Annotated in this window: 52 protein-coding genes and 3 pseudogenes (1 of these 55 cut by a window edge); 25 read left to right on the top strand and 30 right to left on the bottom strand. The window is 74.6% G+C overall.

The window, feature by feature from the left end:
• Positions 1 to 1,026 precede the first annotated feature (1,026 nt).
• From D7318_RS34835 to D7318_RS27735, 3 genes and pseudogenes are all read right to left on the bottom strand, one after another.
• Positions 1,027 to 1,197, bottom strand: a pseudogene (locus D7318_RS34835) (transposase); the annotation flags it as partial.
• Between the two features lie 25 nt (positions 1,198 to 1,222).
• Complete coding sequence (locus tag D7318_RS27730) at positions 1,223 to 2,428, bottom strand: serine hydrolase domain-containing protein (RefSeq protein ID WP_120699975.1); 1,206 nt, start codon at positions 2,426 to 2,428, stop codon at positions 1,223 to 1,225.
• Positions 2,429 to 2,715: 287 nt separating this feature from the next.
• Positions 2,716 to 3,129 carry a RidA family protein gene (locus tag D7318_RS27735; protein ID WP_408055541.1) on the bottom strand — a complete coding sequence of 138 codons (414 nt, stop codon included), beginning with the start codon at positions 3,127 to 3,129 and terminating at the stop codon, positions 2,716 to 2,718.
• 85 nt (positions 3,130 to 3,214) lie between these two features.
• Here D7318_RS27735 and D7318_RS27740 point away from each other — a divergent pair, with 85 nt between their 5' ends.
• On the top strand, positions 3,215 to 4,804 hold the full coding sequence (locus tag D7318_RS27740) for an N-acyl-D-amino-acid deacylase family protein (protein ID WP_120700025.1): 1,590 nt from the start codon (positions 3,215 to 3,217) through the stop codon (positions 4,802 to 4,804).
• A 21-nt stretch (positions 4,805 to 4,825) separates the two neighbouring features.
• Here the strand turns inward: D7318_RS27740 and D7318_RS27745 are convergent, their stop codons facing one another.
• The 5 genes from D7318_RS27745 to D7318_RS27765 form a co-directional block, all read right to left on the bottom strand.
• The gene (locus tag D7318_RS27745) at positions 4,826 to 5,215 is read right to left on the bottom strand and encodes a PGPGW domain-containing protein (protein WP_120699976.1); all 390 of its coding nucleotides are present in this window, start codon (positions 5,213 to 5,215) and stop codon (positions 4,826 to 4,828) included.
• Positions 5,216 to 5,378: 163 nt separating this feature from the next.
• A complete protein-coding gene (locus D7318_RS27750) occupies positions 5,379 to 7,514 on the bottom strand; it encodes a GAF domain-containing SpoIIE family protein phosphatase (protein WP_120699977.1) in 2,136 nt (711 codons plus the stop codon).
• Positions 7,515 to 7,533: 19 nt separating this feature from the next.
• Complete coding sequence (locus tag D7318_RS27755) at positions 7,534 to 8,481, bottom strand: cytochrome c oxidase assembly protein (protein WP_120699978.1); 948 nt, start codon at positions 8,479 to 8,481, stop codon at positions 7,534 to 7,536.
• Positions 8,482 to 8,527: 46 nt separating this feature from the next.
• On the bottom strand, positions 8,528 to 9,259 hold the full coding sequence (locus D7318_RS27760; protein WP_120699979.1) for a type 1 glutamine amidotransferase: 732 nt from the start codon (positions 9,257 to 9,259) through the stop codon (positions 8,528 to 8,530).
• Positions 9,260 to 9,276: 17 nt separating this feature from the next.
• Entirely contained in the window at positions 9,277 to 10,518 is a 1,242-nt protein-coding gene (locus D7318_RS27765; protein ID WP_120699980.1) for a MurT ligase domain-containing protein, read from the bottom strand.
• Positions 10,519 to 10,719: 201 nt separating this feature from the next.
• Here D7318_RS27765 and D7318_RS27770 point away from each other — a divergent pair, with 201 nt between their 5' ends.
• Positions 10,720 to 10,914 carry a hypothetical protein gene (locus D7318_RS27770; protein ID WP_120700026.1) on the top strand — a complete coding sequence of 65 codons (195 nt, stop codon included), beginning with the start codon at positions 10,720 to 10,722 and terminating at the stop codon, positions 10,912 to 10,914.
• Between the two features lie 4 nt (positions 10,915 to 10,918).
• A complete protein-coding gene (locus D7318_RS27775) occupies positions 10,919 to 12,337 on the top strand; it encodes a hypothetical protein (RefSeq protein ID WP_120699981.1) in 1,419 nt (472 codons plus the stop codon).
• Positions 12,338 to 12,384: 47 nt separating this feature from the next.
• On the opposite strand, the gene D7318_RS27780 is transcribed toward D7318_RS27775, so the two are convergent.
• Positions 12,385 to 13,596 carry an ROK family protein gene (locus D7318_RS27780; protein ID WP_183091638.1) on the bottom strand — a complete coding sequence of 404 codons (1,212 nt, stop codon included), beginning with the start codon at positions 13,594 to 13,596 and terminating at the stop codon, positions 12,385 to 12,387.
• A 17-nt stretch (positions 13,597 to 13,613) separates the two neighbouring features.
• On the opposite strand from D7318_RS27780, the gene D7318_RS27785 reads away from it, so the two are divergent.
• The 4 genes from D7318_RS27785 (at position 13,614) to D7318_RS27800 (ending at position 17,072) form a co-directional block, all read left to right on the top strand.
• On the top strand, positions 13,614 to 14,882 hold the full coding sequence (locus D7318_RS27785; protein ID WP_408055542.1) for an MFS transporter: 1,269 nt from the start codon (positions 13,614 to 13,616) through the stop codon (positions 14,880 to 14,882).
• Between the two features lie 5 nt (positions 14,883 to 14,887).
• Entirely contained in the window at positions 14,888 to 15,907 is a 1,020-nt protein-coding gene (locus tag D7318_RS27790; protein WP_120699983.1) for a phosphotransferase, read from the top strand.
• The gene (locus tag D7318_RS27795) at positions 15,904 to 16,500 is read left to right on the top strand and encodes an HD domain-containing protein (RefSeq protein ID WP_230424142.1); all 597 of its coding nucleotides are present in this window, start codon (positions 15,904 to 15,906) and stop codon (positions 16,498 to 16,500) included. Before D7318_RS27790 ends, D7318_RS27795 begins: the two co-directional genes overlap by 4 nt.
• Positions 16,501 to 16,583: 83 nt before the next feature.
• Positions 16,584 to 17,072, top strand: a complete 489-nt coding sequence (locus tag D7318_RS27800) for a DUF4442 domain-containing protein (RefSeq protein WP_120699984.1) — start codon at positions 16,584 to 16,586, stop codon at positions 17,070 to 17,072.
• On the opposite strand, the gene D7318_RS27805 is transcribed toward D7318_RS27800, so the two are convergent.
• The 3 genes from D7318_RS27805 to D7318_RS27815 are packed head-to-tail and all read right to left on the bottom strand — an operon-like array spanning position 17,033 to position 21,229.
• Positions 17,033 to 17,698, bottom strand: coding sequence for a response regulator (locus D7318_RS27805; RefSeq protein WP_120699985.1), 666 nt, complete (start codon positions 17,696 to 17,698; stop codon positions 17,033 to 17,035). The genes D7318_RS27800 and D7318_RS27805 overlap by 40 nt on opposite strands.
• Entirely contained in the window at positions 17,695 to 18,924 is a 1,230-nt protein-coding gene (locus tag D7318_RS27810; protein ID WP_120699986.1) for a sensor histidine kinase, read from the bottom strand. The genes D7318_RS27805 and D7318_RS27810 overlap by 4 nt, the downstream gene beginning before the upstream one ends.
• A 49-nt stretch (positions 18,925 to 18,973) precedes the next feature.
• Entirely contained in the window at positions 18,974 to 21,229 is a 2,256-nt protein-coding gene (locus D7318_RS27815; protein WP_120699987.1) for an MMPL family transporter, read from the bottom strand.
• Between the two features lie 181 nt (positions 21,230 to 21,410).
• Here D7318_RS27815 and D7318_RS27820 point away from each other — a divergent pair, with 181 nt between their 5' ends.
• Positions 21,411 to 22,199, top strand: coding sequence for an AfsR/SARP family transcriptional regulator (locus tag D7318_RS27820; RefSeq protein WP_120699988.1), 789 nt, complete (start codon positions 21,411 to 21,413; stop codon positions 22,197 to 22,199).
• Here the strand turns inward: D7318_RS27820 and D7318_RS27825 are convergent.
• Positions 22,157 to 23,440: a geranylgeranyl reductase family protein gene (locus D7318_RS27825; protein ID WP_329604648.1), complete on the bottom strand. Its 1,284-nt coding sequence runs from the start codon at positions 23,438 to 23,440 to the stop codon at positions 22,157 to 22,159. The genes D7318_RS27820 and D7318_RS27825 overlap by 43 nt on opposite strands.
• A gap of 164 nt (positions 23,441 to 23,604) precedes the next feature.
• On the opposite strand from D7318_RS27825, the gene D7318_RS27830 reads away from it, so the two are divergent.
• Entirely contained in the window at positions 23,605 to 24,981 is a 1,377-nt protein-coding gene (locus D7318_RS27830) for a dipeptidase (RefSeq protein WP_120699990.1), read from the top strand.
• A 78-nt stretch (positions 24,982 to 25,059) separates the two neighbouring features.
• Here the strand turns inward: D7318_RS27830 and D7318_RS27835 are convergent, their stop codons facing one another.
• The 8 genes from D7318_RS27835 to D7318_RS27870 all read right to left on the bottom strand — a co-directional run bounded on the left by D7318_RS27835 (position 25,060) and on the right by D7318_RS27870 (position 32,283).
• Positions 25,060 to 25,620, bottom strand: coding sequence for a hypothetical protein (locus tag D7318_RS27835; protein WP_120699991.1), 561 nt, complete (start codon positions 25,618 to 25,620; stop codon positions 25,060 to 25,062).
• Between the two features lie 114 nt (positions 25,621 to 25,734).
• Positions 25,735 to 26,430, bottom strand: coding sequence for a class F sortase (locus D7318_RS27840; protein ID WP_120700029.1), 696 nt, complete (start codon positions 26,428 to 26,430; stop codon positions 25,735 to 25,737).
• A 103-nt stretch (positions 26,431 to 26,533) separates the two neighbouring features.
• Entirely contained in the window at positions 26,534 to 27,556 is a 1,023-nt protein-coding gene (locus tag D7318_RS27845; protein WP_120699992.1) for an NUDIX hydrolase, read from the bottom strand.
• A 28-nt stretch (positions 27,557 to 27,584) separates the two neighbouring features.
• Positions 27,585 to 28,550: an ROK family protein gene (locus tag D7318_RS27850; protein WP_120699993.1), complete on the bottom strand. Its 966-nt coding sequence runs from the start codon at positions 28,548 to 28,550 to the stop codon at positions 27,585 to 27,587.
• Between the two features lie 74 nt (positions 28,551 to 28,624).
• Positions 28,625 to 29,929 carry a DUF6986 family protein gene (locus D7318_RS27855; protein ID WP_120699994.1) on the bottom strand — a complete coding sequence of 435 codons (1,305 nt, stop codon included), beginning with the start codon at positions 29,927 to 29,929 and terminating at the stop codon, positions 28,625 to 28,627.
• Between the two features lie 84 nt (positions 29,930 to 30,013).
• A complete protein-coding gene (locus D7318_RS27860) occupies positions 30,014 to 30,976 on the bottom strand; it encodes an electron transfer flavoprotein subunit alpha/FixB family protein (protein WP_120699995.1) in 963 nt (320 codons plus the stop codon).
• 36 nt (positions 30,977 to 31,012) lie between these two features.
• A complete protein-coding gene (locus D7318_RS27865) occupies positions 31,013 to 31,798 on the bottom strand; it encodes an electron transfer flavoprotein subunit beta/FixA family protein (RefSeq protein WP_120699996.1) in 786 nt (261 codons plus the stop codon).
• Between the two features lie 119 nt (positions 31,799 to 31,917).
• Complete coding sequence (locus D7318_RS27870) at positions 31,918 to 32,283, bottom strand: TlpA family protein disulfide reductase (protein WP_120699997.1); 366 nt, start codon at positions 32,281 to 32,283, stop codon at positions 31,918 to 31,920.
• A gap of 246 nt (positions 32,284 to 32,529) precedes the next feature.
• Between D7318_RS27870 and D7318_RS27875 the strand changes: the two genes are divergently transcribed.
• Positions 32,530 to 33,249, top strand: coding sequence for a lysophospholipid acyltransferase family protein (locus D7318_RS27875; RefSeq protein ID WP_120699998.1), 720 nt, complete (start codon positions 32,530 to 32,532; stop codon positions 33,247 to 33,249).
• 63 nt (positions 33,250 to 33,312) lie between these two features.
• On the opposite strand, the gene D7318_RS27880 is transcribed toward D7318_RS27875, so the two are convergent.
• From D7318_RS27880 to D7318_RS27890, 3 genes are read right to left on the bottom strand one after another with little or no spacing between them, the layout of a single operon-like run.
• Positions 33,313 to 34,392 carry a threonine aldolase family protein gene (locus D7318_RS27880; RefSeq protein ID WP_120699999.1) on the bottom strand — a complete coding sequence of 360 codons (1,080 nt, stop codon included), beginning with the start codon at positions 34,390 to 34,392 and terminating at the stop codon, positions 33,313 to 33,315.
• Positions 34,371 to 35,150 (bottom strand): SDR family NAD(P)-dependent oxidoreductase, encoded by a 780-nt coding sequence (locus D7318_RS27885; RefSeq protein ID WP_120700000.1) that lies wholly within the window; start codon positions 35,148 to 35,150, stop codon positions 34,371 to 34,373. The genes D7318_RS27880 and D7318_RS27885 overlap by 22 nt, the downstream gene beginning before the upstream one ends.
• A gap of 49 nt (positions 35,151 to 35,199) precedes the next feature.
• Positions 35,200 to 36,597: a DUF6421 family protein gene (locus D7318_RS27890; protein WP_120700001.1), complete on the bottom strand. Its 1,398-nt coding sequence runs from the start codon at positions 36,595 to 36,597 to the stop codon at positions 35,200 to 35,202.
• A 177-nt stretch (positions 36,598 to 36,774) separates the two neighbouring features.
• Here D7318_RS27890 and D7318_RS27895 point away from each other — a divergent pair, with 177 nt between their 5' ends.
• A complete protein-coding gene (locus D7318_RS27895; RefSeq protein WP_120700002.1) occupies positions 36,775 to 37,458 on the top strand; it encodes a glycerophosphodiester phosphodiesterase in 684 nt (227 codons plus the stop codon).
• A 12-nt stretch (positions 37,459 to 37,470) separates the two neighbouring features.
• Here the strand turns inward: D7318_RS27895 and D7318_RS27900 are convergent, their stop codons facing one another.
• A complete protein-coding gene (locus tag D7318_RS27900) occupies positions 37,471 to 38,067 on the bottom strand; it encodes a GNAT family N-acetyltransferase (RefSeq protein WP_120700003.1) in 597 nt (198 codons plus the stop codon).
• Positions 38,068 to 38,159: 92 nt separating this feature from the next.
• On the opposite strand from D7318_RS27900, the gene D7318_RS27905 reads away from it, so the two are divergent.
• The 4 genes from D7318_RS27905 (at position 38,160) to D7318_RS27920 (ending at position 41,325) form a co-directional block, all read left to right on the top strand.
• Positions 38,160 to 38,720, top strand: a complete 561-nt coding sequence (locus tag D7318_RS27905) for a DUF5134 domain-containing protein (RefSeq protein WP_120700004.1) — start codon at positions 38,160 to 38,162, stop codon at positions 38,718 to 38,720.
• Positions 38,721 to 38,784: 64 nt separating this feature from the next.
• On the top strand, positions 38,785 to 39,726 hold the full coding sequence (locus D7318_RS27910) for a M56 family metallopeptidase (RefSeq protein ID WP_120700005.1): 942 nt from the start codon (positions 38,785 to 38,787) through the stop codon (positions 39,724 to 39,726).
• Positions 39,727 to 39,770: 44 nt separating this feature from the next.
• Positions 39,771 to 40,466: an HAD family hydrolase gene (locus D7318_RS27915; RefSeq protein WP_120700006.1), complete on the top strand. Its 696-nt coding sequence runs from the start codon at positions 39,771 to 39,773 to the stop codon at positions 40,464 to 40,466.
• Between the two features lie 172 nt (positions 40,467 to 40,638).
• Positions 40,639 to 41,325 (top strand): TetR/AcrR family transcriptional regulator, encoded by a 687-nt coding sequence (locus D7318_RS27920; protein WP_120700007.1) that lies wholly within the window; start codon positions 40,639 to 40,641, stop codon positions 41,323 to 41,325.
• On the opposite strand, the gene D7318_RS27925 is transcribed toward D7318_RS27920, so the two are convergent.
• Complete coding sequence (locus tag D7318_RS27925) at positions 41,307 to 42,821, bottom strand: LVIVD repeat-containing protein (RefSeq protein WP_120700008.1); 1,515 nt, start codon at positions 42,819 to 42,821, stop codon at positions 41,307 to 41,309. The genes D7318_RS27920 and D7318_RS27925 overlap by 19 nt on opposite strands.
• A 105-nt stretch (positions 42,822 to 42,926) precedes the next feature.
• On the opposite strand from D7318_RS27925, the gene D7318_RS27930 reads away from it, so the two are divergent.
• Entirely contained in the window at positions 42,927 to 43,601 is a 675-nt protein-coding gene (locus tag D7318_RS27930; protein ID WP_230424143.1) for a DUF305 domain-containing protein, read from the top strand.
• Between the two features lie 22 nt (positions 43,602 to 43,623).
• On the opposite strand, the gene D7318_RS27935 is transcribed toward D7318_RS27930, so the two are convergent.
• On the bottom strand, positions 43,624 to 44,271 hold the full coding sequence (locus D7318_RS27935; RefSeq protein WP_230424146.1) for a DUF6214 family protein: 648 nt from the start codon (positions 44,269 to 44,271) through the stop codon (positions 43,624 to 43,626).
• 149 nt (positions 44,272 to 44,420) lie between these two features.
• On the opposite strand from D7318_RS27935, the gene D7318_RS27940 reads away from it, so the two are divergent.
• From D7318_RS27940 to D7318_RS27960, 5 genes are all read left to right on the top strand, one after another.
• On the top strand, positions 44,421 to 45,776 hold the full coding sequence (locus D7318_RS27940) for an FAD-dependent oxidoreductase (protein ID WP_120700010.1): 1,356 nt from the start codon (positions 44,421 to 44,423) through the stop codon (positions 45,774 to 45,776).
• Between the two features lie 102 nt (positions 45,777 to 45,878).
• Complete coding sequence (locus D7318_RS27945) at positions 45,879 to 46,982, top strand: WD40/YVTN/BNR-like repeat-containing protein (protein ID WP_120700011.1); 1,104 nt, start codon at positions 45,879 to 45,881, stop codon at positions 46,980 to 46,982.
• A 73-nt stretch (positions 46,983 to 47,055) separates the two neighbouring features.
• Positions 47,056 to 47,733 (top strand): uracil-DNA glycosylase, encoded by a 678-nt coding sequence (locus tag D7318_RS27950; protein WP_120700012.1) that lies wholly within the window; start codon positions 47,056 to 47,058, stop codon positions 47,731 to 47,733.
• Positions 47,730 to 48,746 carry an N-acetylglucosamine kinase gene (locus tag D7318_RS27955; RefSeq protein WP_120700013.1) on the top strand — a complete coding sequence of 339 codons (1,017 nt, stop codon included), beginning with the start codon at positions 47,730 to 47,732 and terminating at the stop codon, positions 48,744 to 48,746. The genes D7318_RS27950 and D7318_RS27955 overlap by 4 nt, the downstream gene beginning before the upstream one ends.
• Positions 48,747 to 48,911: 165 nt before the next feature.
• Positions 48,912 to 49,835: a sirohydrochlorin chelatase gene (locus tag D7318_RS27960; protein ID WP_120700014.1), complete on the top strand. Its 924-nt coding sequence runs from the start codon at positions 48,912 to 48,914 to the stop codon at positions 49,833 to 49,835.
• Between the two features lie 140 nt (positions 49,836 to 49,975).
• On the opposite strand, the pseudogene D7318_RS35045 reads toward D7318_RS27960, so the two are convergent.
• The 3 genes and pseudogenes from D7318_RS35045 to D7318_RS27970 all read right to left on the bottom strand — a co-directional run.
• Positions 49,976 to 50,413: pseudogene (locus D7318_RS35045) on the bottom strand (PP2C family protein-serine/threonine phosphatase); the annotation flags it as partial.
• A gap of 379 nt (positions 50,414 to 50,792) precedes the next feature.
• Positions 50,793 to 50,951, bottom strand: a pseudogene (locus D7318_RS35050) (hypothetical protein); the annotation flags it as partial.
• Complete coding sequence (locus tag D7318_RS27970) at positions 50,920 to 51,453, bottom strand: PAS domain-containing protein (RefSeq protein WP_120700016.1); 534 nt, start codon at positions 51,451 to 51,453, stop codon at positions 50,920 to 50,922. The pseudogene D7318_RS35050 and the gene D7318_RS27970, both read right to left, overlap by 32 nt.
• Before the next feature lie 272 nt (positions 51,454 to 51,725).
• Between D7318_RS27970 and D7318_RS27975 the strand changes: the two genes are divergently transcribed.
• The 4 genes from D7318_RS27975 to D7318_RS27990 all read left to right on the top strand — a co-directional run.
• Positions 51,726 to 52,325 (top strand): molybdopterin-dependent oxidoreductase, encoded by a 600-nt coding sequence (locus D7318_RS27975; RefSeq protein WP_120700017.1) that lies wholly within the window; start codon positions 51,726 to 51,728, stop codon positions 52,323 to 52,325.
• 1 nt (position 52,326) lies between these two features.
• Positions 52,327 to 53,073 (top strand): FAD-binding oxidoreductase, encoded by a 747-nt coding sequence (locus D7318_RS27980; RefSeq protein ID WP_230424149.1) that lies wholly within the window; start codon positions 52,327 to 52,329, stop codon positions 53,071 to 53,073.
• A 67-nt stretch (positions 53,074 to 53,140) separates the two neighbouring features.
• Entirely contained in the window at positions 53,141 to 53,467 is a 327-nt protein-coding gene (locus tag D7318_RS27985; RefSeq protein WP_230424151.1) for a DUF6510 family protein, read from the top strand.
• Positions 53,468 to 53,585: 118 nt separating this feature from the next.
• Positions 53,586 to 54,973, top strand: partial view of a mannitol dehydrogenase family protein gene (locus D7318_RS27990; protein ID WP_120700019.1) — the 5' portion only. It continues 46 nt past the right edge of the window; the window shows 1,388 of its 1,434 coding nt (coding positions 1-1,388); its start codon is at positions 53,586 to 53,588; its stop codon lies off the right edge, out of view.

Here is a 54,973-nt window from a genome sequence, read left to right on the forward strand (position 1 = left end):
GCAAACGCCTTCATTCGGCCGTGGGTTACCGCCCTCCACGCGAAGTCCACGCCGAGTACCATCAGTTGCGCATCGCCGCATGAAACGAACGACCAGCCCCCTGTCCGAAAAGCAGAGGGCCCCTCACCCCTCGACATCCACCCCCTGCTGCCCGAACTCACCCGCACCCACCACCGACACCGGCGCCTGGCCCGCCACCCCGGCACCGCCCTCACCTGGGCCCGCACCATCACCACCCGCCGGTACGACCACCACCAACACCTCAACAGACGCTGGCAGACACGCCTACACCACCTCGCCACGATCAACCCGCGTCTGCTCCACAGCAGCACCGCCTCCCCAGCACTGACCTGCAGAACCCTGATCACCTACCCGGAAACCATCACCCTCGCCACGGCCCTGACCCGCATCCCCCACCACGACCTTTCCCCCACCGGCCACACCAACTTCCTCCACCACCTCGCCCAGCGACTCGGACTCCCCCGACTCGCACCCGCTACCCACGACCCCCTCTGGGCACGCCTCAACACCCCCAGAACCCCACCAAGACACCCCACTTGCCTTACGACGCACACCCACACCAACAACAAACCCAAGATCAATCCCACCCAACCCACACCCCCGCACAAACCAGCAGGTCACAGCACCCCTGCCCTACCACCCAGAATCGCCAAAACACCGCGCACACCAAACAAGAACCCCGACACCTACCTCACAATCCCAAAGAACCCGCAAAACCCAAGGACAAAAACAAGACCACACAGCAACTACAGCACCACACCACAACCCCTGCCACGACAACGCCACCGGCCCGGAACAACAGCCCGGGCCACTCACCCCGAAGACGAACCACAACCCCCGGGCAAATACGAAATCCCACAACAACCACCACACTCCAAATCGATCACCACACTTGCAGCTCGCCCCCAGAACAACACCACACCACAGCCAAAAGACCCCGAAACGACCACCGCACCCACAGACCAGGAACACCACCCACCCAACAACCAACAACCAACAACACCACACGACCCACAAGATCCCGCACAGCACCTTGCGGTTTCCCAGCGCCTTCCGGCCCGGATGTCGATGCCGCCGCTGCCGCGCAGGAAGCAGCGGCTCGATCCGCGCCCACAACTCATCGTCAGCCACCAACGGTTGAGGATCACGCTTCCTCACACCCGGCCGAGGACACAACCAAGCGGCATTCCGTTAGGAGCTCTTACTCGCGGGCCTGTTCCGGGGGGAGGTCCGGTTCTGATTGGGGGGTGAAGCGTGGTGCCGTCGGGGGTTCTTCGGGGTCGCAGAATGCTGCTTCCAGGGTGTTGCCGAGTGCGGTGTTGACGGTGCCGTTGTTGGAGGCGTTGGCCGTGGCGGTGAGGCTGCGGTCGCCGTCCTCGGTGGTGAACGCGTAGGTGTAGTAGCCCTGCACCGTGCCGGTGTGTCCGTAGACCGAGAGCTCGCAGGACAGGTCGTAACGCCGCAGGCCGAGGCCGTAGAAGCGGGTGCCTGTGGTGTCGGTGGGGGCCATGGTGAGCATCGCGTCCAGCTCGTCGGGGCCGAGGAGCTCTCCGTCGAGGAGGGCGGTGAGGAATCGGTTGAGGTCGGCGGGGGTGGAGTACAGGGCGCCCGCCGACTGGGCCCAGGAGACGGTCTGTTCGGTGGAGTCGACGAGGGGGGCGTCGGCTTCGTCGGGGGTGAGGTGTCCGTCGATGTGGGGGCCGGGAAGGGCCGGGTCGGGGTGGACGTATCCGGTGTCGGCCAGGCCGAGGGGGGTGATGACGCGTTCCTGGTAGGCCTCGTTGAGGGACTGGCCGGTGAGGTGCTCGATCAGGATGCCCGCGACGACGAAGTTGGCGTTGGAGTAGGCGTAGGCCGAGCCGGGCTCGACGGTCAGGGGCTGGGTGAGGGAGAGGTCGACCAGCTCCTGGAGGGTGAAGACCTTGTCGCGCACGGCTTCGAAGCCTGGGACGGTCTGCGCGAACATGTCGTTGCTGTAGTCCCACAGGCCGCTGCGGTGGCTGAGGATGTGGCGGAGGGTGATCCGGTCGTCGGGCAGGAGCCCGGGGAGGTGGGCGTTGACCGGGTCGTCGAGGTCGGCCGCGCCTTCGCCGATCAGCTGGAGCAGGACGACGGCCGTGAACGTCTTGGTGACGCTTCCGACGCGGAAGCGGTGGTCGGTGTCCATCGGGAGGCCGGTGTCGAGGGAGCGTTCGCCGGCCTCCTCGGTGACGGTGCCCTCGGGTCCGTCGTAGCGTGCCATCGCCCCGGGGGCGCCCTGGGCCGTGGCGTCGAGGAGCGCTTCGCGGATTCCTTCGGCGTCGACCGTGGGGTCGGGGGCGGCCGTGGAGGTGGGGGCCCAGATGGTGAACGAGGAGAGCAGCGCGACGCCGGCCACGGCCGCTCGTCCGCTGGTGGGGAGCCTCATCGGATCAACTCTCAAGCTTCGGCTGTGTGTTACCGCACCCAGCCTAGGGGTACGGCCGCGGGCCGTCGGCACCCCGGTGTCCATGAGGGCCGTATGGTTCGATCCCCCTTCGCCCCCCCGCCGACCCCGGTGTCGCGATGCTTCGCGATCGCCATGCTGCCGCCGCCGCGGGTGAGCGCGTCGACGTCTGGCTCACCACGACCTCCGACTCCGGCGGCCGCGACATCACCCGGGGCCTGCGACAGCGGGCCCCGCTCGCGTTCGGGGGAACGGGCCCGTCCGCGGTGTCAGAGGGCGGCCAGGGCGTCGATCTCCACCAGCATGGCCTCGTGGGGCAGTTCGACGAAGATGGTGGTGCGGCAGGGCAGGACGCCGCTGGGGCAGTGTTCGGTGACGAACTCGGCGTATGCCTCGTTCATGGCGGCGAAGTCGGAGCGCCGGGTGAGGTAGACGCGGAGCATCAGCACGTCCTCGATGTCCGCGCCGCCCGCGGTGAGGACGGCTCGGACGTTCTCGAGGGTGCGGCGGGTCTGGGCGCGGACGTCGCCGGGGTGCACGTAGGCGCCGGTGGCGGGGTCCTGGGGGCCCTGGCCCGAGACCTGGAGGAGCGGGCCCTTGCGGATTCCCTGGGAGAAGACCCAGGCGGGGGCGGGTGCCTCCGCGGTGCGGATCTGTACCTTGTCACCCACGGTGTCACTCACGACGGCTCCCCTTCCTCGGGCGTGATCAGCAGTATCCACCACGGGGGTCGGCGGCGGAGCGGCGGGAGAGCGAGGGGTGCGGGCGATGGCGGATCTGGTGTTCCGGGGCGCGACGGTGGTGGACGGGACGGGGGCGCCCGGTTTCGTGGGTGATGTGACCGTGTCGGCTGGGCGTTTCGTCGAGGTCGGCGGGCGGGGGCTGACGGGGCGGCGGGTGGTGGACGCGGCGGGGCTGGTGCTCTGTCCTGGGTTCGTCGACATGCACGCGCACTCCGATCTGGCGCTGCTGACCGATCCCGAGCATGTGGCGAAGGTGAGCCAGGGGGTGACATGCGAGGTGCTGGGGCAGGACGGGCTGTCGTACGCGCCGGTCGACGAGGTGACGCTGCCGCAGGTGCGGCAGGCGATCGCGGGGTGGAACGGGGATCCGCCGGGGTTCGACTGGGACTGGCGGGGCGTGGGCGAGTATCTGGACCGGCTGGATCGGGGGATCGCGGTCAACGCCTGTTACCTGGTGCCGCAGGGGTCGGTGCGGATGCTGGTGATGGGGTGGGAGAACCGGCCGCCGACCGCCGCGGAGCTGGATCGGCAGCGGGAGTGGGTGGCGGCGGGGATGCGGGAGGGGGCGGTGGGGATGTCGAGCGGGCTGACGTATGTGCCGGGGATGTACGCGTCGGACGGGGAGCTGGTGGAGCTGTGCCGGGTGGTGGCGGGGTTCGGTGGCTTCTACGCGCCGCATCACCGCTCGTACGGGGCGGGGGCGTTGGAGGCTTATGCGGCGATGATCGAGGTGGCGCGGCGTTCGGGGTGTGCGCTGCATCTGGCGCACGCGACGTTGAACTTCGGGGTCAACCGGGGGCGGGCTCCCGAGCTGCTGGCGCTGCTGGACGCGGCGTTGGCGGAGGGGCTCGATCTGACGCTCGACACGTATCCGTATCTGCCGGGGTCGACGACGCTGGCGGCGCTGTTGCCGAGTTGGGCGGCGGAGGGGGGTCCTGAGGCGACGCTGGCGCGGCTGCGGGATCCGGCGGCGCTGGGGCGGATCCGGCGGGTGCTGGAGCGGGAGGGGTCGGACGGGTGCCATGGCGTTCCGGTGGAGTGGGAGACGGTCCGGATCGCGGGCTCGCGGGACCGGGGGGCGGTGGGCAGGACGGTGGCGGAGCTGGCGGTGGCGTCGGGGCGGGCGCCGTTCGAGGTGTGCCGGGGGCTGCTGCTGGGTGACGGGCTGTCGACGACGATCACGCAGCTGGTGGGGAACGAGGAGAACGTGCGGGCGATCATGCGGCATCCGGCGCACACGGGGGGCAGCGACGGGCTGTTGGGGGTGGAGCGGCCGCATCCGCGGGCGTGGGGGACGTTTCCCCGGTATCTGGGGCACTACGTACGGGAGTTGGGGGTGCTGGGTCTTGAGGAGTGCGTGGCGCGGCTGACGGGGCGTCCGGCGCGGCGGCTGGGTCTGGTGGGGCGGGGGCGGGTGGCGCCGGGGTATCACGCGGATCTGGTGCTGTTCGATCCGGAGACGGTGAGCGACCGGGCGACGTTCGATGAGCCGCGGCGTACGCCCGTGGGGATTCCGCGGGTGTATGTGGGGGGTGTGGCGGTGGTGGCCGAGGGGCGGCACACGGGCGCGCTGGTGGGGCGGGCGTTGCGCCGGACGGCGGAGGGGACGCAGTGAGGGGCGGGGTGGGGTCGGTGGTCAGCGCATGCGGCGGTGGCTCCAGTAGAGGAGGCCGGCGAGGATCACCCCGGAGGCGATGAGGCCTGAGCCGGTGCTCCAGTTGGAGAAGGGGAGGTCGGGGAGCAGGCCCCACATGATGCCGCCCGCGATGAGGGCGAGGGCCACCAGGGCGGAGCCCGCCAGCCGCCAAGGCGAGGAGACGCTGTCCTCGGCTGCCCGCATGGCCCGGGCCTCGACCATCTCGACGTAGCGGGCGAGTCCGGGGAACTCGCTGGCGAGGACGACCAGGCCCGCGAGGATCAGGAGCAGCCCTGGGCCCGGGAGGACCAGCAGGGCGGCGCCGACCAGGAGGAGAACGCCTCCGACGGCCAGTACCAGTGCGCGTCTGAACGGCTTCCCGAATGCCATACCGATCCTCTCGCCCAGCCCCGTGATGTGTGGTTTTCACCGTAATCGCGCGGGGGGTCCGAGGCGGGCGGCGCTCCCCCGCGTCGTTCGTTCGGGGGGCTTCGGGGCGCTTCGGAGGGCGGGGCCGGGGTGGACGGCCCGCTCGCGGCCCTTGGCCGGGGTGCTATCGGGGGGTGGGGCTGATCAGGAGCATCGCGACGTCGTCGCCGCCGATCTCGCCGTGTGGGGATGCCTCGAGCAGGGTGTCGGCCAGGGTCTCGAGGGGCTGGTCCCCGTGGCGTTCGAGGTGGTCGGCCATGTCGCTGATCGAGAGGCCGAGGTCGACGCCGGGGCGTTCGACCAGTCCGTCGGTGTAGAGGAGGAGGACGGCGCCGGGTGGGAGGGCGACCTCGGCCGTCGGGTAGCCGGCCGCGGGGTCGATGCCGAGCAGTGGGCCCGGGGGGACGGCGATGACGGAGACCTGGCCGTCGGTGCCGCGCAGCAGGGGTGGGGGGTGGCCGGCGGTGGCCAGGCAGGCGCGGTGGTTGCCGAGGTCGACGTGGGCGTAGAGGCAGCTGGTGAACAGGCCGGGGTCGAGGTCGGCGACCAGCCGGTTGCTGCGGGCGAGGACCTCGCCGGGTGCGGTGCCCGCGGTGGCGTGGACGGCCGTGCGGACCTGGCCCATGAGCGCGGCCGCGGTGACGTTGTGGCCCTGGACGTCGCCGATGGCGGCGGCGCAGGCGGTGCCGTCGAGGTCGATGAGGTCGTAGAAGTCGCCGCCGATCTCGACGCCGCGGGTGGCGGGCAGGTAGCGGGCGGCGACGTCGAGTCCGGCGATCTCGGGGAGGGTGCCGGGCAGCAGTCCGGACTGGAGGCGGCGAACGAGCTGGTGCTGGGCGTCGTAGAACAGCGCGCGGTCGAGGGCCTGGGCGACGAGGCCCGACAGGGAGGTGAGGAGGACGCGGTCCTCGGGTGGGAAGTCGCGCGGCCGGTCGTAGGCGAGGACGAAGCAGCCGACGGGGCGTCCTGAGGCGATCAGCGGCAGGTAGGCCCAGGCGGCCTTGCCGGTGAGGGTGGACATGCCCGCGTAGACGCGGTCCATCTCGTGGGGGTTGGCGTAGAACGTGGCTTCGCCGTCGTTGAGGGCGCGCGTCGCGGGGGTGGGGGCCGTTCGCAGGAGGGCGCCGTCGAGGCGGGCGATGGCCGCCTCGGGGTAGCCGCGGTGGCCGATGATGCGCAGCCTGCCGTTGTCGACGGCCAGGAGGGCGAGGCCTTGGGCGCCGAAGGCGGACATGATCGGGTTGATGGCGAAGTCGATGACGTCGTTGACCTCGACGGCCTGGGTGAGGACGGCGGCCAGCCGCATCAGGTGGTAGAGGGCGCCCACGCGGGTGGGCACGGACCTGCTCGGGAGGCCGCCCGGGGTCTCCCCGGCGGAGATGGCGGGGGCGCCGGCCGTGGCGCCCGCGGGGACCTCGGCGGGGACGATGCGGGCGCTGATGCCGCTGGCGTCGGGGTAGAGCTCGAACGTGAGCCAGCGGTCCGGGGGGCGCAGCGCGGTGAACGAGGCGGGGGTGCGGCTGAAGAGGACGCTGCGGTAGCGGTCCTCGAAGACGGGGTCGCTCAGCCAAGGCAGCGCTTCCCAGGGGAGGGCGCCGATGAGGTCGCGGGCGGGTTCGCCGACGAGTTCGGCGGCGGTGCGGGTGACGAAGGTGACCTTGCCCGAGAGGTTCATGGCCAGGCAGCCGCCGGGGAGCCGCTCGGCGAAGTCGGCGGCGGCGTGGGCCGCTTCCTGGCTGTGCCGGTGGCTTCTGCGGCGCAGGGCGACGCGGGGCTGGTCCTCGGGTCGGACGGGTTCGCCGCGTCGGGTGGCTTCCTCGAGGGCGGCGATGAGGCGTTCCCCGGCGGCGTGGGTGGCCTCGCGTTCGCCCGGGGTCATCTGGGGCGGGTGGTCGCCGGGGAAGAGGAGCAGGAGGACGCCCCAGGTCTCGTCGCCGCGGATGAGGGGGAGGTCGGCGAGGGCGAAGGCGTACGGTGCGGCGACGGCGGATTCGGGGTAGTGGCGGGCGAGGTCCCCGACGGCGGTCCAGAGCAGGTGTCGTTCGCGCAGGCACCGGGCGGTGGGGATGTCGGCGTCGAGCCAGATCCGGGCCCAGGGGGCGGTGAACTCCCGGGGGAGGCCGGTGATCACGGCGAGCCAGAGGGTGCGTTCACCCGGGGGCAGGAGGAAGATCGCTCCGCCGTAGGCGCCGCTCTCGGAGACTGCCTGGCGGAGCAGGGGGTCGAGCACGGCGAGTCCGGATTGCTGCGCTTTCTGCATGAAAGTGCATTATGGCCGGTCAGCCGCGGGAGTGCAGGGAGGCGAGGTAGGCGTTGTAGTCGGCGAGGTCGCGGTCGCCGGTGCGGTCGGCGGCGCGGTCGGTGCGGCGGGCGGTGCGCTGCTCGGAGAAGTACCACTGGACGACCAGGGCGAGCAGCACGACGACGGTGGGGATCTCGCTGAACGCCCAGGCCATGCCGCCGGCGGCCTCCTGGTCCTCGACGGCGTGGACGCCGAGGGAGGCGGACGGGGAGGCGAACGTGTCGACCATGGGCTCGGTGGCCATCATCAGCGCGATGCCGAAGAAGGCGTGGAACGGCATGGTGGCGAACAGCTCGAGCATCCGCATCAGGTGGCCCGCGCGGTGGGGGCCCGGGTCGATGCCCATGATGGGCCAGAAGAACACCAGGCCGACCGCGAGGAAGTGCAGCATCATCGCCAGGTGGCCGACGCGGCTGCCCATGAGGAAGTCGAACAGGGGCGTGAAGTAGAGGCCGTAGAGGCTGGCGATGAAGAGGGGGATGGTGAACAGCGGGCTGCTGACCACGCGTGCCCAGCGGCTGTGCAGCACGGCGACGAGCAGCTCCCGCGGGCCGTGTCCGCCGCGTCCCGCGGTGGGCAGCGCCCGCAGGGCCAGCGTGATGGGGGCGCCGAGGAGCAGCAGCAGCGGGGAGACCATGCTGATCACCATGTGCTGCGTCATGTGGGCGCTGAACAGGACCATGCCGTAGTCGTTGAGCCCGGTGCAGGTGACGGCGACGACGGTCAGCAGGCCGAGGGCGAACGCGAGGGTGCGCCCGATGGGCCAGGCGTCGCCCCGGCCGCGGAGCCGCAGGACGCCCCAGGCGTAGAGGGCGAGCACGGCGAGGCTGCCGATGAGGAAGACGGGGTCGGGGCTGAACTCCAGGGCCCGTCCGAGGGTGAACGGGGGGAGGTCGGTGCCGGCGCCGTGTCCGTCGTGGTCCATGGTCTTCGTTCCGTGGGGCTTCCGTGGGGAGGCGTGGGGCCGCGGGTCAGGCGGCTGCCTGGGTTGCGGCGGCGATCCGCTCGGTGCGCAGCGCCTCGTACCAGCGGTCGTCGACCGGGGGGAGGGCGTTGACGTCGAGGGTCAGCTTGAGGAGCAGGTCGGCGATCTGGGGGTTCCTGGCGAGGACCGGGCCGTGCATGTAGGTGCCGAAGACGGTGCCGGCCCAGGCGCCCTCGGTGCCGTCGCCCGTGCCGTTCCCGTTGCCGAGGCGGACGCGGGCGAGCGGGCGGACGCCGGGGCCGAGCTGGGTGATGCCCTGGTGGTTCTCGAAGCCGGTGAGCTGGGGCAGGCGCAGGGCCTCGTCGATGTCGGCGAGGACGTCGCCGACGCAGCGCTCGCCGGTGCCGCGGACGCTGACGACGTCGAGGAGACCGAGGCCCGGCTCGCGCTGGCCGAGGTCGTTGACGAACTCGTGGCCGAGGATCTGGTATCCGGCGCAGACGGAGAAGATGATCGCGCCGTTGTCCACGGCGCGGTGCAGGCCGCCGTCGCGGCGCAGGCGCTCGGCGGCGAGCCGCTGGGGGCGGTCCTCGCCGCCGCCGACCAGGTAGATGTCGCCCGAGGTGGGGATGGGCTGGTCGGAGCGGACGTCGACGCGTTCGACGGTGAGGCCACGCTGCCGGGCGCGGCGCTCGACGACGAGGACGTTGCCCTGGTCGCCGTAGGTGCTCAGCAGGTCGGGGTAGACCCAGACGACGCGGAGGCCGGAGCTGCTCATGGGGTGTCGTCCTCGATTCAGTTGCCGACGGCGCGGCGGAGGTCCTGGAAGGCGGTGTAGTTGGCGATGGCCTCGATGCGGCCGGGCGGCAGCGTCTGGAGCGCCTCGGTGAGGCTCTCGCAGACGCGGAAGTCGACGCCGGCGACCTCGAGTCGGACGGCCAGGTCGAGGCGGCGGTCGCCGATGACGGCGATGGGGTGGCCGATCAGGCGTCCGTAGTCGACGTCCCAGAGCCAGGAGGTGTCGGTGCCGTCGGCGCCGCGGGCGTTGACGGAGAGGATGACGGGGGTGGGCGGCGGGTCGATGAGGGAGAACGTCTCGAGCCAGCCCGCGGGGTTCTTGGCCAGGAGCAGCCTGATGTCGCGGCCGCGGTGGCTGACGACGTCGTAGCGTCCGGCGACGGCGGCGACCGACTGCATGCGTTCGAGGGCGATGTGCGGGGGGATGCCGAACGCGGCGGCGGTGGCGGCCGCGGTGGCGGCGTTCGCCTTGTTGGCCCGGCCGGGGAGCTGGAGGCGGATGGGCCAGGCGGAGCCGTTCGGGTCGATGACGGTGTCGCCGGAGAGGACCCAGCTGGGCACGGGGCGGCCGAAGCCGCAGTCGCCGCAGGTCCAGGTGGTGTCGTCGGGGCGGTGGAGCACGCCGCCGCAGGACGGACAGGACCAGGCGTCGTCCTTCCACTCCTGACCGGCCGCCACCCAGACGACGTCGGGGCTGGACGAGGCGGCCCAGACGACGAGGGGGTCGTCGGCGTTGGCGATGACGGTGGCCTTGCTGCCCTGGAGTCCCTCGCGCCAGCGCTCGGCGAGCATGCGGGTCTCGGCGGCGCGGTCGAGCTGGTCGCGCGAGAGGTTGAGCAGGGCGATGGCCTTGGGGGTGACGTCGCGGGCGACGCCCGCGAGGTACTTCTCGTCGACCTCGATGACGCCGAAGCGGGCGGTCGCGCCTCCGGAGAGCGCGGAGGTGATGCCGGCGGGCATGTTGGCGCCGAGGGCGTTGGAGACGACCTCGCCTCCGGCGCGCAGGGCCTCGGCGATGAGGCGGGTGGTGGTGGTCTTGCCGTTGGTCGCGGAGACCAGGACGACGTCCAGGTGTCCGGCGAGCCGGGAGAGCAGCTCGGGGTCCACCTTGAGGGCCACCTTGCCGCCGATCACCGAACCGCTGCCGCGGCCCGCGGCCCGCGACACGGCGGCCGCCGCCTTGCCGGCCGTCACGGCCAGCCTCGCCCGCGCCGACAGCGGCTGCGCGCTCTCTGTCATCGTCCTTGTTCCTCCTCGCCCTTGGCCTGGTGCCCAGCCTATCGAGGTCCTGCGCGGGTCCCGCACCGCGTCGGGTCTCGCGCTCGGCGGGGGCGGAGCTTTCCGCCATATGCACTTGTCAGGATAAAAACTACTGTTTGTGCGTTTTAGAGTGCTCGCGGGGAATGCCGCTCGGTCGTTCCATCCGTTTCGGGAGTGCTCATGGTCTTGTCCATTTCGGGGGTCGTCCTGCTCGGTGTCGTCGTCTTCGTGTTCTTCCGCAAGGACGGCCTGAAGCTGTCGCACGCGGCGGTGTGCTCGTTGTTCGGGTTCTATCTGGCGGGGACGGCGGTGGCCCCGAGCATCCAGGCGGGTGGGGCGAGCATCGCCCAACTGCTGGGCGGGATCAGCCTGTAGCGCCATGACTGCGGCGAGGGTCGTCTTCCGCGGGTTCGCGCGGCTGGCCGGGGGTGCCCGGCGGAGGTGGGGGCGGCTGCCCGGGGAACGGCGGCTGCCCGCGGCGGCGGGGGTGGCCGCCGCGGCGCTGCTGGTGGCGGTGGTGCCGTTCGGGCCCGCGGTGTGCGTGGGGGTGCTGCTGGTCGCCGCGGTGTGGGCGGGGCGGGGCGAGGAGGGTCCTGAGCCGGTGGGCGAGCCGGACGTGGAGGCGCGGCTCGCGATGGTGTACGAGGCGCTGGTGCCGTTCTTCGCGTCGGCGGCCGATCCGTCGCCCGAGCCGCTGTACGTGTACGGCGGGGCGTGGGAGCGGTGTTTCACGTCGGTGGCGTTCGGGGGTGACGGGCGGCTGGCGCGGCTGCGGCTGCGGTATCCGGCGTTCTTCCCTGACGGCGACGAGGAGTGCCGGGGGCGGGTGGAGCGGCTGCTGGCCGGGAAGGCGGGGCGGGAGCGGGAGTTCAGGTTCCGGTGGGACGAGGAGCGCGGCGAGCTGGAGATGGTGGTGCTCGGGCCGTTGCCCACGGGGATCGGCGCGCAGCGGTTCGTGACGGGGCCGGGGGAGGTGGTGCTGGGGTTCACGGATCCGGATGTGGTGGACCGTACGGTGCCGGTGCTCGCGGGTCCTGACTACGCGGCGCGGGTGAACGCGGCGCCGGTGGTGTGGCGCACGGGGGTGCGGGCGGCGCACGCGCACCTGCTCGCGGTGGCGCTGCCGGGGGCGGGGGCGACGTCGCTGCTGCGGTCGCTGGCGTTGCAGGCGTTGGACGAGGGGGATGTGCTGTTGGTGGACGGGTGCGGGGCGGGGGGTTTCGGGTGCTTCGCGGGGCGGGCTGGGGTGGTGGCGGCGGAGTCGTCGCCGGGTGGGGCGGTGGCGGCGCTGGAGTGGGCGGCCCGTGAGACGGAACGTCGGCTGCTCGCGGGTGGGGACGGGGTGGTGCGGCCGTTGTGGATCGTGGTGGACCGGCCGGGGCTGCTGCGGCATCTGGCGCGGGTGGAGGGGTTGCGGGATCCGTTGGCGCTGCTCGACGTTCCGCTGCGGTTCGGGCGGGCGGGGCGGGTGACGGTGGCGCTGGCCGAGCAGTTCGAGGGGCTTGCGGCGTTGGGCGGGGCCGTTCCGGTGTGCGCGCGGGCGCGGGTGGTGCTGGGGGCGGTGTCGGGTGAGCAGGCGGGCGCGGTGCTCGGGGTGGCGCCGCGGGTGATGCCGTCGGGGTGGGCGCCGCCGGGGCGGGGGTTCGCGCGGCTGGGGACGGGGCCCGTGCTGCGGTTGCAGGTGCCGGCGACCCCCGATCCGGGGGACGCGGCGACGGACGAGATGCTGCGGCGCGCGGTGTTGGCGCTGCTGCCGCAGCGGGCGGGGGCGGTGGCGCCGCGCGGGGGCGGGGACTGAACGGTCGGGGCGTTCGGGGGCCGGGTCGGGGTGGGGGTCGGGGTGGGTCAGGCGGTGGCGAGGGCGCTGAGGGGGTCGTCGAGGACGGGCTGCCAGGCGAGCTCGGCGGCGCCGACCAGGCTGTTGTGGTCGAGGGTGCAGGGCTCGATGGGGACGGCGCCGCTCCTCCCCCACAGGCTTCGTTCCTCCACGACCGCGCGCAGCCGGTCGGGGTCGGCGGCCAGCAGCCAGCGGTGCAGGCCGCCGAGGATGATGCGGTCGGGGTTGAGGATGTTGACGAGTCCGGCGAGGCCGAGGCCGAGGCGGTCGATGACGGTGGCGGTGGCGTCGCGGACGGCGGGGTCGGTGGCGTGCTCGCCGGTGAGCAGGTCCTGGGCCTGGGCCAGGAGGGATCCCGCGGGTCCTGGGGCGCGGCCCGCGGCCTCGAGGAGGGCGAGCGGGTCGGTCTCGACGTCGAGGCAGCCGCGGCTTCCGCAGTGGCAGGGGCGGCCGCCGGGGTCGACGGTCAGGTGGCCGACCTCGAGGGCGAGTCCCGCGCTGCCGCTGTGCAGGCGGCCTTCGAGGACGAGGGCGCCGCCGACGCCGCGGTGGCCGGTGGCGACGCACAGCAGGTGCGCGGCGCCGTGGCCCGCGCCGTGGCGGTGCTCGGCGAGGGCGGCGAGGTTGATGTCGTTGCCGCAGTGGCCGGTGACGTCGAGGCCCGCGGCGGCGAGGCAGTCGTTGAAGATGTCGCGGACGGGGGCGCCGGCGGGCCAGGCGAGGTGGAGGGGGTTGAGCGCGGTGCCCTCGGGCTCGGCGACGGCCGAGGGGACGGCGAGCCCGGCGCCGACGCAGCGGCGGCCGGTGTCGCGCAGCAGGCCCGCGCCCGCGGCGACCACCTCGCCGAGGACCTGGGCGGGGTCGGCGTCGACGGTCACGCAGCCGGGGGCGGTGGCGACGATGCGGCCGCCGAGGCCGACGAGGGCGGCGCGGAAGCCGTCGGCGTGCACCTGGGCGGCGAGGGCGACGGGGCCGTCGGCGGCGACGGACAGCCGGTGGGAGGGGCGGCCCTGGCTGCCGGGGGCGGCGCTGGGCCTGGAGTCGACGGTGATGAGGCCGAGGGTCTGCAACTCGCCGGCGACGGCGCCCGCCGTGGCCCGGGTGACGCCGAGTTCGGTGGTGAGGACGGCGCGGGTGGGGGCGCGCCCTGTGTGCACGAGTTCGAGCGCGGGGCCGAGGGCGTTCCGGCCTCTGTCGAGCCTGGTCCGGGGGGAGGTCACCCGCCTATTCTGGCTTTGTGTCTCCAATAAACAAATTGCGGGCGGCCCTGGTGCCCGGCCCGCGGCGCGCGAGCGGGCCCCAACCGCCGGACGGCGCCGGGTCGTTGCGCGGGTCGCGAGGGGCGCTGACGGCGTTCTTCGCGCTCGGCGGCTTCGTGTTCGGGGGGTGGGTGGTGCGCATCCCCGACATCAAGGACCAGACGGGGGCGTCGTCGAGCGCGCTCGGGCTGGCGCTCCTGGGCGTGTCGGCGGGCGCGGTGGTGACGATGACGCTGGTCGGGCTGCTGTGCCAGCGGTACGGCAACCACCCGGTGGCCGTCGTGGCGGGCACGCTGCTGGCGCTGAGCGTGGCGCTGCCGCCGCACACGCAGTCGGCGGCGACGCTGGGGGCGGTGCTGCTGGTGTTCGGCACGGCGTTCGGCGCGATGAACGTGGCCGTGAACAGCGCCGCGGTGGACATGGTCGCGGCGTTGCGGAGACCGGTGATGCCCGGCTTCCACGCGGGGTTCAGCCTGGGCGGCATGCTGGGCGCGGGGCTGGGCGGGCTGGTGGCCGAACACCTCAGCGCCGCCTGGCACCTGGCGTTCCTTGCGGCCATCGGGGTGGGGATCGCCACGGTGGCGGGGTGGGTGCTGCTGACGCGTCCCGCGCCCGCGTCCGTGCTCAGGGGGCGTGCGGGCGGCGGGGAGAACGGCGGGGACGCGGACGAGGCGCCGCGCGGCCGGACGCGGTGGGTGGTGGCGGTGCTCGGCTTCGTCGCGCTGTGCACGGCCTACGGAGAGGGCGCGCTCGCGGACTGGAGCGCGCTGCACCTGCGGGAGTCGCTCGACGCGAGCGCCGGGGTGGCCGGCGCGGGGTACGCGGTGTTCGCGCTGGCGATGACGGTGGGTCGGCTGACGGGCACGGCGACGCTGCGGCGGCTCGGGCAGGAGCGGACGCTGATGGCCGGTGGCGCGACGGCGGCGGGCGGGATGGTGCTGGCGTCGCTCGCGCCCACCGTGTGGCTGGCGCTCCTCGGGTTCGTGGTGACGGGGCTCGGCCTGGCCAACATCTTCCCCGTCGCCATCGGGCAGGCCGGGGCGCTCGCCGGGCCGCGCGGCGTCGCGGCCGCCTCGACCCTGGGTTACGGCGGGCTGCTGCTCGGCCCGGTGGCGATCGGGTTCCTCGCGGACTGGTTCTCGCTGCCCGCGGCGATGACCACCGTGGCGCTGCTCTCCGCGGTGGCCACGGTGACCGTGTGGGCGCTGCGCGGGGCGCTGAGGCCGCAGGCTGGCGCCGTACGCTGAGGGCCATGAGGACCAGGCCCGAGGATGTCGGGGACGAGGAACTGGCCGCCGCTGTACGGGAGTCGTGGGGGTGGTCACCCGCCGCGGTGCGCCATGCGCCGGTCGGCTTCGGCGACCACCACTGGGTGGCCGACGACGCCGCGGGCGGGCGCCGGTTCGTCACGGTGACGGACCTGGGGCGGCGGGGTGCGGAGGCCGCGGCGGCCGGGTTCGCGGGGCTGCGGGCGGCGTTGGAGACCGCCGTGGCGCTGGCGGCGGACGGCGGCCTCGACTGCGTGGTCGCCCCGCTGCCGACCGGGCGTGGCGAGGCGGTGCGGCGGTGGGGCGAGCGGTACGCGCTGTCCGTCTTCCCGTTCGTCGACGGCGTCGCCGGGGACTTCGGCGACGCGGTGCCGACGGGCGAACGGGTCGCGCTGGCCCGGCTGTTGGCCGAGCTGCACCGGGCGACGCCCGCCGTGCCGGACGCGCCGGCGCACGACGTGGCCCTCGCCGGACGCGACGTGGTCGTGTCGGCGCTCGACGAGCTGGGCGCGGCCTGGTCCGGCGGCCCCTTCGCCGAGCCCGCGCGCGAGCTGCTGGCCTGGTACGGCGCGGGGGTGCTGCGCGACGTGCTGGCGTGGTTCGACGAGCTGGCCGCGCGCGTCCTCGCCGACGGCGGGGCGCCGGTGGTCACGCACGGCGAGCCGCACCCGGGGAATGTGCTGCGGGCGGGCGGGCGGCGCCACCTGGTGGACTGGGACACCGTGGGGCTCGCGCCGCCCGAGCGCGACCTGTGGCTGGCGACGGCCGGGGACCCGGCGGCGCTCGACGCGTACGCGGCGGCCTCGGGGCGGGAGCCGTCGGCCGAGGCACTCTCGCTGTACCGGCTGCGCTGGGACCTGGACGATCTCGCCACGTTCCTGGGCGAGTTCCGCGGCCCGCACCGGCGCACGCCCGACACCGGGATCGCGTGGGACGGCCTCGCGGGCGCGGTGGAACGGGCGGTGGCCGCGCTGCCGGGCACGGCCGGGCGGCGCGGCCGGTGAGCGGCGGCGGTCCGCTGGCGCGGGCGCTGCGCGAGCCGGGCGATCCGCCGCTGCGGCCGCTGCCCGGCGCGGTGGCCGGGCTGCTGGTCGAGCTGGCCGCGCCGCCGCGGCTGGCGGCGCATCTGCGGGCGGTGCACGACGTGGCCCACCAGCTGGTCGACTGGGTTCGACTCCGCCGTCCCGCGCTGCCGTTGGACCGGGAGGCGGTGCTGTTCGGCGCGGCCACGCACGACATCGGCAAGGTCGCGTGGGTGGCCGAGCTCTCCGGGCCAGGCGCCGCGCACGAGGAGGCCGGGCGGCGGCTCCTGCTGGAACGCGGGGTCGAGCCGCGTCTCGCGCGCTTCGCGGGGACGCACGCCGCGTGGGACCGGCCGGGGGTGGGGCTCGAGGACCTGCTGGTGAGCGTCGCGGACAAGGTCTGGAAGAACAAGCGCGTGCCCGACCTCGAGGACCGGCTGCTCGCGCTGCTCGTGGCCGCGGGCGGCGGGGAGCGGTGGGCGGAGTTCCTGGCGCTCGACGAGGAGTTGGAACGGATCGGCGCGGGGGCCGACGGGCGGCTGGCGTTCCAGGCGGCCTTCCCGGTGCGAACCTGACGGAACAGTCCGCCGGTTGGGCGTGACATGGAGGGAACGAACCGAGGTTACCCATGGGTAGGGGCGCGTGGTAGCGTCCTGGCATGGCTCGTTCGGTCAGGCCGGGCACGCTGCGCCGGCTGATGCGCTGGTGGCCGCCGTTCCGCGGGGCCGGGGTGCGGGTGCAGGAGATCGCCGACGACTGGGGGCACGTCCGGGTGCGGCTGCGCCTCGGCCGGTGGAACCGGAACTGGTTCGGGACGCAGTTCGGCGGCTCGCTGTACGCGATGTGCGACCCGTTCTGGGCGCTGATGCTCGTGCAGCGGCTCGGCCGTGGCTATGTGGTGTGGGACAAGTCGGCGGAGATCGAGTACGTCTCCCCCGGGCGCGGCGACGTGTTCGCGGAGTTCACGCTGCCCGAGGAGCGCGTGGCCGAGATACGGGCGGCGGCCGAGGGCGGCGAGAAGGTGCTGCCGTGGTTCGTGTGCACGGTGGTGGCGGCGGACGGCACGGTGGTGGCGCGGGTGCGCAAGCAGGTGTACGTGCGGCGGCGTCAGCCCAGCCAGCCGGGCCGCACCAGCCCCGACTCATAGGCCAGCACCACGAGTTGGGCCCGGTCGCGGGCGCCGAGCTTGACCATGGCGCGGCTGACGTGGGTCTTGGCGGTCAGCGGCGAGACGACCAGCCGCCGGGCGATCTCCTCGTTGGACAGCCCGATGCCGACCAGGGCCATCACCTCCCGCTCCCGCTCGGTGAGCTCGGCGAGCCCGGCCCCGGCCGCGGGCTCCTTGGAGCGGGCGGCGAACTCGGCGATCAGGCGGCGGGTGACCCCGGGCGAGAGCAGCGCGTCGCCCGCCACGACCGCCCGGACGGCGCGGACCAGCTCGTCGGGCTCGGTGTCCTTGACCAGGAAGCCCGACGCGCCCGACCTGATGGCCTCGAAGACGTACTCGTCCAGCTCGAACGTGGTGAGCATGACGACCCGCACCCCCGCGAGCCCCGGGTCGTCGGTGATGCGGCGGGTGGCTGCCAGGCCGTCGAGCACCGGCATCCGGATGTCCATCAGCACCAGATCGGGGCGGCGTTCGCGCACCAGGGCCAGGGCCTGCTCGCCGTCCGCGGCCTCGCCGGTGACCTCGATGTCGGGCTGCGCGTCCAGCAGAGCGCGGAACCCCGCCCGCACCAGCACCTGGTCGTCGGCGAGCAGTACCCGGATCACGTCGTCTCCTCCTCGCGCGGGTGGGGCCGGTCGGTCAGGGGCAGCCGGGCGGTGACGCGGAATCCCCCGTCGGGCCCGGGACCGGCGGCCACCGTACCGCCGAAGGCCGCGGCGCGTTCCCGCATGCCGACCAGGCCGTTGCCGCCGCCGCTGCCGCCCTGAGTGGGCGGCCCGTCGTCGTCCACGCGCAGCTCCAACGCGTCGGGGCTGTAGCACAGCAGGACGCGGGCGGTGCGGGAGCCCGAGTGCCTGACGGTGTTGGTCAGCGCCTCCTGCACGATGCGGAACGCCGCGAGGTCGGCACCCGGCGGCAGGGGGGCGGGCGTGCCGCGGGTCTCGGTGGCGACCGACAGGCCCGCGCGGCCCGCCTGTTCGGCGAGCTCGGGCAGCCGGTCGAGCCCGGGGGCGGGGGCGCGGGGCGCGGCGCCGGGGGTGCGCAGGGTGTCGAGGACCTGGCGCACCTCGCCGAGTGCCTCCTTGCTCGCGGCCTTGATGGTGGTCAGGGCGGTGCGGGCCTGTTCGGGGTCGGAGTCGAGGAGGGCGAGGCCCACGCCGGCCTGGACGTTGATCACCGAGATGCTGTGGGCCAGCACGTCGTGCAGCTCACGGGCGATGCGCAGCCGTTCCTCGTCAGCGCGGCGGCGTTCGGCCTCGCGGCGGGCGGCCCGTTCCCTGGCCAGCTGCTCGCGGCGGACGCGGGCCAGCTCGGAGACGGCGAGCACCGCCACGGCCCACGCGGCCAGGCCGCCGTCCACGCCCCAGCCGCGGGCGGTGTCCCCCTCGGGCGGCAGCCAGCGGTACAGCCAGTGCCCGACGGCCAGGTGCCCGGCCCACAGCAGGCCCATGGCGGACCAGGCGGCCCGGCGGTGCCCGGTGACGACGGCGCCGAACGCCCCCACCACGACGCTCAGGATCACCGGCCCGTACGGGTAGCCGAGGGAGAGGTAGAGCAGCGCGATCGCGGCGGTGCCGACGGCGACCCGGGCGGGGGCGCGGTGGCGCACGAGCAGCAGCGCGGGGCCGAGGACCAGCAGGGCGCGGGAGAGGGCGTCGAGGTCGAGGCGCTCGGGCTGGCTGACGGCGGCGAAGTGCGAGCCGACGAACTGGAAGACCAGGACCGCGAGGGTCGACAGCCACGGGAGCCTGGCCGCCGGGGGCGGGTCGGCGAGCCAGCGCTGCCAGGGCGGGCCGTGGTGGCGGCCCGCCCTCGTGGGAGGTGCGGTCATGGCGGTCACGCTAGTCGGCGGGGCGGGTGGCCGCGTCAGCCGCGCGTGGTCATCCCGCGTACTCCCTCGGCAGTACGGCGTCCCCGCGCTCCCCCGGCCCTTCGGGCGCGGGGGCCGGGGCGGGCGGCGGGCTCTCGGCGAGGCCGATCCGGGCGTGCAGGCGGCGCAGGGGGCGCGGGGCCCACCAGTTGGCGCGCCCGGCCAGGCGCATGGAGACCGGCAGCAGCACCATGCGGATCAGGGTGGCGTCGGCCAGGATGACCAGCGCCGTGCCGATGCCCAGCTCCTTGAGGAAGACGACGCCGCTGGTCGCGTAGGTGGCGAAGGTCAGGACCAGGATGCCCGCGGCGGCGGTGATCAGGGGCGCGGTGCGGCCGATGCCCGCGGCCACGGCGGAGCGGGTGTCGCCGGTGCGGTCGTGCTCCTCCTTGATGCGGGCCAGCAGGAACACCTCGTAGTCCATGGACAGGCCGTAGGTGACGCAGAACATCAGCATCGGGATGCTGGGCTCGATCGATCCCGTGGGGGTGAAGCCGAGGACGCCGGAGAGGTTGCCGTCCTGGAAGACCCACACCAGGGCGCCGAACATCACCGAGAGGCTCAGGAGGTTGAGCACCGTGGCCTTGACCGGCAGCAGCACGCTTCCGGTCATCAGGAAGAGGACGCCGCACGTGATCAGCAGGATCAGCACGGCCACCAGCGGGACGCGGTCGAGCAGGGTGGCGCGGAAGTCGGTCGTCTCGGCCGGGTAGCCGCCGACCAGGGTGCCCTCGGGGGCGGGCACGGCGCGGATGTCGGCGACCAGGCCCGGCACGTCGCCGTCCATGGCCTCCTGGGTGGGCACCACGGAGAGGCGGGTGGTGCCGTCGGGGGCGGTCATCTCCCCCGTGGCGGCCGGTGCGGGGGCGACGCGTTCGCCGTCCCGGTGGATGCCCTCGGGGGAGACGACGTGGAAGACGCCATCGACGCGGGAGAGCGCGGCGGCCCGCTCGGCGGTGGCGGCCGGGTCGGCCGGTCCCTCGGTGACGACGAAGATCGTGTCCGTCGGCTCGGCGGCGAAGTGTTCGCGGACCTCCTCGGACGCGACGCGGCTCGACGTGCCCTCGGGGAGGGTGCGCTGGTCGGGCAGGCCGAGGCGCAGGCCGAGCAGCGGGGAGGCCAGGAACAGCAGCACGGCGAGCGCGGCGGTGCCGGTGAGCACCGGGCGGCGCATCACGGCGAGCGCCGTGCGGTGCCAGAAGCGGCCGGGCGCCCCGGTGGCCGGGCGGTCGACGCGGTGGCCCCAGCGGACGAGCGCGGCGGGCAGCACGACGACGGCGCCCGCGACGGCCGTGGCGACCACCAGGATGCCGGCGTAGGCGAAGGAGCTGAGGAAGAAGAACGGGAAGACCAGCAGCGTGCTCAGGGAGACGGCGACGGTGACGCCGCTGAAGACGATCGTGCGGCCCGCGGCGGGCACGGCGTGCGCGACGGCCTCCTCGACGGTGCGGCCCGCGGCGCGCTCCTCGCGGTAGCGGTTGATGAGGAACAGGCTGTAGTCGATGCCGAGGCCGAGCCCGAGGACCAGCGCGAGGTTGGCGGCGAAGGTGGAGACCTCGGTGAACTGCGCGAGCAGCCGCAGCCCTGCCATCGTGCCGAGCACGGAGAACAGCCCGACGCCGACGGTCAGCAGCGCGGCGACGGTGCGCCGGTAGACCAGGATCAGCAGCAGCAGGACGGACGGCAGGACGATCGCCTCGGCGGTCAGGAAGTCCCTGGCGGCCTGCTCGCCGATCTGCCGTGACACCTCTTCCTGCCCGCCGACGGTGACGCTGATCTCCGGTGTGTCGCGGGCCAGCTCGGGCGACAGGTCGGCCAGCTCGGCGCGCGTCTCGGTCGCGCTGCCCTCGAGGCGGGCCAGGATCAGGGCGCGCTCGCCGCCGGTGGAGCGCAACGCCGGGTCGCCGCCGTCCCAGTAGGAGGACACGTCGCTGACCATGGGGTGCCCGGCCAGCTCGTCGGCCAGGTCGCGGCCCGCGGCGGCGACCGCCGGGGCGTCCACGTCGCCGCCCTCGGCCGTCACCAGGAGCGCCAGGTTGGGGTTCCCGGTGCCGAACTCCTCCCGCAGGACGTCCTGTGCCCGCACCGACTCGGTGCCGGGCGCGTCCCAGCGCGCGAGGTCCAGGTCGGCCTGCGCCCCGGCCCCGTAGGCGCCGAGGCCCAGCAGCAGTGCGGTCGCGGCCAGCAGAATCGCGCCGCCGCGCCGCGCCACCAGGCGGCCGAGCAGCGTCAGCGGCCCGCGCCTCGCGTCGTTACGCCGTGCCATGAAGTCGTTCCCTTTCACCGATCGGGTCCCCCGACGGGTCCCGCGCCGGATCCCGCACCAGGTCCCACCTGAGGTCCCACGGGCCCGCTCAGGGCCACGCTGGCGCGGGGCGCTGACCGGGCGCTGGAACGTCCACGGGAACGACCGCTGGAACGCCGCGCCGACGGGTTAACCTCGACGCATGGGCGAGGGGTTGCGATTCGAGCTGCTTGGACCGTTGCGGGCGTTCGGCCCCGAGGGCGAGGTGCCGCTCGGGGCGCCGCGGCAGCGGGCGGTGCTCGCGGTGCTGCTGCTCCAGGAGGGGCGGCCGATGACCTACGCGGCCCTGGTGGACGCCGTCTGGGGAGAGCGGCCGCCGGCCCATGTGCGGAACCTGGTGCAGAAGTATGTGTCGGGGCTGCGGCGGGCGTGCGCGGGCGCGGCGCCCGACGGGTCGGGGCCCGAGCTGCGGTGGACCGGCAGCGGGTATGTGCTGAGCGGCGCGGTGATCGCGGACCTGGCCGAGCGGCGCGCGCTGTTGGCGCGGGCGGTCGCGGCCAGGGACGGCGGTGACGGAGGGCGCGCGCTGGAGCTGGCGGGGCGCGCGGAGGCGCTGTGGCGCGGGGAGTTCGCCGAGGGCCTCGCGGGCCCGTTCCTGGCGGCGGAGCGGCTGCGGTGGGCGGAGAAGCGGCTGATGGTGCTCGAGGCGCGTCTCGCGGGCCAGTTGGATCTCGGGCGCTACCACGAGTGCGTGCACGAGCTGGTGCGGCAGGTCGCGGAGCACCCGATGCGGGAGCGGCTGGTGTGGCTGCTGATGCTGGCGCTGTACCGCAGCGGGCAGGCGACGGAGGCGCTCGTGGCGTTCGAGGACGCGCGGCGGCGGATCGCGGAGGAGATGGGCTCCGACCCGGGTCCGGCGCTGCGCGCCCTCCATGAGCGGATGCTGCGTCAGGACCCGGCGCTGCTGCCCGAGTCGGTGCTGGCCTCCTGAGGCTCCGCGTCCTTGGCCGCGGACCGTCTGCCGCCCGCCTGCTGCCGGTCGAGCACCGCGAGCGCCCGGCGGGCGGCGGGGTGGGTGCGGACGAGCCCGGCCAGGGTGGTGGAGCCGCGCGTGACGCGGGTGAACGCCGCCCACGCGGGGCGGAAGCCGATCATCGCGGTGTGCACAAGACCGGGGCGCTGGGCGTACGCGGCCAGCATGCGGCGGCCCACCCCCATCTCGACGCCGAGACCCGACTTGACGGCGAACGTGTAGTTGAGCGCCTGGCGGCGGGCGTCCACCGCGTCGCCCGCCTCGGCGATGCGCACGGCCCACTGACCCGCGAGCCGCCCCGAGCGCAGCGCGAACGAGATGCCCTCGCGCGTCCACGGCTCGAGCAGCCCGGCCGCGTCCCCGCACACCAGGACCCGGCCGCGGGAGAGCGGCGAGTCGTCGGTGCGGCAGCGGGTGAGGTGGCCCGAGGAGACGGACGGCTCGAACCCCGCCAGGCCCAGGCGGGCGGTGAAGTCCTCCAGGTAGCGCTTGGTCGCCGCCCCGTCGCCGCGGGCGGAGATCACGCCGACGGTCAGGGTGTCGCCCTTGGGGAAGACCCAGCCGTAGGAGCCCGGCAGCGGGCCCCAGTCGATCAGCGCCCGGCCCTTCCAGTCCGCGGCCACCTCAGGCGGCACCGGGATCTCGGCCTCGAGGCCGAGGTCCACGTGGTCGAGCCGCACGCCGACATGGGCGCCTATCCGGCTGGCGCTGCCGTCGGCGCCGACCACGGCGCGGGCCAGCAGCGTCTCCCCCGACGAGAGCACCACGGCGACGGTGCGCCGGTCGGGGACGGCCGGGCCGTGCTGCTCGACGCGCGAGACGGTGGCCCTGGTGCGCAGCTCGGCCCCGGCCTTGACGGCGGACTCGACCAGGCGCTGGTCGAACTCGGGGCGGTTCACCAGGCCGAAGAGCATCCGCTTGGAGCGGCGGGTGCGGGTCATGCGGCCGTTGAGGGAGAACGTCACGGCGTGCACGCGGTCGCGCAGCGGCAGCTCGAAGCCGGGGGGCAGGGCGTCCCGCGTGGGCCCGATGATGCCGCCGCCGCACGTCTTGTACCGCGGCAGCTCCGCCTTCTCCAGCAGCAGCACCCGGCGACCGGCCTCCGCCACGGCGCGGGCGGCCGACGCCCCACCGGGGCCCGCCCCCACCACCACCACGTCCCACACCGTTCCGGCCCCGGCTTCGTTCTCGTCACTCACGATCTGCTGCCGCTCCCCGCTGCGTCCTCACGTTTCGGTCACCGCACGGCATCCTAGTTCGCCGGGGTGGGGTGACCTGGCTGTGGGATGATCGGCGGCATTCCCAGGCTTTCGTACAGATGTCGCAGGTGTGTCCCTCCGGCGCACCCGTGAGGAGCGTTCCCATGGAGCACAGTCCCGAACACGCCGCCGTCTCCGCCGCCGTCGCCGCCCTCATGCCGGGGGCCAGGGACGAGCTGGCCGAGCTGGTGGCGTTCCGCTCCGTCGCCGATCCCGAGCTGTTCCCGCCGGCCGAGTGCGAGGCGGCGGCGCGGTGGGTGGCCGCCGCGCTGGAGCGCGAGGGCTTCTCCGAGGTGGCCCTGCTCGAGACCCCGGACGGCACCACGTCGGTGTACGGCCACCTGCCCGCTCCCACGGGCGCGCCCACCGTTCTGCTGTACGCGCACTACGACGTGCAGCCGCCGCTCGACGAGACGGCGTGGACGTCACCGCCGTTCGAGCTGACCGAGCGGGAAGGCCGCTGGTACGGGCGGGGCGCGGCCGACTGCAAGGGCGGCCTGCTGATGCACCTGCTCGCGCTGCGCGCGCTGCGGGCCGCGGGGGGCCCGCCGGTCGGCGTGAAGGTGGTCGTGGAGGGCTCGGAGGAGCAGGGCACGGGCGGCCTCGAGCGCTACGCCGAGCAGCACCCCGAGCTGCTGGCCGCGGACGCCGTGGTGATCGGCGACACCGGCAACTTCAGGGCCGGGCAGCCCACGGTGACGGCGATGCTGCGCGGCATGGTGGCGGTGCGCGTGACGGTGGAGACGCTCGCGGGGAACCTGCACTCGGGCCAGTTCGGCGGCGCGGCGCCCGACGCGCTGGCGGCGCTGGTGCGGATCCTGGCGTCGCTGCACGCCGATGACGGCTCGACCACGGTGGACGGGCTGGCCGCGGACGGGGTCTGGCGGGGCACCGCGTACCCGGACGAGACGTTCCGCGAGGACGCCAGGGTGCTCGACGGGGTCGGGCTGATCGGCTCGGGCGCGGTGGCGGACCGGGTGTGGGCGCGCCCCTCGGCGACGGTGCTCGGCATCGACTGCCCGCCCGTGGTGGGCGCGACGCCCTCGGTGCAGGCGGGCGCGCGGGCGCTGGTGAGCCTGCGGGTGCCGCCCGGCGTGGACACGGACGAGGCGAGCGCGCTGCTCGCGGCGCACCTGGAGCGGCGCGCGCCGTGGGGCGCGCGGGTCACCGTCGAAGCGGCGGGCGAAGGACAGCCGTTCCGCGCGGACACCGCGAGCCCGGCGTACGCGTCGATGGCCGCGGCGATGCGGGAGGCGTACGACGGGACGGAGATGGCGGTGGTGGGCCAGGGCGGCTCCATCCCGTTGACCCACACGCTGGCCACGCTCTACCCGAAGGCGGAGCTGCTGCTGATCGGCCTGAGCGACCCGGCCGCCAGGATCCACGCGGTGGACGAGAGCGTGTCGCCGGACGAGTTGGAGCGGATGGCCGTGGCGGAGGCGCTGTTCCTCCGGCGGTACGCGGCCGCCGCGCGCGGCTGACGCCCGCGCCGACCGAGGCCCCCGCGGTGGTCGCCGCGGGGGCCTCGGTCGGCCGGTGGCCGGGTCGGCGGTGCCGGGTCAGCGGTGGCGCCCCGCGCGGCGGCGGGCCAGCACGACGCCGCCGGTGACGGCGGCCGCGGTGAGCCCGGCACCCGCCCACAGCATGGTGTCGCCGTCGTCGTCCTGGCTGCCGCCGACGCCGGCCTGGGCGCCGCGGGTCGGGGAGGCGGTCGAGGTGGCGGTGGTGGTGACGGTCGAGGTGGGGGTCGGCGAGGCCGTGGCGGCCAGGATGGTCAGGGTCGCGGTGCCGGTCTCGGGCCCGCAGGTGAACGTCACGTCGAACTCGGCGCCCACCCGCGCGTCGGCGTCCACGGTCGTCCTGGCGCTCTGAAGCTGCCCGGGCATGCCGAGCACCACCTCGTCGAAGACGGCGGACTCGGCCGTCGCCTCGAACCGGGTGCAGTTGGTCACGGTCAGATCCACGGCCCCGCCGGGCCTGACGGCGGCCGGGGAGACGCTGAAGCCGAACGACACGTCGTCGCCCTGGGCCGGTGCGTGGGCGAGCGCGGCGGGCGCCCCCACGGTGAAGAACGTCGCACTCAGCCCGGCGGCGGCCAGTGCGGTTCGCGGTCTGCTCATCGGAAGGCTCCTTCGTCGGATGTGCGCGTCACCCCGCGAAGCGACCGTAAGCCGACGAGAGGTCATACAACCCTTTGAAAGGGACATATGGGTTACGCGGTGGGGCCGTTCGCGTCACGCCGAGCCGGTCATGTGGGCGAAGACCACGACGTTGTCCTGGTAGCCCGAGTCCTGGGAGAAGCTGCCGCCGCACGTGATCAGGCGCAGCTCGGGGCGGCCGGTGTCCTCGTAGACGTACTCCGGCAGGCTCTCCTTGTCGAAGACCGCTATGTCGTAGACGCTGAACCGCGCCGCCGTCCCGTCCTCGCGGATCACCTCGACGCCCGCGCCGACGCTCAGCGCGCCCAGGCCGTAGAAGACGGCGGGGCCCGCGGCGTTGTCCACGTGGCCGACGACGACGGCGGTGCCGGGGGTGCCGGGCGAGGGGGCGTCCTGGAGCCAGCCGGCGAGGTTCTGGATCTCCTGCGGCGGCGCCTCGAGCCAGCCGTCCTGGTCGAGGCCGACGCCGGTCAGCGGGGCCTCGACCGCGATCGACGGGATGGACACCCACGTCGGCACGGCCGGTGGCAGCGCGGGGACGGCCTCGCCCGACGGCCCCTGCCCCGGCGTCGCCTGCGCGGCGTGGCGCTCGCCCGACGGCTGCGGCGGCGGACCGGCCTGGCCCTCGGTGCCGGCGATCATGATGGTGACGCCGAGGACCACCACGCACGCCATCGACGCGAGGGCGGCCCGGCGGCCCCAACCGGCGCCGTCCTCGCTGGGATCGGCGCGGTGGGGATCGTGATCCGGTATGTACTCCGGCAGGCGCATCGCGGTCACCGCTCCGGGAGGTCCTCCCCGATCCGGGGCCATCGGCACCACGCTAAGACCGCGGGGGGCGCGGCGCGATTCGGCGGAACGGCGCCCCACCGGGTCAGACGCCGACCGGGACGCCCGCCTCCAGGTTGAGCGCACGGCCCTCGGCGCGGGCGCGCAGCGCCCAGCGGAGCCGGGCGAAACGGCCGGGCGACAGCAGCCGTTCGGCCTCGTCCTCGGCGGCGAAGCGCCAGGCGCGCAGCTCCGCGCCGGGCAGCAGCACCTCCCGCATGCGGTCGGCCTCGAGCCTGCCGCCGTCGAACAGCAGGCGCAGCCCTCCGAACCGCGGCGGCCGGGGCGGCTCCCAGTCCACGATCAGCAGCGCGGGCTCGCGCGGCAGCCGCAGGCCCAGCTCCTCGGCCACCTCGCGGACGGCCGCGCGGGCGGGTGACTCCCCGTCCTCGACCACGCCGCCGGGGAACTCCCAGCCCGGCTTGTAGGTCGGGTCGACCAGCAGCACCCGGTCGTGGTCGTCGAAGAACAGCACGCCCGCCGCGAGCGTCTGGCCGTTGGGCGCGGGGGTCTGCACGATCTCGCACGTGCCCTCGCCCCGCCGGACGCCCTCGGCCAGCGCCTCGGCGGTCTGCCGCGGGGTGAGCCCGGACGTCTCGACGGTGTACGCGTCGGCCGTCAGCCAGGGCAGCGCGGCGGTGTACTGCGGCAGGTGGCTGAGACACCAGCCGCGCACCGCGTCGCCGCCCTCGGCCGCGCGCAGCTCGATCCTTCTGCGGAGGAACGTTTCTTCAACGGCGAGCAGGAAGTGCTGCACCCGGATCCCGCAGGCCGCGAGGCCGCCGAAGATCTCGTCGCGGTGCTCCTGGCACAGCAGCGACATGGGCGCGATCAGCGGCCCCGGCAGCTCGGAGAGCAGGGCGACGGCGGTGTCCACCACCAGGCGGCGCCAGGCGGGGAGGTCCTGCACGTCGTCCACCTGCGCCAGCCGCTCCTTGGGCAGCGCCTGCCGCAGCCCGTCCGCCACCAGCTGGGGGTCGTAGAGCGCGCTGCCCGGCAGCAGGTGGAGCAGCTCGTGGGCCGCGGTGGTCTTGCCGGCCCCGAACGCCCCGTTCAGCCAGATGATCACGGGATCCCCCTCCTTGTCGCCCCCCAGGTCAGTTGCCCGCTGCACCCACTGCCAAAAACGTGCCCGGGTCGCTCCAACAGGCGGCCGCCGCGCCGACCAGTCCCGCGTCGGTCCCGAGCTGGGCGGGGACCACCTCGAGGTCGCGCACGAACGGCAGCGTGGCGTACTCGCGCAGCGCGCGGCGCAGCGGCGCGAACAGCACCTCGCCCGACTGGCTCACTCCCCCGCCGATCACCACGGTCTCGATCTCGATCAGCGTGGCGGTCGCGGCGATGCCCGCGGCCAGGGCGCGGGCGGAGCGGTCGAACGCCTCGAGGGCCAGGGGGTGGCCGTCGCGGGCGGCCACCGCGACGCCCGCCGCGGTGGTGTCGCCCTCGGGGTCGGCGGGGCGCCAGCCGGCGGCGAGGGCGTAGCGGGCGATGTTGGTGCCGGAGGCGATGCGTTCGACGCAGCCGCGGCCGCCACACGGGCACAGGTCGCCGTTGAAGTCGACGCTGATGTGGCCGATGTGGCCGGCGTTGCCCGTGGGGCCAGGGCGCAGCCTGCCGTCGGTGATGAGGCCGCCGCCGACGCCGGTGGAGACGACCATGCACAGGACGTCGGAACGGCCGCGGGCGGCGCCGCGCCAGTGCTCGCCCGCGGCGATGGCGGCGCCGTCGCCGACCAGGGTGACGGGCAGCTCGCCCGTGGTCGCGCGGACGCCCTCGACGAGCGGGAAGTCGCGCCAGCCGGGGATGTTGACGGGGCTGACGGTCCCGGTGCGGGCGTCGACAGGGCCCGCGCTGCCGATGCCGACGGCGGCGACGCGCGACCACGACGCGTGCCGGGTGAGCCCGCCGAGCACCTCGGTGAGGGCCGCCATGACGCGGTCCGCCGACTCCCCCGCGGGGGTGGGGAGTTGAACGCGGTGGAGGAGATCGCCGGTGCCGTCCACGAGGGCCCCGGCGATTTTGGTGCCGCCGATGTCCACGGCGGCGACAAGATCAGTGGTCATGTGCGGAAAGCCTGGTCCGTGGTGGGCGGGTTGTCCAGCGCGTTCGGACGGGTGTGCGAGCGGTCACGCGGCGGTCACCGCCCGGGGGCGGCGCGACCGGCGAGGGGGGCGATCCGGTGGGGGTCGAGGCCGGTGAGGCGCGTCACCTCGTCGCGGTCGAGGGCGCCGCAGTCGAGGCCGCGCAGCAGGAACCCCCCGAGCGCGCGGGCGGTGGCGGGCTCGTCGAGGACGCCACCGCCGGTGGCCCCCGCGGCGTAGGCGGCCAGGCGGGAGGCGGCGTCGGGCAGACCCTCGCGGTAGAAGGCGTAGACGGCGGCGTACCGCGTGGGCAGCTGGCCGGGGTGCATGTCCCAGCCCTGGTGGTACCCGCGGACCAACGCGCGCCGCACCAGGCCGTGATGGAGCCGCCAGGCGCGGTGGACGCGGGCGGTGGGTCCGGTGGGCAGGACGTTGGTCGAGCCGTCGGAGAGCGCGACGCCGGTGCCCGCGGCGGCGACCTGCATGACGGCCTTGGCGTGGTCGGCGGCGGGGTGGTCGGGCGCCTGGTGGGCGGCGGGGATCTGGCAGGCGGCGCTGTAGTCGAACGTTCCGTAGTGCAGGCCCGTGACCCGGCCGTCGGCGGCGTCGATCATGCGGGCGACGGTGGCGCGCCCGTCGGCGCCGACGATGGCCTGGGTGGTCTCGATCTGGATCTCGAACGTGAGCCTGCCGGACGGCAGTCGGGCGGCGCGTTCGAACTCGGCGCACAGCGCGGCCATCGCGGCGACCTGCTGGGCGTAGCCGACCTTGGGCAGGGTGACGCGCAGCCCGGCGGGGAGGGGACCCGCGGCCAGCAGGGCGGTGAGGAAGAGGTCCAGGGTGCGGATGCCGCGGTCGCGGACGGCGGCCTCGAGGCACTTCATGCGGATGCCGACGAACGGGGGCGCGCTGCCGTCGGCGACGGCCTGGGCGACCAGGCGGGCGGCGCGGGTGGCGGCGGCGTCCTCCTCGGCGTCGGGGCGGTGGCCGTAGCCGTCCTCGAAGTCGATCCTGAGGTCCTCGACGGGCTCGCGGGCCAGCTTGTCGAGGACACGCCCGTGGACGGCGTCGGCGAGCGCCTCGGGGAGGCCGAGGAGGCCGCCGAACGCGGTGGCGTCGGGGGCGTGCCGGGCGAGCAGCGCGAGGGCGTCGGCACCCCAGGCGCGGGGGGTGTCGGGGGCGAGGCGGTGGGCGGGGACGTAGACGGTGTGCACCGGCTGGCGGGTGGTCGGGTCGCCGGGGTAGCGGCGGGCGAGGTCGGCGTCGACCTCGGCGAGCGAGCCGCCGATGGCCGCGGTGACGCCGGGGGCGAGGCTGGTGGCCGCGCGGTCGTGGGGTGGGTGCTGCTCCTGCCGTCCCATGGGCGCCCTTTCGTCGGATGAGCGTGCCGCGCGCGTGGGGAACGCCCCCGCCCGAGGTGGGCGGGGGCGTGCCGGTCGTGGGGGTCAGGCCTTGCGGGCGTTGACCTCGTCGGTCAGGGCGGGGACCACCGTGAAGAGGTCGCCGACCACGCCGTAGTCGGCCAGCTCGAAGATGGGGGCCTCGGCGTCCTTGTTGACCGCGACGATGGTCTTGGAGGTCTGCATGCCCGCCCGGTGCTGGATGGCCCCCGAGATGCCCGCCGCGATGTACAGCTGGGGGGAGACCGTCTTGCCGGTCTGGCCGACCTGGTGGGAGTGCGGGTACCAGCCCGCGTCCACCGCGGCGCGGGAGGCGCCGACGGCGGCGCCGAGGGAGTCGGCGAGGGCCTCGATCAACCCGAAGTTCTCCGCGCCGTTCACCCCGCGGCCGCCGGAGACCACGATGGCGGCCTCGGTGAGGTCGGGACGCCCGGTGGACTCGCGCGCCTCGCGGGAGACGACCTTGGTGCCGGTGGCCAGCGGGCCGAGGGTGAACGACAGCTCCTCGACGGCGCCCGCGGCCGGGGCGGCCTCGGGGGCCGCGGAGTTGGGCTTGACGGTGATGACGGGCGTGCCGCGGGTGACGCGGGACATGGTGGTGTACTCGGCGGCGAACACCGACTGGGTGGCCACCGGGCCCTCGTCGCCCGCGGTGAGGTCCACCGCGTCGGTGATCAGCCCCGAGCCGATCCTGACGGCCAGGCGCGCGGCGATCTCCTTGGCCTCGGCGGACGAGGCGAGCAGGACGGCGACCGGGGAGACGGCGTCGACGGCGGCGCGCAGGGCGTCGACCTTGGGCGCCACGAGGTAGTCGGCGAACTCGGGGGCGTCGGCGGTCAGGACGCGGACCGCGCCGTGCTCGGCCAGCACGGGGGCGGCCAGGTCGGCGCCGGGGCCGAGGTGCACGGCGACGGGGTCGCCCAGGCGGCGGGCGAGGGCGAGGAGCTCGAGGGTGGGCTTGCGGACGTCGCCGTCGGCGTGGTCGACGTGGACAAGGACTTCAGCCATGGGAACAGTGCTCTCCAACGAGACGGGACGGGCGGGTCAGATGAACTTGCGCTCGGCGAGGAAGGCCGCCAGCTGCTTGGCGCCGTCGCCCTCGTCGGTGACGACCTGTCCGGCGGTGCGCGCCGGGCGCTCGGTGGCGGACTCGACCTCGGTCCACGCCCCGGCGAGGCCGACCTGCTCGGGCTCGATGTCCAGATCCTCCAGGTCGAGCGTCTCCAACGGCTTCTTCTTGGCGGCCATGATGCCCTTGAAGGAGGGGTAACGCGCCTCCCCCGACTGGTCGGTGACGGACACGACGGCGGGCAGCGACGCCTCGAGGCGCTCGCTCGCGGCGTCGCCGTCCCTGCGCCCGGTGACGGTGCCGTCGGCCACGGAGACCTCGGAGAGCAGCGTCACCTGCGGGACTTCGAGGCGCTCGGCGAGGATGGCGGGCAGCACGCCCATCGAGCCGTCGGTGGACGCCATGCCGCACAGCACCAGGTCGTAGCCGATGTGCTCGACGGCCTTGGCCAGCACCAGGGACGTGCCCATCACATCGGTGCCGTGCAGGTCGTCGTCGGTGACGTGGACGGCCTTGTCCGCGCCCATGGACAGGGCCTTGCGCAGCGCGTCGGTGGCGTCGTCGGGGCCGACGGTGAGCACCGTGACCTCGGCGCCGTCCACCTCCTCCGCGATCACCAGGGCCTGCTCCACGGCGTACTCGTCCAGCTCCGACAGCAATCCGTCCGCGGCGTCCCGGTCAGTGGTCAGGTCCTCGGCGAAGCGCCGGTCCCCGGCGGCGTCGGGGACGTACTTCACACAGACAACGATCTTCAAGCTCACGCCGGCTCTCCTACTGCTGTCGGTCCGCACACGGGGCACTCGGAAGATCACCCGAATAGTTACTCGTCAGTACATCCAGGGTATCCCCCACAGGCAAGGATGTCTCACTGTGACGTTGACTACGCGCACCGGGTGGGGTCCGACGGCGTCCCCTCGGTGACCGCGCGACCCAACGCCACCAGCACATCCGCGGTACGCGGCTGCCCCTCGGCCCGCACTACCACATGTCCCGAGGCGTCGACGACCAGCACCGTGGGCGTCCTGGCCACGCCGAGGGCGCGGACGAGGTCGAGCCGGGACTCCGCGTCGACCTCCACGTGCGCGACGCCGTCCACCAGGCGCGCCGCGTCGGCCAGGACGCGGCGGGTGGCGCGGCAGGGCTGGCAGAAGGCGCTGGAGAAGTGCACCAACGTGGCGCGGGCGCCGAGGCGTTCGGCGCCCAGGTCCGCCGCGGTGAGGCGGCGGGGCCGCTCCGTTCCGTCCATCACCGGCTCCGTTCCGCCGAGTTCGCGCCGTATGCGCCGTTCGCGCCGTGCGTGGGGTTCCGCGCTGTTCCCGTGCGCCCCTCGGTGCAGCGCCTTCCCCAACGGTCGCATTCCCCCCGGCTCATCGGGGGCGTACGCCGGAGTGCGCGAGTGAGAGGGGTGGTGTTCGCCGTCACTTTCGGGCACGATCGGGCACCGCCGTAAGTTACGGGAGCGTAGGTTCCCACCGCTCGGAAGAAGGACCCCATGGCAGATCTGGTGTACCCGCCGGTCATCGCGACGGCGCGGACGATGTTCAAGGCGCTCGATCTGCGCTTCGACATCGCCGGCTGCGAGCATGTGCCGCGCCGCGGCGGCGCCGTGCTGGCGAGCAACCACATCGGGTATCTCGACTTCCTCTTCGCGGGGTTCGCGGCGCGGCCCGCGCGGCGGCTGGTGCGGTTCATGGCGAAGGAGTCGGTGTTCAAGCACCGGGTGTCGGGGCCGCTGATGCGGGCCATGAAGCACATTCCGGTGGACCGGGCGCAGGGCGAGGAGGCGTTCGACGCGGCGGTGTCGGCGCTGCGCTCGGGCGAGATCGTGGGCGTCTTCCCCGAGGCGACCATCTCCCCCTCGTTCACGCTGAAGAAGTTCAAGTCGGGGGCCGCGCGCATGGCGCAGCAGGCCGGGGTGCCGGTGCTTCCGGTGGCGCTGTGGGGCACCCAGCGGCTGTGGACCAAGGGGCGCAAGCGCGAGCTGCGGCGGAGCCATCTGCCGATCACGATACGGGTGGGCGAGCCGATGGCGGTCGGCGAGGACGAGTCCGCGGTGTCCGTCACGGAGCGGCTGCGCGAGCGCATCCAGGAGCTGCTGGAGGCGGCCCAGCGCGCCTATCCGGGCAAGCCCAAGGGCCCTGACGACACATGGTGGCTGCCCGCCCACCTGGGTGGCACGGCCCCCGCTCCCCCGGCGGCCCAGGCTCCCTGACGCCCGCAGGGCGGTGGGGCCTCCCCGGGGGGCGCGTGCCATGTGGGCCGCGCCCCCGTCGCCTCAGCGGGCCAGCTCCTCGCGCAGCGCGGCCAGGAAGGCGTCGACGTCCTCCTCCGTGGTGTCGAAGGCGCACATCCAGCGGACGTCGCCCGCCGCCTCGTCCCAGAAGTAGAAGCGGTGGCGCTTGCGCAGCCGCTCGGCCGCGTCGTGCGGCAGGCGGGCGAAGACGGCGTTGGCCTGGACCGGGTGGAGCACCTCGACGCCCGGCACGTCGCGCACGCCCTCGGCCAGGCGGCGGGCCATGGCGTTGGCGTGGGCGGCCCCGCGCAGCCAGAGGTCCCCGGCGAGCAGCGCCTCGAGCTGCACGGAGACGAAGCGCATCTTGGAGGCGAGCTGCATGGAGAGCTTGCGGATGTTGAGCATGGCCCGGGCGGCGCCCGGGGTGAGGACGACGACGGCCTCGCCGAAGAGCATGCCGTTCTTGGTGCCGCCGAAGGAGAGGACGTCGACGCCCGCGTCGGCGGTGAACGCGCGCAGCGGCAGCCCCAGGGTGGCGGCGGCGTTGGCGATCCGGGAGCCGTCGAGGTGGACGGTCATGCCGCGCTCGTGGGCGAAGTCGCTGATGGCGCGGATCTCTTCGGGGGTGTAGACGGTGCCGAGCTCGGTGGACTGGGTGATCGAGACGACCTGGGGCGTGGCCCGGTGCTCGTCGTCGAATCCCCATGCCTCGCGGGCGATCAGCTCGGGGGTGAGCTTGCCTTCGGGCGCGGGCACCGGCAGCAGCTTGAGGCCGCCGACGCGCTCGGGGGCGCCGCCCTCGTCGGTGTGGATGTGGGAGCTGGTGGCGGCGACCACGGCGCCCCAGCGGTCGGTGAGGGCCTGGAGCGCGACGACGTTGGCGCCCGTGCCGTTGAACACCGGGTAGGTCTCGGCGGTGGGGCCGAAGTGGGCGCGGAAGATGTCCTGGAGGTGGGCGGTGTAGTCGTCGGCGCCGTAGGACGACTGGTGGCCGCCGTTGGCCAGGGCGAGGGCGGCGAGGATCTCGGGGTGGGCGCCCGCGTAGTTGTCGCTGGCGAAGCCCCTGGCCTCGGGGTCGTGGCGGCGGTGGGCTTCGGTCGTCACGGCGTGCGGGTCAGCCACTGGCGGGTTCCGTTCACGTCTTCGGTGGGCCGGGCCCACAGGCGGCAGATCTCGTCGGCGAGGTCGGTGACGTCGGTGAACCCCGCGAACGCCGCGCCGGGGCGTTCGTCCCGCATCCGCTGGCTGACCAGCGCCTTGACCACCAGGATGGTGGCGGCCGCGGCGAGTCGGCCGCCGGGGGCCGTCCTGCGGAAGCCGTCGGCCAGGGCGAGTGTCCACGCCTCGGCCGCGGCCTTGGCGGCGGCGTAGGCGGCGTTGCCCGCGGTGGGGCGGCCGGCGGCGGCGGCCGAGACGAGGACGTAGCGCCCGTTGCCGCCGCGGGCCAGCGCGGCCTCGAACGCCAGCGAGGTGTGCTGCACGGTCCGCACCAGCAGGTCGTGCAGCACGTCCCAGTCGGCGAGGTCGGTCTCGGCGAAGGAGGCGGAGCCGCGCCAGCCGCCGACGAGGTGGACCAGGCCGTCGACGCGGCCGAACTCCTTCTCGGTCCTGTCCGCCCACGCGCGGGTGGCGGCCGGGTCGAGCAGGTCCACGGTGTCGCCGGTGACGGTGGCGCCGCCGTGGGCGAAGCGGGCCGCGTCCACGCCCTCGGCGAGGCGCTGGGCGTCGGCATCGGCCGCCACGACGGTGGCGCCGGCCTCGGCGAGCCGCAGCAGGGCGGCGTGGCCCGCGGGGCCGCCGGCTCCTGCGACGGCCACCACGGCGCCCCGGAGCGCTCCGAGCCGTGGACCCTCCGGTGGGGCGGGGGTGGTTGAGGTCATCGAACGTCTCCTTGCACGCGTCCATGATGCCGCGCGGCGCGGCGGGCGCTCACGCGGCCCTGGTGGCCGTCGGGGCCGCGGTGATGCCCCGGGTCGAGGCGATCACCGTGCGGAGCTTCCTGGCGAGGGCCTCGTAGAACAGGCTCAGCGGGAACTCGTCGGGCAGCACGTCGTCCACCAGCTTGCGGGGCGGCAGCGTGAGGTCGAGCGCCTCCGGTCCCTTGGCCCAGCGGGACCCCGGGTGCGGGGAGAGGTGGGCGGAGACCAGCTCGTACGCCTTGAGCCAGTGGACGATCTTGGGCCGGTCGATGCCCCTGCGGTAGAGGGTCTCGATCTCCTCGCGCAGCGCCACGGTGGTGGCGCGGGCCCGGTCCCAGTCGATCGTCAGGTGGTTGTCGCGCCAGCGCAGGGCGTCGTTCTGGTGGAGGTAGGCGAACAGGAGCTGGCCGCCGAGCCCGTCGTAGTTGCGGTTGCGCTCGCCGGTGACGGGGAAGCGGAAGAGGCGGTCGAGCAGGATGGCGTACTGGACGTCGCGGCCCTGGGCGTAGCCGTCGGCGGCCAGCCGCCCCGCCTCGTCGAAGGCGGTGAGGTCGCAGCGCAGCTCCTCGAGGCCGTACATCCAGAACGGCTGGCGCTGCTTGATCATGAACGGGTCGAACGGCAGGTCGCCGTGGCTGTGGGTCCGGTCGTGGATCATGTCCCACAGCACGAACGTCTCCTGGCAGCGCCCCTGGTCGGTGAGCAGCCCGGCGGCCTCGTCGGGCAGCTCCAGGCTCGTGACGTCGCAGGCCGCGCTGATGACGCGGCGGAAGCGGGCGGCCTCGCGGTCGCAGAAGATGGCGCCCCAGGAGAAGCGCTCGGGGGCCTTGCGCACGGCGATGGTCTCGGGGAACAGCACGGCGGAGTTGGTGTCGTAGCCGCCGGTGAAGTCCTCGAACGTGATGCCGAGGAACAGGGGGTTGTCGTAGCGGGCGCGCTCCAGCTCGGCCAGCCAGTCGGGCCACACCACGCGGAAGACGACGGCCTCCAGGTTGCGGTCGGGGTTGCCGTTCTGCGTGTACATGGGGAAGACGACGAGGTGCTGGCGGCCGTCGGCACGGGTGGCGGTGGGCCGGAAGGCCAGCAGGGAGTCGAGGAAGTCGGGGACGCCGAAGCCGTCGTCGGCCCAGCGGCGCAGGTCGGCGACCACGGCGCGGTGGTATTCGGCGTCGTGCGGCAGCAGGGGCGCCAGCTCGTCGACGGCGGCGACGGCGCGGTCGACCGCCAGGGCGAGGTCGGCCCGGTCGGGCGCGCCCTCGGCGGCGAAGTCGACGGAGCCGTCCTTCGACTGGTCCTGGCGGATGGTCTCCACGGCCTCCTTGAGGGCCCCCCAGGCGGGATGCGCGACGACGGGGGTGGCCGCCGAACCGCCGCCGTTCGAGCTGATCGACGCCATAGTTTCCGTCATGACCCCTCCTTCACAGCAGATATTCGCGTGGAATCACGGTATCTGGAGAAGATCCTTCGATCAACCGCGCAAGCGGCCGTCGGCTGTCCGGGGGGCGGCGGATCCGGCGGGAGAGCGTTCGCGTCCCGGTGGACGGCGTTCAACGGGCGTCCACCGGCGGCGCCTAGGGTGATCCGCATGGCGCTGCTGACTGTCGGACACCGCGGGCTGATGGCCGTCGAGCCGGAGAACACCCTGCGGTCCTTCCGCCGGGCCGACCGGGCCGGGCTCGACGTCATCGAGCTCGACGTGCACCTGAGCAAGGACGGCGAGCTGGTGGTGATGCACGACGCCGAGGTGGACAGGACCACCGACGGCTCGGGCCCGATCGCCGAGCTGACCCTCGCCGAGCTGCGGGATCTCGACGCGGGCCTGGGCGAGCGGATCCCGCTGTTCACGGAGGTGGTGGACGCGGTGGGCGCCCCGCTCCAGGCCGAGATCAAGGATCCGGCGGCGGCGCGCGTGCTGGCGGGCCTGATCGAGGAGCGCGGCCTGGGGCGCCGGGTGACGGTGATCTCGTTCCACGACGAGGCGCTGGCCGAGACCCGGCGGCTGCTGCCCGAGGTGGCGATGGCGCTGGTGACCGGCGCGTCCACGGGCAGCGCGCCGGAGCGCGCGCGGGCGCTGGGCGCGGGGATGATCTCCTGCGAGCTCCGGGCGCTCGACGCCGCGGTGGTGGAACGGGCGCACGCCGCGGGGCTCGCGGTCATCAGCTGGACGGTGAACACCGACGCCGACCTGGCGCGGGTCAGGGAGCTGGGGCTCGACGGGGTGGTGACCGACAGCCCGGAGATCGTGCGCGCCGCCGGGGCCGCGGCGTGAGCGCGTGGGGCGTCAGGTCAGCGGCTTGACCAGCTCGGCGAACTCCAGGTCCGCGCGGCGCGGGACGCCGAAGCGCTCGTCGCCGTAGGGGAAGGGGCTCACCCGCCCGGTGCGGGCATAGCCGCGGCGCTCGTACCACGCGATCAGCGCGTCCCGGACGGAGATCACCTCCAGGACCATGCGCCGGGCGCCCCACTCATCGGCGGCCCGGCGTTCGGCCTCGGCGAGCACCAGGCGGCCGAGGCCCGAGCCCTGGAGGCCGGGGCGGACGGCGAACATCCCGAAGTGGGCGGCGGGCCCGGCGACTTCGGGCCCCGAGGCCGCCGACCCGGCCATCGGCTCGTCACTCGGCTGGTCGTGGGCGCGGGAGACCAGGCAGCAGGCGACCAGCTCGCCGCCGCTCTCGGCGAGCAGCAGCAGGGTGGTGGGGTCGAGCACGGCGGGGGCCACCTCGTCCGCGCCGGTGCGCCTGCCGTCCAGGATGTCCGCCTCGGTCGTCCAGCCGACGCGGCTGGCGTCGCCGCGGTACGCCGACTCGACCAGCGCCACCACGTCCGGCACATCGGCCTCGGTCGCGGCGCGGAAGCTGAGCCCGGTTGTCGCCGTCACGCGGGCATCGTAACGGGTGCGCTCCCCCGCGCCCCCGTGCGCTCCCGTATCGCGACCCCGGCGCGGGCATCACTTCCGCGGGGAGGTGAGCGATGCACACCCCTGGGCTGGTCGGCTGGTTGCTGGCCGCGCTGTGCGGCCTCACCGGTGGGTACTGTCTGGTGCGCGCCCGCGTGGGGCCGCCGCTGGCGCGGCAGGCTGCCTGCGTCGAGGCGGTGATGGGCATCGGGATGGCGGCGATGGCCGTGCCGGGGGCGCCGGAGCGACCGCCCGCGGCGTTCGCGGTGCTGTTCGGGGCGACCGCGCTGTGGGCCGCCGCGCTGCTCGTCGCGGGGGTGGCGCACCAGGCGCACCACGTCGTGGAGGGGCTGGCGATGGTGTACATGGCGGTGGCGATGGCCACGGCCGGGTCCGCGTCGGGGCACGCGGGGCATGGGCCGGGGGGCGTGCCGTTGCTGACGGGGGCGCTGCTGGCGTACTTCGCGCTCTACGCGCTGGCGAGCGCGCCCCGGCTGCTCCCCGCGGTCGGCGGTCGGGCCCATGGCGCGGGCGGTCATGCGGCCGCCGGGCGCGGGGGCGCGTTCCCCGAGGTCGCCGCGGGGTGCAGGATGACGCTCGCGGTGGCGATGTTCGCGATGCTGCTCACGGTGTGAGGCGTCCGTCACGTGACGGGACCGCCCGTTCCCGGTCGCCGGGGGCGGGATCTAAGGTGGCGTCATGGTGATCGCCATCACGTTGCTGGTGCTCGGCGCGCTCACCGCGGCGACGGCGCCGCGGCTGCTGGCGCGCGTCTCCTGGCCCGATCGCGAGCCGGTGCTCGCGCTGTGGGTGTGGCAGTGCGTCGTCGCGGCGGTGCTGCTGTGCTGCGTCCTGGCGATGGCGCTGTCGGGCGCCGCGGCGTGGCAGGGCGTGCGCGGCCAGGTGTTCGCGCCGGCGCCGAGCCAGGTGGTCGACGCCTACGCCCTGCACCCCGAGGGGCAGAGCTGGGCCGCCGCCGTCGCGGTGCTGCTGGCCTGCGGCGGCGCGTGGACGGCCGTGATGCTGACCCGCGAGGTGCGCGCGGCGCGGGCCGCGCGCCGCAGGCGCCATGCCGAGCTGCTGGCGCGCGCCCCCCGGCTGCCGTGGGAGGCGGCCGACGCGGGCGACCGGCTCGTGGTGCTCGAGGACGAACGCCCCGACGCCTGGCTGCTGCCGGGGCCCACCGGCCGCCTGGTCATCACGACGGGCGCGCTCCGTCGGCTCAACCGCAGGCAGCTGGACGCGGTGCTCGCCCACGAGCGGGGCCACGCGCGGGCGAGGCACCACTGGCTGCTGCACTGCTCGGGCGCGCTGGCCAGCGGGTTCCCCCTGGTCCCTGTCTTCGACGCGTTCCGGCAGCAGGTGCACCGGCTGGTGGAGCTGGCCGCCGACGACGTCGCCTCCCGCCGCTTCGGGCGGCTGACCACGGCGCTCGCGCTGGTCGGGCTGAACGAGGACCGCGGCGTCTTCGCGCACGAGGGCCACCACGCGCAGGTCCCGCAGCGGGTGCACCGCCTGCTGACCCCCGGCGAGCGGCTGACGGCCGCGCGTCGGCTGCGGCTGACGGCGCTGGCGACGCTGGTGCCCGCGGTGCCGCTGCTCGTCGCGTTCGCCCCCGGGCTGCGGGCCCTGGGCGGCTGACGCCCCGCTGGCACCGGGAGCGGCGGTCGGGGGAGGATCGGGTCATGCCCGTCGAAGCCGTCCTCTTCGATTTCTCAGGAACCCTCATGCGCGTCGAGCCCGCGGTCTCCTGGGTGCGGGCCGCGCTGCGCATGACCGGCAGATCGCTCGACGACGCGGACGTCGCGCGGTACGCCGCCGAGCTGGAGTCGGTCGGCGCGCTGCCCGGCGGGGAGTCGCCCCGTTCGATCCCGCCGGGGCTCCAGGACCTGTGGGACGAGCGCGATCGGGACGTCACCCGCCATCGCGACCTGTACGTGGCGCTTTCCCGCCAGGTGCCGCTGCCCTATCCGGAGCTCTACGACGCGCTGTACGAGCGCCACTGGGACCCGGTCGCCTGGCACCCCTACCCGGACACCGAGCTGGTGCTGCGCGAGCTGGCGCGGCGGAACGTGGGGGTGGCGGTGGTGAGCAACATCGGCTGGGACGTGCGCCCGGTCTTCCGCGCGCACGGCCTGGGCGACCTGATCGCCACGTACGCGCTGTCGTTCGAGCACGGGATCCAGAAGCCGGACGCGCGGCTGTTCCGGGTGGCGTGCGACGCGTTGGGGGTGGCGCCCGAGCACGCCCTGATGGTCGGGGACGACGCGGTCGCGGACGCCGGGGCCGCGGCCATCGGCTGCGCGGTGCACCTGGTGCGGCACCGCCCCGTGGACCAGCGCCCCGACGGGCTGCTGCCGGTGCTGCGACTGGTCGGCTGAAGCACCGGGAGCCCTCGGGGAGCGGCGTCCGGGGCACCGGTGGACGGTATCGGGCGGTCCCCCGCGCCGCCCGATACCGCCACCGGCCGTGGACAGGGCTGCGCCGACCGGGGCAGCTGTCCGGGTTGGTGCTGAGTATATTGACTGTGAGCCAGTCAATGGGAGTCCAAGCATGTCCCCTCGAAGCGCTTCGGTCAATGAAGAAATGCGCCGACGCTCTCGCCGACGGCTCCTCGAGGCCACGATCGAGCTGGTGTCCGAACGCGGATTCGAGGCCACGACGTTGGGGGACATCGCCGACCGAGCGGGCTCGGCACGCGGGCTGATCTCGTACTACTTCCCCGGCAAGCGCCAGCTCCTCCAGTCCGCGGTGCACCGCCTGATGCACCTCACGCTCGACGAGGCGCTCGAACGGGAGCCGCCGCCGACCGGGCCCGACGCGGGCGACGAGTACATGGCGCGCGCGATCGACGCGATCATGGGGCTGGCCAGGGACCGCCCGGTGCTGATGCGCGCGCACATGGCGGGCCTGCTCCAGCAGGAGGGGTTCATCCAGTGCGTGGAGCAGCAGCGGCTCGCGGCGCTGCTGCGGGAGACCGTCGTGCGCTACGGCTCGGCCGATCCGGACGCGGACTACCGGCTGCTGCGGGCGCTGCTGATGGGCGTGGTGGTGGCGCAGCTGCTGCCCGGGGCGCCGATGCCGCTGGCCCGGCTGCGGGCCGAGCTCTTCGACCGTTACGGCCTCGCGTGGCGCCTGGGTGTCCCGCCGGGCGACGAACCGCCCGGCGGGACACCCAGGACGGGCGTCACCGCCCCTGGCACCGGCTCCCCGGTGACCGGTCAGCGACGGGAGAAGTAGTCGGGCTGGGTCTGGACGTTGAGCTCGTCCAGCCTGACCCGGTCCGCGCCGTCGGTCCTGCGGTCGTCGATGCGCAGGACGTCGAGGCCCTTCTGGTCGTTGGAGTAGACGTAGCCGTTGTAGTAGTAGGCGGACCAGGAGCCGCCGAAGGAGAGGACGTCCTCGGTGATCGGGCCGCGCTCGAAGTAGCCGATCTCGCGTGGGTTGCCGGAGTCGGTGAAGTCCCACAGCGAGACGCCGCCCTGGTACCACGACTGCACCATGATGTCGCGGCCGCGGACGGGGACCAGGGAGCCGTTGTGCGCGACGCAGTTCTCGGTGTCGGCCTGGTGGCGGGGGATCTTGAAGTAGCTCTGGAAGTCGAGGCGGAGGTCGTCGCCGCGGCCCCGCACGTGGTAGATGCCGTTGGCGCCCAGCTCGGGGCCGATCTCCTCGTTGCACATGGCGCCGCCACCGCCGCCGAGCTCGTCCGTGAAGACGATCTTGCGGCCGTCCTGGCTGAACGTCGCCGAGTGCCAGAACGCGAAGTGCTCCTCGTCCCTGACGGTGTCGATGACCCGTGGCGAGTCCGCCTCGGAGATGTCGAACAGCACGCCGTCGCCCATGCAGGCGCCGGCGGCCAGGTCGAGGTCGGGATAGGCGGTGATGTCGTGGCAGCCGCTGGTGGCCGAGCTGTTCTCGTCACCGGGGAAGCCGCCGTCGGGGAAGACGACCTCGAAGCTGGAGAGCCTGGCGCGCTCGGGGTGGTCCCTCGGCACCTTCACGATGGAGATCCCGTCGTGCGGCGGCTGGCAGTCGGGGAACGTCGGGCTGGGTGAGTAGGAGGAGACGTAGACGTAGACGTTCCGCCGCTCGGGCACCAGGGTGTGGGTGTGCGAGCCGCAGGGCGTCTCGACCGCGGCCACGTACTCGGGGCTGCGCGGGTCGCTGATGTCGAAGACACGCACGCCCTCCCACGCCTCCTCCTCCGTGGCGGGCAGGCCCGTGCTCGAGCACGAGTCGTCGCTGCGGGAGGAGTCGACGGAGAGGAAGAGCAGGTCGTCGGAGACGGATATGTCGCCTTGGCCGCCGGGGCAGAGCACCCGGGCGACGATCCGGGGGTCGCTCGGACGCCTGATGTCGTAGACGACGAAGCCGTCGTAGTTGCCCGCGAAGGCGTAACGGCCCTGGAAGGCGAGGTCGGAGTTCGTCCCGGCCAGGCCCTCCGCACGGGGGACGTCCGCCACGGGCGTCAGGTTGTCGCTGTGGACGATCTCGTCGATCCCGGGTATCTCGCCGCTCTCGATGGCGGCCTCGGTCTGCGCGCGCCGACTGTCGGAGAGCTGCTCCTGGACCGTGGGGGCTTCGTCCCCCGGGCCCGGGACCGCCGCCGCGGGACCGGTCATGCCGACCGCGGCCAGCAGTCCGGCCACCACGAAGGTCACGCCCAGTCGTCTGCGCCGAAAGGGCGTTCTGTGCAACGATGTCACCGCGTCCTCCCTCGTACTCGTGTGCATCCGTGCGGAGTTGGTTGCTCCGAGGATCGCCCCAGTATTGTCACAGTCATGTGCATAACAAAATAGATGGTGTGCCCTGACTCACCCCGTACCCGAGGAGGAGCGTTGACCGACCGCCATCGACCCCTGACCGGCGCTTCTTCCGCCGTTGTCGCGGCTCTGTCCTTCGCCCTGCTCGCCGGGTGCTCGGGCGGTGGCTCGTCGTCATCGGACGACGAGGGGGCAGGCGGCGAGGGGCCCGCGGTGATCGCTCCCGAGGGTCCCGGCGAGGACGCGAGGACGCTGTCGCCCGAGGAGGCCAGGGAGGCCGGTGGCGAGGGCGTCGAGCCGACCGCGTCCGACTTCGCGTTCATGCGGATGATGATCGATCACCACGAGCAGGCGCTCGAGATGACCGACCTCGCCGACGAGCACGCGGAGGCGCGGGGCGTCGGCAGCCTGGCCGAGCGCATCGCGGGCGCGCAGGGCCCGGAGATCGACGTGATGGAGGCATGGCTGACGCGCAACGCCGGGCACGAGGCGGATCAGGGGCACCAGGAGCACGATCCGTCGACGATGCCTGGCATGGCGACGCCGGAGCAGCTGGCGGAGCTGGGGGCGGCCACGGGCGAGGAGTTCGACGCGCTCTTCCTCGACCTGATGATCACCCACCACGAGGGCGCGGTGTCGATGGCCACGGAGGCGCTCGCCGGGGTCGGCGACGTGCTGGTGGAGCAGCTGGCCAGCGAGGTGATCACGTCGCAGACGGCGGAGATCGGGCGCATGGAGGACCTGCGGTGACGCCCCGCGCGCCATGCCCTGGTCAGCGGCGGGCGTGGCGGGGCGGCAGGAGGCCCTTGTCGCGGGCGGCGGCGATCAGGCGCAGCGCGCGGCGGCGGCTGCGCCCGGTGACGGCCATGACGGCGAGCACGGGGTCGCGCCCGTCCCGCCGGGCGGCCAGGTAGGCGTCGGCGGCGCGGCGGCGGTCGTGCGCGCCGCGGCGGCGCCGGGTGGCGCGGTGGCGGGGGCGTTCCCCGGCCGGGGACGGCTCGTCAGGCTCCGGGCCACCGGTCGCGGGCTCGGGGCGCGGCTCGTGCGGGGTGCCGTGGGTGGCGGGCTCGGCGAGGGACGTTCCATAACGACCGGTCAGGGCGCGGCAGGCGTCGCGCAGCGGCTCCGCGATGCGCTCGGTGAGGGCGCCGAGGCCCTCGACCGGCAACGGCGGGTCGGCGCGCATGTCCTCGATGAGCAGCCGCCCCTCGCTGACCTGGGCGAGCACATCGAGGCGGGCGCCGTCGGCGAGGACCAGGCCGACACTGAACCAGGGCGGCAGCCCGCCCGCGTCGTCGGGCGCCGAGGCGGATCCGTGGCCGCGCGGCTCCCAGCGGACGGGGGCGCGCGTGGGCTCGTCCGGCGTTGGGCCGTCCGGCTGACGGCCGCCCGGAAAGCCGGAAAAGCTACTCTTCGCCACGGGGGCAACGTAGAACCTCGGGGCCGTGGCCGCGCCGCGCGGCACGCGTGGTCCCGACGCACAGCACCCCGTCAGCTCACTCCCGCGGGGGCGCCTTCGGTGAGATGCTGAAGTGTCCGTCCGGACTCGGCGGAACAAGGAGCCCTGACATGCTTCGCATCGCAGTTGTCGGATCCGGGCCGAGCGGCGTGTACACCGCTCAGGCCATCCTCGATCAGCAGGACGCGCTCCCTGCCCCCGTCGCGGTGGACGTGCTCGACCGGCTGCCCTGCCCCTACGGACTGGTGCGGTACGGCGTGGCGCCCGACCACGAGAAGATCAAGTCGCTCCAGGGCACGCTGCGTCAGGTGCTGGAGCGGCCCGGGGTGCGCTTCCTCGGGAACGTCCCGGTCGGCGAGGGCGGGGTCTCGGCCGACCAGCTGCGTTCGATCTACCACGCGGTGGTGTACTGCGTGGGCGCGGCAAGGGACCGGCGGCTCGGCATCCCCGGCGAGGACCTGGTCGGCAGCTACTCGGCCACCGACTTCGTCTCCTGGTACAGCGCCCACCCCGACGCCGTCGGCCATGGCTTCCCGCTCGACGTGGCGAGCGCCGTGGTGATCGGGGTGGGCAACGTGGCGGTGGACGTGGCGCGCATCCTGGCCAGGGGCGCGGACGAGCTGCGGGCCACGGACATGCCGCAGGCGCCGCTCGACGCGTTGGCCGTCAGCGCGGTGCGTGACGTGCACATGGTGGGCAGAAGGGGCCCCTCGCGGGCGAAGTTCACCACCAAGGAGCTGCGCGAGCTCGGCGGCCTGCCGGGCGCGGACGTGGTGGTGCGCGAGGAGGAGCTGGTCGCGGACCCGGACTACCTCGACCCTTCGGGGCTGCCCGGCGCGGCGAAGCGGAACGTCGCGGCGTTGCGCGGCTGGGCCCACGCGGCGCCAGGGGAGCGCGGGCGGCGGATCCATCTGCGGTTCTTCCTGCGGCCCGCGGAGATCCTGGACGACGGGCGGGGTGCGGTGCGCGGGGTGCGGTTCGAGCGGACGGCGCCCGACGCGTCGGGGCGCGTGGTGGGGACCGGGGAGTTCTCCGAGATCGAGGCGGGCCTTGTGCTGCGCTCGGTCGGGTACCGGGGGGTGGCGCTGCCGGGGCTGCCGTTCGCGCCGGAGACCGGGACGGTGCCGCACGAGCGGGGGCGCGTGCTGCGGGAGGGCGCGCCGTCGCCGGGCGAGTACGTCGCGGGGTGGATCAAGCGCGGGCCCACGGGGGTGATCGGCTCGAACCGCTCGTGCGGCAAGGAGACGGCGGGCTCGGTGCTCGAGGACGGGGCGGCGCTGGCCGGGCGCGCGGTGGTGGGGTCCGATCCGCTGGAGGCGCTGCGGGACCTGGGGCTGGCGCCGGTGGAGTGGCACGGGTGGCTCGGCATCGAGCGGGCGGAGGCGGCGCTGGGGCGGACGCTCTCCCGCGGCACGGTGAAGATCGCGGACTGGGACGGGCTGCTGGCGGCGGCGCGGCGCTCGTGAGGCGCGTGGGGCGGCCGGGGTCCACGCGGCGGGCGTGATTGTCAGTGGTGGGGTCCACACTGGGCCGTACTGGTGACACGAGGCTCGGCGAGGTGGTCGGAGATGTCGGACGTGCTGGTGGCGGTAGGGACGCGCAAGGGGCTGTTCCTGGCGCGGCGCGCGGTGACGCGCCGGGCCGCGGGGCCCTGGGAGTTCGACGGGCCGCACTTCGCGGCGCAGGCGGTGTACGCGGTGGCGATCGACCGGCGGCCCGCGGGCGGGCCGCGGCTGCTGGTCGGCGCGGACAGCGCGCACTGGGGGCCCTCGGTGTTCCACTCCGACGACCTGGGGGCGACGTGGCGGGAGCCCGAGCGGCCCGCGGTGCGCTTCCCCGAGGGGACGGGGACGTCGTTGGAGCGGGTGTGGCAGCTCCAGCCCGCGGGGGCCGACGAGCCGGGGGTGGTGTACGCGGGCACGGAGCCGGCGGCGCTGTTCCGCTCGGCGGACGGCGGGGAGTCGTTCGAGCTGGTGCGGGAGCTGTGGGAGCACCCCACGCGGGAGCGGTGGGAGCCGGGCGGCGGGGGGCTCGGGCTGCACACGGTGCTCACCGGGCCCGGCGGCGCGGAGGACCTGCTGGTGGCCGTCTCGGCCGGCGGGGTCTACCGGGCGGCGGACGCGGGCGGCGGCTGGTCCCCGTCGAACCGGGGGGTGGAGGTGGTCTTCCAGCCGGAGCGCTTCCCCGAGTTCGGGCAGTGCGTCCACAAGGTGGCCAGGGATCCGGTGCTGCCGGAGCGGCTGTTCCTCCAGAACCACTGGGGGGTGTACCGCAGCGACGACGGCGGCGGGTCGTGGACGTCGATCGGCGGGGACCTGCCGTCCGACTTCGGGTTCCCGATCGTCACGCATCCGCGCCGCTCGGGGGTGGCGTATGTCTTCCCGTTGAACGCGGACGCCGACCGGGTGCCCGCCGGGCGGCGCTGCCGGGTGTACCGGACGGCGGACGCGGGGGGCAGCTGGGAGGAGCTGGGCGCGGGGCTGCCTGAGGGGCCGCACCACGGGACGGTCCTGCGGGACGCGCTGTGCACGGACGACGCGGACCCGGCGGGCGTGTACTTCGGGAACCGCAACGGCGAGGTGTTCGGCAGCGCGGACGACGGTGACAGCTGGCGCCAGTTGGCGGCCCACCTGCCGGATGTGCTGTGCGTGCGGGCGGCGGTGATCGACTGAGCGGAGGCGCGGGAGGGGGATCTTGGGCGACCCGGCGGACCGGGGTGGTGTGCGGCCAGTAGGGTGACGGACCGTGGCAGCACGACCATTGAACGAGATCGTCGAGCCGGGCTGGGCCGTTGCCCTGGCGCCGGTGGCAGACCGGATCACCGCCATGGGTGGGTTCCTGCGGGCGGAGATCGCCGCGGGGCGGACCTATCTCCCGGCGGGGCCCATGGTGTTGAGGGCCTTTCAGCAGCCCTTCGAGGAGGTGCGGGTGCTGATCGTCGGTCAGGACCCGTATCCGACGCCCGGGCACGCCGTGGGGTTGAGCTTCTCGGTGGCGCCGGAGGTGAGACCGCTGCCCGGCAGCCTGGAGAACATCTTCCGGGAGCTGAACACCGACCTGGGCCTGCCCAGGCCCTCGACGGGTGATCTGACGCCCTGGACGGAGCAGGGCGTCCTGCTGCTCAACAGAGCGCTGACCACGGCGCCGCGCCGCCCCGGCGCGCACCGGGGGAAGGGCTGGGAGGAGGTCACCGAGCAGGCCATCAGGGCGCTGGCCGCGCGGGGGAAGCCGCTGGTGGCCATCCTGTGGGGCCGGGACGCGCGGGGGCTGCGGCCCATGCTGGGCGGCGTTCCCGCGGTGGAGTCCGCGCACCCCTCCCCCATGTCGGCGGACCGGGGCTTCTTCGGCTCCCGGCCGTTCAGCCGGGCCAACGCCCTGCTCCAGGAGCAGGGCGCGGCGCCGGTCGACTGGAAGCTGCCGTGACGGCGCCGCTCGGGGGGCGGGCGGGCTGGGTGCTCGGCGTCGACTCGGGCGGCTCAGGGTTGCGACTCGCGCTGGCGCGTGCCGAGGAGGCGGCGCCGGCGCGTGGCGGGGTGGTGGAGCAGGCGCCTGGCGGGGTGGTGGAGCGGGCGCCGGTGCGCACCGGGGAGCGCGGCATCGACGCAGGGCACCTGCTGGAGCTGCTGGTCCCCGCGGTCCGCGGGCTGCTGGCCGAGGTGGCGGCGGAGCGCGTCGACGCGGTGTGCGTGGGCGCGGCCGGGATGGCCACGCTGGGCGGGCAGTTGCGGGCCGAGCTGCCCGGGGCGCTCGAGGCGGAGCTGGGCGCGCGGCGGGTGGCGCTGGCCGCCGACGCCGTGACGGGCTACGCCGGGGCCCTGGGCGCCCGCCCCGGCGCGGTCGTCGCGGGCGGCACGGGCATGATCGCGCTGGGCACGGATCTGCGGGAGTGGCGGCGGGCGGACGGCTGGGGCCATCTGCTGGGTGACTGCGGAGGCGGGGCCTGGATCGGCAGGGCGGGCCTCGAGGCGGCGTTCCGGGCGCACGACGGGCGCGCGGGCGGCTCGGGCGCGCTGCTGGAGCGCGCGGTGGCCGTGTTCGGTCCGCCCACCGGGCTGCCCGCGCGGTTGTATCCGCGGAGCGACCGGCCTGCGGTGCTGGCGTCGTTCGCCCCCGAGGTGGCCGCGTGCGCGGCGGGCGATCCCGCCGATCCGGTGGCCGCCGGGATCATGCGCGGGGCCGCGCGGGAGATCGCCGCCACCGCGGCGGCGGTGTCCCCACCGGAGGGCGGGGGCGAGGTGGCCCTGACCGGTGGGCTGTTCAGGCTGGGCGAGCCGCTGATGGGGCCGCTGCGCGAGGAGTTGGCCCGATGCCTCCCGGGCGCCGCCGTGGTGGCGGCGGCCGGTGGCCCGCTCGACGGGGCGCTGTTGATCGCGGCCGGGCTGGCCCGGGGCGATCTGGCGTTGCCGTCCGACGCGGCGCTGCTCCATGTCGTGTGAGAGTCGCACAGAAGTCACGCGGGAGTCGTGCGGGGGTCGCGTGAGACCTGTTGTTAAGGCGCCGATCATGGTTTCACACGGACGCGCGGGATATATCAGGACAGACCCGGACCGCGTCACCCCTGGCGAACAGCCAAGCACATCAAGGCATTAACATGCGGCGACATGAGCTCCTCCTCAGGGCCCTCGTCCGGCCTCCCCGTACGCATGCCGCGCCCCCGTCAGCCCGGACGCCACCGCCGCCCGGAGCCCGTGACCGCGCCCGAGGGCGCCCCGGCGCTGGTGCTCGCCGTGCCCGGCACCCCCTCGTCGGCGACCCGGTCGCTGGCCGAGGAGGTGGTGAGCATCGCGCGCTCCGAGTTGCCCGGTCTCGACGCCCGGGTCGGCTATGTGGAGAGCGCCGACGAGGAGTTCCCCTCGCTGCGGAGGGTGTTGAGCGAGGCGGCCGAGGACGGCGGGGACGGCGGGGGCCCCGACGGCGAGGATGTCGAGCAGGAGGCCATGGCCTGGCCCGCGCCGGTCGTGGTGCCGCTCCTCGCGGGCCCGGACAGCGCCCACCAGCGCGTGATACGGCAGGCCGTGCTCGACAGCGGCACGGGCGCCGCGCTGACCGATGTGCTGGGCCCGCACCCCTTGCTGGCGGAGGCCGTCCACGTCCGGCTTTCCGAGGCGGGGCTGGCCCGCGCCGACCGCGCCCGGCTGTTCACCGTGGCCACCGCGGCGGACGGCATCGTGCTGGTCACCATCGGCGGCGAGGAGGCGGTGCAGGCGGCGGGCATCACGGGCATGCTGCTGTCCGCGCGGCTGGCCGTCCCGGTGCTCGCGGCGGCGCTCGACCTCGACGGCTCGGTGGCGACCACCGCCGAGCGGCTGACCGAGGCGGGCTCGCAGCAACTGGCCCTGGCGCCCTGCCTGATCGGCCCCGAGATCCCCGACGGGCTGCTGACCGCGGGCGCCAACGAGGCGGGCTGCCCGTCCGCCGAGCCGCTGGGCGCGTACCCGGCCGTGGGCAGGCTGGTCCTGTCCGCGTACATGGCCGAGGTGGGCATCTCCCCCGACCGCCCGCCGCACGGCACCTCGGTGCGCTGAGGCCCCCGCACCACCCGGACTCTCCCGACCCCGGTCGTCGCCCCCTCCACGGGGGAACGCGGCGCCGGGGCCGCGTCGTTCGGGGGGTGAGTCGTCCGGCGTTCGTTCGGGGGCGGTGCGTTCAGGGGCGCCATGCCCGCGTCGATGTCGGCCTCGCGGGTCTCGATCGGGCCGTCCGTGCGGAGCGCGAGCACGGCGCCGGGGGCGAGGTCCACCTCAACGGATTCGAAGGCGCTCAGGCCCAGGCCGATGGGGCTGCCGCTCGGCAGGTCGGGGAAGTCGACGGAGGCGCTGTCGAGGGCGAGCACCGCGGGCGGGAGGTGTCCCGCGCGGGCGAGGGCGCAGCGCCGGGTGGCGGGGTCGTAGCCGGCGTAGAGGCATGTGGCGCCGGTGATCCGGTCCACGCGCCGGATGTCGGCCGCGTTCTTCTCCTCGGCCAGCCGCACCACCGGATCGTCGAGGTGGGCGAGGCGTTGGTCGGGCGGCAGGTCGTCCTTCTCGAACGGCGGTGAGTCGCCCGTCCTGGCGAAGACGGCCAGGCCGAGCACTTCGCCACGGGCCCGCAGCGCCACCAGCATCGGGGAGTGCGTTCCGGTCCGCCGGACGAACTCGGCGCGCGCCTCGTCCCGTTGGAGCCAGGCGCCGTGCGCGTCGCGCGGCCGGGGGGCGACGTACGACGCGCCGGTGGTCAGGACGCGGGTGAACGGCGAGTCCGGCGGCCCGTGGATGGTGTCGCCGCGGCGCCGTACGAGGGTGAGCAGGTCGGTGTGGACGGTGGTGATGGCGGCGCGGCGGAAGACGGGGAGGCCGTCGTCGGCGGCGCTCAGCCGCTGCGGCGGCTCGGCGGCCAGCGGCACGGCCGACGAGGGCGAGGCGCTCGCGGGTGGAGCCGTGGTGAATGTCCACGGCGAGGGCGCACACGCCGAGCGGGCGGGCGTCGGGGCCGTCGAGGCGGAAGAACGAGATCGAGAACGCGCGGCTCGGCTCCCCCGCGCCCGGCCGCCGCCGGATCTCGCGGTCGACGACGGGCGCGCCGTCGTCCAGCACGCGCCGCATGACGTCCTCGAGGGCCTCGCTGTCGAACTCACCGGTGAACGTGCCGAGCCGCCGCCCCAGCCACCGGTCGCGCGCCGTCCGTCTCCCGCGAGGCCGCGTCGTTGAGCCGGACGGCGCGGAGCTCGCGGTCCCACAGGCTCGACATCACCGGGGCGCGGTGCAGCAGGGACTCCAGGAACGCCTCCGCGACGGCGTTGCCACCGCGCGTCTCCGGCACGGCGGTGGCGGACACGAGCCACTCCGTGCCGCCCACCCGGCGCGGCGGGGAGATCCGGAGGTGCCGGGGGAACGCCGTGGCCGTCGCGGTGGCGGGCCTCGGCGAAGCCGGACCACGCGTGCCCCGCCCGGGGCCGTTCCGCCCAGGTGGGGCGGCGGCCAGGGTGCGGGCGTTCGGGGCCAGGAGGGCCGTGCCGTGGCGGCGCACCACGGCGTCGGCGGGGTGGCCGAGGAGCCGCTCGGCGGCGGCCGTCCAGCCGGTGACGACGCCGTCGGCGTCGATCACGGCGACGGCCGGGAGCGGCGCGTGGGTCGTGTCGCGCCCGGTGCGTTCGGGTGGGGCCATCGTGTGCGCCCGGTTCTCGGACCTGGGGTCCGTCTCCTCGGGGACTCCCTGGGGGGTCCCGGGAGAGACGGACCCTCGGCCGCCGCGTGACGGATGGGGATCATTGTGGACCGGGGCGGCGGGGCCGCGAGCGGAGAGCGTTTTCCCGGGCCTTGCCTGGATCGTTTCCCCGCCCGTTTCGCGGGTGGCGAAACACCGCGCGGGGAAATGCCAGGAGGCCTCGGCGGCCCGTGTCACCGTGGGGGAAATCCGTTCCTTGGGAGGTTGGTGTCGTGGAATCGCTCTCTCCTGGATTTCGCGGCCGGCGGCGCGGTGTGGCCGACCGGCTGCCGCCCGGGCAGTATCCGACGGAGGATTTTCCCGTGCTCTCTGCGGGGCCGACGCCCCAGGTGGCCACGGACGACTGGGAGTTCACCCTGACCAGCGAAAAGGGTGTCGCGCACCGCTGGGGCTGGGACGCGATGATGGCGCTGCCGCAGGAGGAGCCGGTCGTCGACATCCACTGTGTGACCCGCTGGTCGAAATTCGACACCCGGTGGCGCGGAGTGCCGATGGACGCGTTTCTCGAGGGGGTGGAAACGGAGGCGGTGCACGCGATGTTCGAGTCCTACGGCGGATATTCCACGAATGTCCCGCTGGCGGATCTGCGGAACGGCCGGGCCTGGCTCGTTCACACCTTCGACGGATATCCGCTGGCCCCCGAGCACGGCGGTCCCGCGCGCATGCTCGTTCCGCGTCTCTATTTCTGGAAGTCGGCCAAGTGGGTCCGTGGTGTGCGGCTGATGCCCGATGAACGGCTCGGGTTCTGGGAGCAGATGGGCTACCACCACTACGGCGACCCGTGGCGCGAGCAGCGCGTCAGGGGCGACTGAGGTGGCCGCGGCCTGGTGGCGGGCGCGCCTGGTCGAGCGGGAAGCGCTCTCCGCCGCCGGGCGGCGCCTGGTCTTCGCGGTGCGGGAGTGGCCGGGGCACCTCGCGGGCCAGCACCTGGACGTGCGGCTGACCGCGGGCGACGGCTACCGGGCGGTGCGCAGCTACTCGCTGTCCGCGCCCGCCCACGGGGACCGCGTCGAGATCGCCGTGCGGCCGACGCCGGGCGGCGAGGTCTCGCCCTATCTGGGCGACGAGTTGCCGCTCGACGCGGCGGTGGAGGTGCGGGGGCCGCTGGGCGGCTGGTTCGTGTGGCGCCCCGAGCAGGCGGGGCCGGTGCTCCTCGCGGCGGGGGGCTCGGGGATCGCACCGTTGATGGCGATGGTCAGGGCCCGCCGCGCCGCGGACTCGACGGCCCCTTTCCGGCTGGTGTACTCGGTGCGGTCGCCCGAAGAGCTGTGGTACGGCGACGAGTTGGCGGAGGCGGCGGGCGGGGCGGGCGGGGGACGTGCGGGACGCGCGGGGGCGGATGTGGCGACGCGCCTGGTGTACACCCGGCGCGCGGGCCCCCGTGCCGCGCGCTCGCCGGGGCGCATCGGGGCGGGGGACCTGCTGGATCCCGCGGTCGAGCCCTCGGCCCACCCGACGTGCTACGTCTGCGGGCCCACCGCCTTTGTCGAGCACACCGCCGACCTGCTGGTCGCCGCGGGCCACGCGCCCGAGGACGTGCGCACCGAGCGCTTCGGCTGACCTGGACCTGACCGCGCGGCCGAACACCCGTCCGCGCGGCCTCAGTTGACAACGAATGGGAGCCACCGTGGCCACTCCCCCGCCCACCCCCTACCAGCCGGCCAAGCCGTCGTTCCCCGCCCGGCCCTCGCACCGGGACGGCAACTGCCTGGCCGGGCCGCTGTCGGAGATCTTCGCGCGCGACGTGATGGACGCCAGGCGCCGCTGCCCCCACTGCCAAGTCGACGCGCCGCTGGCCGCGTTGCACGTCTTCGGTCCCGAGCCCGGCATCACCGCCCGCTGTCCAGGGTGCGCCGCGGTCGCCCTGCGGATGGTGCGTCACGGGGAGCTGATCTGGCTCGAACTCGGCAGCCCCGACGGCCCGTTCCGCATCGCCACCGGCGACCGGCCCTGACCCGGGTGCCGGTCCGCCCGGCGGTCGAACGCGTTCCGCCCGTCCTATAGGCTCAACCGATCGACGTGGCGCGGAGCGCGCGTCGAGGTGACGCGGCGCGGCAGGGAGAACGGGGTCGATGGCGGGACCGGTGGACAGGTTGACGGGCCACGTGGGACCGCCGCCGCTGGGGGCCGCGGGGCTGCCCGCCCGAGTGCGGCGGGTCGTGGACCGCGTGCCGCCGCCGGGGATCCTGCATGTGGGCCTCGGGGGGTTCCACCGCGCCCACCAGGCCGTCTATACCGCGGGGGCCGTCGCCGCCGAGGGGGGCGACTGGGGGATCGTCGGGGCGGCCCACCGTTCACGCGACGTCGTGGACGCGCTGCGGCGACAGGCCGGGCTCTACACCGTCGTCACGGTCACCGGCGAGCGCTTCGAGCCCGAGGTGATCGGCGTGCACGCGGCCACCCATGTCGAGGTGGACGAGCCGGGCGCGACCGAGACCTGGCTCGCCGACCCGGCCATCAAGGTCGTCACCCTCACCGTGACCGAGAGCGCCTACGCGACGGACTCGGCGGTGGTCCAACGGCTCGCGCGCGGCCTGCGCCGCCGCCACCGCTCCGCGGACGGCGCGCCGCTCTCGCTGGTGAGCTGCGACAACCTGCCGGGCAACGGGCGCGTGCTGCGCCGCCTGGTGACCGAAGTCGTCGAACGGTCCGACTGGGCCGAACGGGCACGGCTGCTCAGCTGGTTGGAGAGCGACGTCGGCTTTCCCTCCAGCATGGTCGACCGTGTCGTCCCCGCGCCCACCCCCGCGCTGCGGCAGCGGATCGTCGAGCGCTGCGGCTACGACGACGCGGCGGCGGTGGCGGGCGAGCCCTACTCGGCGTGGGTCGTCGAGGACGACTTCCCCGCCGGGCGCCCCGCCTGGGAGCGGGCGGGCGCCGTGCTCACGGGCGACGCCACGCCGTACGAACAGGTCAAGCTCCGCCTGGTCAACGCCCCGCACTCGCTGATCGCCTGGCTGGGGCTGCTCGACGGCGTGGGCACCATCGCCGAGGCCGTGGCCAGGGAGGACATCGAGGGCGCGGCGCGGCGGCTGATGAAGGACGACATGGCGCCGACGCTCACTCCGCCGCCGGGGCTCGACCCCGCGGCGTTCACCGAGGTGGTCCTGGCGCGTTTCGCCAACACCGCGCTGGGCCACACGACGGCGCAGGTCGGGTCGTTGGGCTCGGTCAAGCTGGCCGCCCGGCTCACCCCGGCGCTCGGCGTGTGGCGGTCGCGGGGCGCGGTGCCGCGTTCGGCGGCGCTGCTGACGGCCGCCTATCTGCTGGCGACGGTCTCCCCGGCTGGGGAGGCCCTTGGCGACCCGCTGGGTCCTGAGCTGCGCCGTCTGTGGGCCGACTCCCCCACGCCGGAACGGTATGCTCGCGCGGCGCTCGGGGAGAGCGCTCTCCTTCCTCAGGAGATCGGCGCCTGGGGCGAGTTCGCCGCGGCGGTCACCGAACTCATGGGCGCGCTGCA

Origin of the sequence: Streptomyces radicis (genome assembly GCF_003626575.1) — a bacterium.
In the GTDB taxonomy this organism is placed as follows: domain Bacteria; phylum Actinomycetota; class Actinomycetes; order Streptomycetales; family Streptomycetaceae; genus Streptomyces; species Streptomyces radicis.

Excerpts from the sequence above, each read along its gene's own strand:
- D7318_RS27730 (WP_120699975.1), bottom strand. The coding sequence starts at position 2,428 with ATGAGGCTCCCCACCAGCGGACGAGCGGCCGTGGCCGGCGTCGCGCTG.
- D7318_RS27740 (WP_120700025.1), top strand. The coding sequence starts at position 3,215 with ATGGCGGATCTGGTGTTCCGGGGCGCGACGGTGGTGGACGGGACGGGG.
- D7318_RS27745 (WP_120699976.1), bottom strand. The coding sequence starts at position 5,215 with ATGGCATTCGGGAAGCCGTTCAGACGCGCACTGGTACTGGCCGTCGGA.
- D7318_RS27750 (WP_120699977.1), bottom strand. The coding sequence starts at position 7,514 with ATGCAGAAAGCGCAGCAATCCGGACTCGCCGTGCTCGACCCCCTGCTC.
- D7318_RS27755 (WP_120699978.1), bottom strand. The coding sequence starts at position 8,481 with ATGGACCACGACGGACACGGCGCCGGCACCGACCTCCCCCCGTTCACC.
- D7318_RS27760 (WP_120699979.1), bottom strand. The coding sequence starts at position 9,259 with ATGAGCAGCTCCGGCCTCCGCGTCGTCTGGGTCTACCCCGACCTGCTG.
- D7318_RS27765 (WP_120699980.1), bottom strand. The coding sequence starts at position 10,518 with ATGACAGAGAGCGCGCAGCCGCTGTCGGCGCGGGCGAGGCTGGCCGTG.
- D7318_RS27770 (WP_120700026.1), top strand. The coding sequence starts at position 10,720 with ATGGTCTTGTCCATTTCGGGGGTCGTCCTGCTCGGTGTCGTCGTCTTC.
- D7318_RS27775 (WP_120699981.1), top strand. The coding sequence starts at position 10,919 with ATGACTGCGGCGAGGGTCGTCTTCCGCGGGTTCGCGCGGCTGGCCGGG.
- D7318_RS27790 (WP_120699983.1), top strand. The coding sequence starts at position 14,888 with ATGAGGACCAGGCCCGAGGATGTCGGGGACGAGGAACTGGCCGCCGCT.
- D7318_RS27800 (WP_120699984.1), top strand. The coding sequence starts at position 16,584 with ATGGCTCGTTCGGTCAGGCCGGGCACGCTGCGCCGGCTGATGCGCTGG.
- D7318_RS27810 (WP_120699986.1), bottom strand. The coding sequence starts at position 18,924 with ATGACCGCACCTCCCACGAGGGCGGGCCGCCACCACGGCCCGCCCTGG.
- D7318_RS27815 (WP_120699987.1), bottom strand. The coding sequence starts at position 21,229 with ATGGCACGGCGTAACGACGCGAGGCGCGGGCCGCTGACGCTGCTCGGC.
- D7318_RS27820 (WP_120699988.1), top strand. The coding sequence starts at position 21,411 with ATGGGCGAGGGGTTGCGATTCGAGCTGCTTGGACCGTTGCGGGCGTTC.
- D7318_RS27830 (WP_120699990.1), top strand. The coding sequence starts at position 23,605 with ATGGAGCACAGTCCCGAACACGCCGCCGTCTCCGCCGCCGTCGCCGCC.
- D7318_RS27835 (WP_120699991.1), bottom strand. The coding sequence starts at position 25,620 with ATGAGCAGACCGCGAACCGCACTGGCCGCCGCCGGGCTGAGTGCGACG.
- D7318_RS27840 (WP_120700029.1), bottom strand. The coding sequence starts at position 26,430 with ATGCGCCTGCCGGAGTACATACCGGATCACGATCCCCACCGCGCCGAT.
- D7318_RS27850 (WP_120699993.1), bottom strand. The coding sequence starts at position 28,550 with ATGACCACTGATCTTGTCGCCGCCGTGGACATCGGCGGCACCAAAATC.
- D7318_RS27855 (WP_120699994.1), bottom strand. The coding sequence starts at position 29,929 with ATGGGACGGCAGGAGCAGCACCCACCCCACGACCGCGCGGCCACCAGC.
- D7318_RS27860 (WP_120699995.1), bottom strand. The coding sequence starts at position 30,976 with ATGGCTGAAGTCCTTGTCCACGTCGACCACGCCGACGGCGACGTCCGC.
- D7318_RS27870 (WP_120699997.1), bottom strand. The coding sequence starts at position 32,283 with ATGGACGGAACGGAGCGGCCCCGCCGCCTCACCGCGGCGGACCTGGGC.
- D7318_RS27875 (WP_120699998.1), top strand. The coding sequence starts at position 32,530 with ATGGCAGATCTGGTGTACCCGCCGGTCATCGCGACGGCGCGGACGATG.
- D7318_RS27885 (WP_120700000.1), bottom strand. The coding sequence starts at position 35,150 with ATGACCTCAACCACCCCCGCCCCACCGGAGGGTCCACGGCTCGGAGCG.
- D7318_RS27890 (WP_120700001.1), bottom strand. The coding sequence starts at position 36,597 with ATGACGGAAACTATGGCGTCGATCAGCTCGAACGGCGGCGGTTCGGCG.
- D7318_RS27895 (WP_120700002.1), top strand. The coding sequence starts at position 36,775 with ATGGCGCTGCTGACTGTCGGACACCGCGGGCTGATGGCCGTCGAGCCG.
- D7318_RS27905 (WP_120700004.1), top strand. The coding sequence starts at position 38,160 with ATGCACACCCCTGGGCTGGTCGGCTGGTTGCTGGCCGCGCTGTGCGGC.
- D7318_RS27910 (WP_120700005.1), top strand. The coding sequence starts at position 38,785 with ATGGTGATCGCCATCACGTTGCTGGTGCTCGGCGCGCTCACCGCGGCG.
- D7318_RS27915 (WP_120700006.1), top strand. The coding sequence starts at position 39,771 with ATGCCCGTCGAAGCCGTCCTCTTCGATTTCTCAGGAACCCTCATGCGC.
- D7318_RS27920 (WP_120700007.1), top strand. The coding sequence starts at position 40,639 with ATGTCCCCTCGAAGCGCTTCGGTCAATGAAGAAATGCGCCGACGCTCT.
- D7318_RS27925 (WP_120700008.1), bottom strand. The coding sequence starts at position 42,821 with ATGCACACGAGTACGAGGGAGGACGCGGTGACATCGTTGCACAGAACG.
- D7318_RS27940 (WP_120700010.1), top strand. The coding sequence starts at position 44,421 with ATGCTTCGCATCGCAGTTGTCGGATCCGGGCCGAGCGGCGTGTACACC.
- D7318_RS27945 (WP_120700011.1), top strand. The coding sequence starts at position 45,879 with ATGTCGGACGTGCTGGTGGCGGTAGGGACGCGCAAGGGGCTGTTCCTG.
- D7318_RS27960 (WP_120700014.1), top strand. The coding sequence starts at position 48,912 with ATGAGCTCCTCCTCAGGGCCCTCGTCCGGCCTCCCCGTACGCATGCCG.
- D7318_RS27970 (WP_120700016.1), bottom strand. The coding sequence starts at position 51,453 with ATGGCCCCACCCGAACGCACCGGGCGCGACACGACCCACGCGCCGCTC.